The organism is Cupriavidus sp. 22TCCZM04-2 (assembly GCF_057798895.1).
Genome location: NZ_JBYOJS010000020.1, coordinates 1 through 56,051, shown reverse-complemented (window position 1 = coordinate 56,051; position 56,051 = coordinate 1). Strand labels below are relative to the sequence as shown.

Below are 56,051 nucleotides of genomic sequence, written 5' to 3'. Positions count from 1 at the left end.
TTGCCGTCATAGTTCTTCGGCTCCCACACCTGGCCGCCCGTGTCCGGGCCGATCGTCAGCGGTGCGTCATTGATGACGGTGGCCGGAGAGAAGCCCTTTTCCAGTGCGGCCGAATAGATGAACGGCTTGAAGCTGGAACCAGGCTGGCGCCAGGCTTGCGTCACATGGTTGAACTTGTTGCGGTTGAAGTCGAAGCCGCCGACCATCGAGCGGATCTCGCCATCCTGAGGATTGATCGAGACGAAGGCCGCCGAGACTTCGGGGAGCTGCGTCACCGTCCACTGGCCCTTTTCGTCCTGTGTCACGCGGATGATGGCGCCGGGGCGGATCTTGGTCTTCGGTTGCGCGTTGGCCGACAGCGACGGCGCGATAAAGCGCAGCGCCGAACCTTCGATGGTGGCCACCTCGCCCGACAGCAGCGTGGCTTGCACCTGGCGCGACGACACGCTCGTTACCACGGCGGAGCGCAGGTCGTCGCTGCCCGGGTGCTCGACCAGCGCGTCGTCGATGGCCTGCTCGCGGTCAGCCTGGTCCGAGGGCAGGTCGATAAAGGCTTCCGGGCCGCGGTAACCGTGCTTGCGCTCGTAGTTCATGATGCCCGCGCGTACCGACTCGTACGCGGCGTCCTGGTCGGGCTTGGTCAGCGTGGTGTAGACCGTGAGTCCGCGCGTGTAGGTTTCCTCGCGGTATTGCGCGTACATCAGCTGGCGCACGATCTCGGCCACGTACTCGGCGTGCGTCGAGAACTCGTTGCCTTCCGTGCGGACCTTCGGCGCTTCGCGCAAGGCCTGGTCATACTGCTCGGGCGTGATATAGCGCAGGTCGCGCATGCGCTGCAGGATGTACTCCTGGCGTACCTTTGCGCGCTTGGGGTTCACCACGGGGTTGTAGGCGGACGGTGCCTTGGGCAGGCCGGCCAGCATCGCGGCCTCGGCCGGCGTGACGTCGCGCACCGACTTGCCGAAATAGACGCGCGCGGCGCTGTCGAAACCGTAGGCGCGCTGTCCCAGGTAGATCTGATTCATGTACAGCTCGAGGATCTGGTCCTTGGACAGGTTCGCCTCGATCTTGTACGCGAGCAGCATCTCGTAGATCTTGCGCGTGTAGGTCTTCTCGCTGGACAGGAAGAAGTTGCGCGCCACCTGCATGGTGATCGTCGAAGCGCCTTGGGACAGCCCGCCGCGCAGGTTGGCCAGGCCCGCCCGCATCACGCCGACGAAGTCCACGCCGCCGTGCTCGTAGAAGCGGTCGTCCTCGATCGCCAGCACGGCCTTCTTCATCACGTCGGGGATCTCGGCGATGGGCACGAAGTTGCGGCGCTCCTCGCCGAACTCGCCGATCAGGACGTTGTCCGCGGTGAAGATGCGCAGCGGAATCTTGGGCCGGTAGTCCGTGATGGTATCGAGCGACGGCAGGTTGGGCGCGGCCACCAGCAGCGCATAGCCCAGCAGCAGCGCGACCGCCACGATGCCAGCGACGATCAGGCCGACCACCCAGAACGTGAGCCGTGCCCAGAGCGGGCGGCGGGCAGGGAGGGACGGCTTCTGTTGTGCTGTGGCCATAAGGGAAAAACCTAGTCAGGAGTGCGGGGGATTATATCTTCCGGGATAGCGGCGACTTCCCATGCAGTGGCGCCAGCGACGCTACTGCGCTGTTACAAGATGTAATGTCCTGGATACCGGCAGTTTGCGCCGAACTACGAGCAGAAAAAAGGCTGGGATGGGAACCCGACGACCGTGGGGTTTTGGCAACGCTTTGTAGGAGCCGTCGCAAAAATAAAAGCGTGGCCAGACCGGCACATTGCCAGCACTGCCGCTTTTTGTGAGAATCGCCCAACATAAAAGAGCAAAAACGTTTCATCGAGAAACATGGCTCGCCCGATTAGAGCAGTCAAGCCAGGGGTGAGTTCAAAAGTCAGGGGGTCACCTTGCGACGGGGCATTTTGTCGGGGCTTCTGCGCCGGACTACGGTCGGCGTGGATATCGGGTCGTCCAGTGTCAAGGTAGTCGAGCTGTCCGTGGGGGGCAGCAAACATGACTACCGGCTGGAGAAATGTGCCAGCGAACTGCTGGACCGTAATGCCGTTGCCGATGGCAACGTGGTCAATATCGAGGCGGTCGGCATTGCGCTCAAGCGCGCGCTTGGCAAGGCCGGCATTCGCACCAAGGACGTGGTGCTCGGCGTGCCTTCGATGCTGACCGAATCCCAGACGGTCAGTCTGCCGGACAACCTGTCCGAAGACGAACTCTATTCCCAGGTCGAATCCGAGGCGCACCGGCTTTATCCGCCGTCGCAGACGGTGAATTTCGACTTCGCCGTGATCGGCCCGAGCGAAACCGAGGGCGGTATCGGCGTGCGCGTGACCGCAGCCAACAGCGATCGCGTGCAGGAGCGCGTCACCGCCGCCGAGATGGCAGGCCTGCGCCCGCAGGTCATGGACGTCGAGGAATACGCGGTGCAGCGGACCATCGTGCAGATGCTCGGCGTGCCTAGCGACATGTCCGAAGCCGACGCGCGCGCGCTGCCCGTGGTGGCCGTCGTTCACCTGGGCGGCAGCCGTTCCAAGGCCATCTTCTACCAGGGCTGGAAAGAGCTGTACGAGCAACCCCTGAACAGCTACGGCGACCAACTCACGCAGAGCGCCGCGCGCATGTTCACGCTCGACGCGCTCAAGGCCGAGATCAAGAAGCGCAAGAACACGCTGCCGGAAGCCTGGCGCGCCCAGCTGCTCAAGCCGTCGCTCGAAGCGCTGGCCATGGAAGTGCAGGCCGCGGTGGGCAACTTCATCGCGAGTTCGAGCCTCGGCCGGGTCGACGAGATCCTGCTGTCGGGCGGCCATGCGTCGCTGGTCGGCGTGCAGGCGGCCATCCAGCAGCAGACCCAGATCACCACCACGCTGGCGAACCCGTTCGCCAACATGGTCACCAACGGCAAGGTCAACGAGCGCTACCTGCAGCGTGACCTGCCGGCGTATATCGTCAGCGCCGGACTGGCATTGCGCGGCCTGCAATAACGCACCCCGGGGGAATCCGAATGTCAACGAACACGCTCCCGTCGGTCAACCTGCTGCCTTACCACGAAGCCCGCAAGGCTGCCCGACGCAAGCGCGTCTACGGGATCCTTGGCGGCGCCGCCGCGGGTGGGGCGCTGGTGGTGCTGCTGGGCGGGCTTTATATCGACCGCCAGACCGAATCGGTGGTCGCGCTGAACCAGGTCCTGGCCGCGGAAAACGCCCGGCTGGACGGGCAGATCCGCGAAGTCAACACACTCAAGAAAGACATCGAGGCGCTGCTGCAACGCCAGCAGGCCGTGGAAAGCCTGCAGACCGAACGCAACCGCCCGGTGCAACTGCTTGAAGAACTGGTGCGCCAGGTGCCGGAAGGCGTCTACCTGACCAGCCTGAAGCAGACCGGCGAGACCTTCACGATTGCCGGCGTGGCGCAGTCCAACGAGCGCATTTCAGAGCTCTTGCGCAATGTTGGCACGGTGCCCTGGCTCGACAAGGCCGAACTGGTCGAGTCCAAGGCGGTGACGATGACCAACAACCTGCGCGAGCAGCGCCGCCTGTTCGATTTCTCCATGCGCTTCGCCTACCGCGCTCCCGAAACGCCGGCCGACAAGAACAAAGGTCCGGCCCAACCGGCTCAGGCGCCGGCAGCCAACGGAAAGGCCTGATCATGGCGCTCAACTCCGAAATCAACCTGTCGGACCTCGCAGGCCAGTTCCGCGGGCTCAACATGAACGAGCCCGAGACCTGGCCGATGGCGCCGCGCGTGGCTTTCGCCATCGCGGCGGCGGCAGTGGTGCTGCTGCTCGGGTGGCAGTTCTACTGGAGCGGGAAGTCCGAAGAGCTGGACCGCCAGCGCGCCGAACAGGAGACCCTCAAGCAGGCCTACCAGTCCAAGGTCGCGCAAGTGGCCAACCTCGAGGCGCTGCGTGCGCAGAAAAAGCAGGTCGAGCAGCGCGTCGCGCAGCTTGAACGCCAGCTTCCGAACAAGACCGAAATGGATGCGCTGCTGGCCGACGTCAACCACGCCGGCGTGGCGCGTGGCCTGCAGTTCGAACTGTTCAAGCCGCAAGCCGCCGTGCTCAAGCCTTACTTCGCCGAGATCCCGGTGAACCTGAAGGTGACGGGCCGCTACCACGATGTCGCGCAGTTCAACGCCGATGTCGCCGCCCTGTCGCGGATCGTGTCGATGCAGAACCTGCAGCTCGCCAATACCAAGGATGGCGCGCTGACCATGGAGGCGGTCGCGATGGCCTACCGCACGCTGGACCCGGACGAGCAGGCCGCGCAACGCAAGGCTGCCGCCAACGCCGCCAAGCCGGCCGGAGGTGCCAAATGAGCCGCCGCGTGAGCCTTTCCCTGCAGCGCGCCGGCGTGCTTGCCATGGCCGCGCTGGCTGCCGGCCTGCTGGGCGCATGCGGCTCCAGCGACGAACAGGCGCTGCACCAGTGGATGGACGCCACGCGCAATGCCAAGGCCCAGCCGCCCGCACCGCTGCCCGAGCCCAAGCCCTACGTGCCGCGCGAATACGCCGGACGCAGCGCGCCCGAGCCGTTCGCGCAGACCAAGATCGGCGAACTCAACAAGATGATGGCGGAGTCGCCCGAAGCCGGACGGCGTCGCGAGCCGCTGGAGGACTATCCGCTCGAAAACTTCAAGATGCTCGGCATGATGAAGAAGAACGGCGAGACCTTCGGCATCGTTCGAGTTGATAACAAGATCCACCACGTAAAGGTGGGTCAGTATCTCGGCCAGAGCTACGGCCGGGTGGTCCGCATCACCGATCAGGAGATCGTGTTGCGCGAATTGGTCCGGGAAGGGGTATCCGAGTGGAAAGAGAAAATGACCAGCCTGAAGCTGGAGGTGTCGGCATGACCCTGGGTCGCTGGTACCGGGCGCTTGCGGGCGCGGCAACAATGGCTCTGGTGCTGGCCTCTCCGGCCGCGCTGGCTCAGACAAACCAGGTGAAGGCGGTCGACTCCAGTGTCGTGGGCGAGCAGACCGTGTTCACCATCGACCTGCAGTCGCCGCCGGCGCAAAAGCCGGTCGACTTCACGACGCAGAATCCGGCGCGCATCGCGATCGATTTCTTCGACACCGCCTTCGCCGCCGGACGCGCCCAGTATGACTATGGCGGCAAGCTGCTGCGCGGCGCCAACGTCATGCAGATCGGCGGCCGTACGCGCGTGGTGCTGGACCTTACGCGCACGGCGACCTACCGCACCGAAGTCCGCGGCAACCAGTTCGTGGTGCTGCTGGACAACGTCGCACCCGCGGCCAAGGCGGCCGCGCCAACCTTCGCGGCGCCTTCCGTACCGGCCGCGGCTGCGGTGGGGCGTGCCTCCGTGCGCAATATCGACTTCCGTCGCGGCGCGGACGGCGCAGGACGCGTGGTGGTTGACCTGTCCTCGCGCGAATCCGGCATCAATATCGCGCAGCAGGGCCAGAACGTGGTGGTCGACTTCCTCGGCACCTCGCTGCCCGACAACCTGCGCCGCCGCTTCGATGTCAGCGACTTCGGCACGCCGGTGCAGGGCATGCGCGCCACGGACACCAGCGGCAATACCCGCCTGACCATCGAGCCGCGCGGCAACTGGGAGTACAGCTCCTACCAGACCGACACCCAGTTCGTGGTTGAAGTGCGCCCCGTCAAGGAAGATCCGACCAAGCTGATCAGTGGTCCGGGCTACCGTGGCGAGCGCCTGTCGCTCAACTTCCAGAACATCGACATCCGCTCGCTGCTGCAGGTGTTTGCCGATTTCACCAACCTGAACATCATCACCAGCGACACTGTGCAGGGCAATATCACGCTGCGTCTCAAGGACGTGCCGTGGGACCAGGCCTTGCAGATCGTGATGGATGCCAAGGGGCTGGCGTCGCGCCGCAATGGCAACGTGCTGTGGGTGGCGCCCAAGGCAGAACTTGCGACCAAGGAAAAGCTCGAGCTGGAGGCGCAGCAGCAGATCAATGACCTGGAGCCCATCCGCAGCCAGGTGTATCAGCTGAACTACCAGCGTGCCGAAGACGTGCGCAAGATGCTGCTGGGCCTGGCCACGGGGGCGCCGGGCGCGGCGGCTCCGGCCATTGGCGTGGGTGGCGCCGCCGGCCTGGCGACGCGCATGCTATCCAAGCGCGGTTCGCTGACCGCGGATGCCCGCACCAACCAGCTGTTCGTGTCGGACATCGCGAGCAAGCTCGAGGAGGTGCAGAACTTCCTCGGCAAGATCGACATCCCCGTACGCCAGGTCATCATCGAGGCGCGCATCGTCGAGGCGACCGATACGTTCAGCCGCAACCTTGGTGTCAAGCTCGGCTTCGCCGGCCAGTACAACAACGCCAAGGTGGGGAACACCTACGGCAACGTGCTGCCCGGCGCCACGTCCGACAACGGCCCGTTCCTGAGCCTGCCGGCGGCCGCCATCAACGGCGCGAACCCGGCAAACATCGCGGTCAGCATCTTCAACAGCGCGGCCACCAAGTTCCTGGCGCTCGAGCTTTCGGCGCTGGAAGCGGACGGCAAGGGCAAGATCATCTCCAGCCCGCGCGTGGTGACGGCCAACAACATCAAGGCCTTGATCGAGCAGGGCACGGAACTGCCTTACCAGGCGGCGACGTCCAGCGGCGCCACGTCGGTCCAGTTCCGCAAGGCCAACCTGAAGCTCGAGGTGACGCCGCAGATCACGCCGGAAGGCAATGTGCTGCTTGACGTGGACGTGAACAAGGACAGCGTCGGCATCCAGACCACGTCGGGCTTTGCCATCGATACCAAGCACGTGCAGACCCAGGTGCTGGTGGACAACGGCGGCACGGTGGTGATCGGCGGTATCTACACGCAGACCGAGTCCAACGACACCGACAAGGTGCCGTTCCTGGGGGATATCCCGGTGCTCGGCTACCTGTTCAAGAGCAACGCCAAGGTGCGCAACCGTACCGAATTGCTGGTATTCCTGACGCCGCGCGTCCTGAACGAGAGCGTCACGCTGAAATGACGCTCGCCCCGGCGCGAATGCGGCGTAATTGGCGCCCGGGAGGCTGGATGCAGTAGACTGCAAGGCCGCATCGACCGATGCGGCCTTTTTTTGTCCGTGACGGCCCATCGCACGGCCATGCCGCATCCGGCACTTGCCGCAGGCGGCCCAACATAAGAAGATGATGCAGTTTCCAACGGGGGAGGACGGACCGGAATCCGTATTCCCGAGCGACAATCCAGTGACAGCCTTGCCGACGGCCACGGAGACCGGCCGTCCCAATCTCTTCTTCGTCGGCCTGATGGGTGCCGGCAAGACTACCGTGGGCCGGACGGTCGCGCGGCGCCTGCACTATCCGTTCTTCGATTCCGACCATGAACTGGAAGCGCACTGCGGCGTGCGCATCCCGGTGATCTTCGAGGTCGAGGGCGAGGAAGGTTTCCGCGACCGCGAGGCGGCGATGATCAGCGAGCTGACCGCGCGCAGCGGCATCGTGCTGGCCACCGGCGGCGGCGCGGTGCTCCGGGCGGAGAACCGCGAGCTGCTCAAATCCCGCGGCACCGTGGTCTACCTGCGCGCCAGCCCGCATGACCTGTGGCTGCGCACCCGGCACGACCGCAACCGCCCGCTGCTGCAGACCGAAGATCCGAAGGGCAAGCTGGAAGCGCTCTACGCCGCGCGCGACCCGCTGTACCGCGAGGTGGCCGATTTCATCATCGAGACCGGCAAGCCCTCGGTGGCGCAGCTTGCTAATATGGTCTTGATGCAACTGGAAATGGCCGGTTTCCGCATCGATCCGGCCCCCGACGCGCCGGAACTGCCGGCTAACGATACGCATCCATGATCACGCTACAAGTCGACCTGGGAGAGCGCAGCTATCCCATCCATATCGGTACCGGCCTGCTCGGCAACGCCGAACTGCTGCGCCCGCACGTGCGCGGCCAGCATGCCGTCATTGTTACGAACGAAACCGTTGGCCCGCTCTACGCGGCCCCCGTGGAAGCCAGCCTGAAGGCGCTCGGCAAGACCGTACGGGTGGTGACGCTGCCCGATGGCGAGGCCTTCAAGCAGTGGGAAACGCTCAACCTGATCTTCGACGCGCTGCTGTCGGCCGGCGCTGACCGCAAAACCACGCTGATTGCACTGGGCGGCGGGGTGGTCGGCGACATGACCGGGTTTGCCGCAGCCTGCTACATGCGCGGCGTGCCGTTCGTGCAGGTGCCGACCACGCTGCTGTCGCAGGTGGATTCGTCGGTGGGCGGCAAGACCGGCATCAACCATCCGCTTGGCAAGAACATGATCGGCGCGTTTCACCAGCCGAATGCGGTGATCGCCGATATCGACACGCTGCGCACGCTGGCGCCGCGCGAGCTGGCGGCCGGCATGGCCGAAGTCATCAAGCATGGCGCGATCGCCGATGCGGAGTACTTTGCCTGGATCGAGCGCAATATTGCCGCACTGAACCAATGCGACCCGGACCTGATGGCCATGGCCGTGCAACGCTCCTGCGAAATCAAGTCGGGCGTGGTGGCGCAGGACGAGCGCGAAGGTGGCCTGCGCGCCATCCTGAATTTCGGCCACACCTTCGGCCATGCGATTGAAGCCGGCATGGGCTATGGCGAATGGCTCCATGGCGAAGCGGTCGGCTGCGGCATGGTGATGGCGGCAGACCTGTCGCACCGCCTGGGCTTCATCGACACGGAAACGCGCGCGCGCATCCGCGAACTGACGCAGAAGGCCATGCTGCCCATCGTCGCGCCGGAACTGGGCACCGACCGCTATATCGAACTGATGAAGGTGGACAAGAAGGCCGAGGCCGGCAGCATCAAGTTCATCCTGCTGAAGAAGCTTGGCGACGCGTTCATCACCACGGTTCCAGATACCGACCTGCGCGCTACGCTGGCGCAAGCCGTGCTTAAACCTCCCACCGAGGCCTCGGTCGCGTGAGCGATCGGTTATGCCTCGCAACCCCGACCCTGCCCACGGATTGCTGCATGACCGACCTTGAAAGCCATCTCGCTCCCTACGCCGCCCGCTCCGCGCAGACGCGCGGACGGGTCCATGCCGAGCCCGCATCGTCGTCGCGCAGCGAATTCCAGCGCGACCGGGACCGCGTCATCCACAGTACGGCCTTCCGCAGGCTCGAGTACAAGACCCAGGTCTTCGTCAACCATGAAGGCGACCTGTTCCGCACGCGCCTGACGCACAGCCTGGAAGTGGCGCAGATCGCCCGCTCGATCGCGCGCAACCTGCGCTTGAACGAGGATCTCGTCGAGGCGATCTCGCTGGCGCACGACCTCGGTCACACGCCATTCGGCCACGCCGGCCAGGACGCCCTCAATGCCTGCATGAAGAACCACGGCGGCTTCGAGCACAACCTGCAGAGCCTGCTGGTGGTGGACGAGCTGGAAGAGCGCTATGGCGGCTTCAATGGCCTGAACCTGACGTTCGAGACGCGAGAGGGCATCCTCAAGCATTGTTCGCGCGTCAACGCGGCCGCGCTTGGCGAGCTTGGCCGGCGCTTCCTGGAGGGCGCGCAGCCGTCGCTGGAGGCACAACTGGCCAACCTGGCCGACGAGATCGCCTACAACAACCACGATATCGACGATGGCCTGCGCTCGGGGCTCCTGACGCTCGAGCAGCTCGATGAAGTACCGATGTGGGGACGCCACCGTGCCGAAGTAGCGGTGGCCTTCCCGGGAATCAACGGTCGCCGCGCCATCAACGAAACCGTGCGCCGCATGATCAACACGCTGATCGTGGACCTGATCGAGACCACCAGCCGGAATATCGCCGCAGCGAACCCGCGCTCGATCGAGGCCGTGCGCTCGGCGGGGCCGCTGATCGGGTTCAGCGCGCAGATCCACGAAGAGGCGGCCGCGCTCAAGCGCTTCCTGTTCCGGCACCTGTACCGGCATTATCTGGTCATGCGCATGTCGTCCAAGGCGCAGCGCATCGTCTCCGACCTGTTCGGGGCCTTCATGTCCGATTCTCGCCTGCTGCCGCCGCAGTATCAGGCGCCGCATGGCGGCGACCAGTCGCGGCTGATCGCGAATTACATCGCCGGTATGACTGACCGCTACGCCATCCGCGAGCATCGCCGCATCTTTGCGGTCAGCGAAGGTAATTAACCTCATCCTTTGTGGGTTAGGGCGGGGACAAAATCGTGCCCGCGAAAATTGGGGACGGATCAGGCTATCATTTGGGGCAACCCGGTTCTGATCTCTGCAGCTTCCCGATGGCACGACTTCCCCGCTTTTCCCCGGCTGGCCTGCCGGCGCTTGTGTTGCAACGCGGCAACAACCGGCAACCGGTCTTCCTGGGGCCGGACGATTACCTGCACTACTTGGACAGCCTGCGCATGGCCGCGCGGGAATACGACCTGGCGATCCACGCCTATGGTTTGCGACCCAATCACATCCACCTTGTAGCCACGCCGCGCGGGCCTGACTCGCTGAGCCTGACCATGCAGGCGGTGGGGCGCCGCTACGCGCGCTACTTCAATCGCACCGCGGGACGGACGGGCACGCTGTGGGAAGGGCGATTTCGGTCCGCGGTGTTCGATCCAGCCGACTGGATGTTGCCGGCGCTGCTATACACCGAGGGCAACGCCCTGCGGGCCGGCGAAGTCATGACGCCCGAAGCCGACCGGTGGAGCAGCCACCGCCATCATGTCGGCATCGAGGCCAGCGCACTCGTGAGCGATCACTCCGTGTACTGGGGGCTGGGCAATACGCCGTTCGAGCGGCAGTCGAACTACCGATCGCTGAGCAATGAAGGTCTCTCCGGCCGCACCCTTGCCACGTTGCGCAAACACGCTCACAGCGGCTGGCCCCTCGGCGGCGAGGCTTTCCTGATGCAACTCGAGCGCCAGGGCGCGCGACGCGTACAGCCCTTGCCGAAAGGCCGCCCCAAACGCGGCCAGTCCGCAGAACCCGGTCATGAGGACACCTCGGTGGCTTAGGGTACCCATGGAGTTGCTGATGCGCCACGTCCAAACAGGAATGCGCCAGTTTAATGTGTCCCCATTTAGTTTGATTCTCAAAACGATCTGTTTTTAAATGTGTTCTGACCCCATTTAAAAATTTTGCGGCGTCAGCGGTATTCCCATATAGTTGCCCCACCCACAGTAATTGTGCGGCGCGTCACGCTCGTGTACGCCGCTGCGGTTCCCGTAGTCCCTGACAGCAGATGAGCCGGTCCAAACCGGCCCACCCGGCCGATATTGTGTCCGGCGCGCAGGCAGAATGCGGTACCCCTTCGGTCTACCCGGCATTCCGCGCAGCCTTCACCGGAATTCAGCCCGTGGACCAATCGCAAAACCATCCGGCCCAGGAACTGGCCCAGGCGCAGACCAGCGCCACTTCCACTGACATCGCCCTGCGTCCGCAAGCACAAGGCATGTATGACCCGACCAATGAGCACGACGCCTGCGGCGTCGGCATGGTTGCGCATATCAAGGGCAAGAAGACTCACGAGATCGTCAGCCAGGGCCTGAAGATCCTTGAGAACCTGGACCATCGTGGTGCGGTCGGCGCGGATGCGCTGATGGGCGACGGCGCCGGCATCCTGATCCAGATCCCCGACCAGTTCTATCGCGAAGAGATGGCCGCGCAGGGCGTGAGCCTGCCGCCCGCCGGCGAATACGGCGTGGGCATGATCTTCCTGCCGAAGGAACACGCCTCGCGCCTGGCCTGCGAACAGGAACTGGAGCGTACGGTTCGCCTGGAAGGCCAGGTCGTGCTGGGCTGGCGCGACGTGCCGGTCGACGCGAACATGCCGATGTCGCCGACGGTCCGCAAGACCGAGCCGGTCATCCGCCAGATCTTCATCGGTCGCGGCCGCGACATCATGACGACGGACGCGCTGGAACGTAAGCTCTACGTGATCCGCAAGACCGCCAGCCACGCCATCCAGGCGCTCAAGCTCAAGCACGGCAAGGAATACTTCGTACCGTCGATGTCGGCGCGCACGGTGGTGTACAAGGGCCTGCTGCTGGCCAACCAGGTCGGCGAGTACTACCTGGACCTTCAGGACCAGCGCGCCGTGTCGGCCCTGGCCCTGGTGCACCAGCGCTTCTCGACCAACACCTTCCCGGCCTGGGAGCTGGCCCACCCGTACCGCATGGTCGCCCACAACGGTGAAATCAACACCGTCAAGGGCAACGTCAACTGGATCAACGCCCGTACCGGCGCGATCTCGTCGCCGGTGCTCGGCGACGACCTGCCCAAGCTGTGGCCGCTGATCTACCCGGGCCAGTCCGACACCGCATCGTTCGACAACTGCCTCGAACTGCTGACGATGGCCGGCTACCCGCTCGTCCACGCGATGATGATGATGATCCCGGAAGCCTGGGAGCAGCACACGCTGATGGACGACAACCGTCGCGCCTTCTACGAGTACCACGCCGCCATGATGGAGCCGTGGGACGGCCCGGCCGCGATCTGCTTCACCGACGGCCGCCAGATCGGCGCGACGCTGGACCGTAACGGCCTGCGTCCGGCCCGCTTCTACGTGACCGAGGACGACATCGTCGTGCTGGCCTCGGAAGCCGGCGTGCTGCCGTTCCCCGAGTCGCGCATCGTCGAAAAGTGGCGCCTGCAGCCGGGCAAGATGTTCCTGATCGACATGGAGCAGGGCCGCATCATCGACGACAAGGAACTCAAGGACAACCTGGCCAACGCCAAGCCGTACAAGAGCTGGATCGACGCCGTACGCATCAAGCTGGATGAGATCGACGCCAAGCCCGAAGACGTCGCTGCCGAGAAGAAGCCCGTGGCCAAGCTGCTGGACCGCCAGCAGTCGTTCGGCTACACCCAGGAGGACGTCAAATTCCTGATGGCGCCGATGGCGCTGTCGGGCGAGGAAGCCACCGGCTCGATGGGCAATGACTCGCCGCTGGCCGTGCTGTCGTCGAAGAACAAGACGCTGTACCACTACTTCCGCCAGCTGTTCGCCCAGGTGACCAACCCGCCGATCGACCCGATCCGCGAGAACATGGTGATGTCGCTGGTGTCGTTCATCGGCCCGAAGCCGAACCTGCTCGAGCTGAACAACATCAACCCGCCGATGCGCCTCGAAGTGTCCCAGCCCGTGCTGGACTTCAAGGACATCGCCAAGATCCGCAACATCGAGCACTACACCGGCGGCAAGTTCCGTTCGTACGAACTGAACATCTGCTATCCGACCGCATGGGGCAAGGAAGGCATTGAAGCGCGCCTGGCCTCGCTGTGCGCCGAAGCCGTGGATGCCGTGCGTTCGGGCTACAACATCCTGATCGTGACCGACCGCCGCGTCGACGCCGACCAGGTCGCGATTCCCGCGCTGCTGGCCACGTCCGCGATCCACCACCACCTGGTGGAGAAGGGCCTGCGCACGTCCACCGGCCTGGTGGTCGAGACCGGCACGGCGCGTGAAGTGCACCACTTCGCACTGCTGGCCGGCTACGGCGCCGAAGCCGTGCACCCGTACCTGGCCATGGAAACGCTGGCCGATATGGCCGCAGACCTGTCGGGCGACCTGTCGGCCGAGAAGGCGATCAAGAACTTCGTCAAGGCGATCGGCAAGGGCCTGTTCAAGGTGATGTCCAAGATGGGCATCTCCACGTACATGTCGTACACCGGCGCACAGATCTTCGAAGCGATCGGCCTGTCGCGCGAGCTGGTCCAGAAGTACTTCCACGGCACGCCGTCGAATGTCGAAGGCATCGGCATCTTCGAGGTGGCCGAGGAAGCGCTGCGCCTGCACAAGGACGCCTTCGGCGCGAGCCCGGTGCTGGAGAACATGCTCGACACCGGCGGCGAATACGCCTTCCGCATCCGCGGCGAAGAGCATATGTGGACCCCGGACTCGATCGCCAAGCTGCAGCACTCGGTGCGCGCGGACGACGGCAAGGGCGCCTACCAGACGTACAAGGAATACGCCAACATCATCAACGACCAGAGCAAGCGCCACATGACGCTGCGTGGCCTGTTCGAGTTCAAGGTCGATCCGGCCAAGGCGATTCCGCTGGAAGAAGTCGAGCCCGCGAAGGAAATCGTGCGTCGCTTCGCGACGGGCGCGATGTCGCTCGGCTCGATCTCGACCGAAGCCCACGCCACGCTGGCCGTGGCGATGAACCGCATCGGCGGCAAGTCGAACACCGGTGAAGGCGGCGAGGACGAGAAGCGCTACCGCAATGAACTGCGCGGCATCCCCATCAAGCAGGGCGACAGCCTGAAAAGCCTGCTGGGCGACGTGATCGAGGCCGACCTGCCGCTGCAGGACGGCGACTCGCTGCGCTCGAAGATCAAGCAGGTGGCGTCGGGCCGTTTCGGCGTGACCGCAGAGTACCTGGCCTCCGCCGACCAGATCCAGATCAAGATGGCGCAGGGCGCCAAGCCGGGCGAAGGCGGCCAGCTGCCGGGCCACAAGGTGTCGGACTACATCGGCAAGCTGCGTTACTCGGTGCCGGGCGTCGGCCTGATCTCGCCGCCGCCGCACCACGATATCTACTCGATCGAGGATCTGGCACAGCTGATCCACGACCTGAAGAACGTCAACCCGTCGTCGGATATCTCGGTCAAGCTGGTGTCCGAAGTGGGCGTCGGCACGGTGGCTGCTGGGGTGTCCAAGGCCAAGGCCGATCACGTCGTGATCGCCGGCCATGATGGCGGCACCGGTGCTTCGCCGTGGTCGTCGATCAAGCACGCAGGCTCGCCGTGGGAACTCGGCCTGGCCGAAACGCAGCAAACGCTGCTGCTCAACGGCCTGCGCAACCGCATCCGCGTGCAGGCCGACGGCCAGATGAAGACCGGCCGCGACGTCGTCATCGGCGCGCTGCTGGGCGCCGACGAGTTCGGCTTCGCCACGGCACCGCTGGTTGCCGAGGGCTGCATCATGATGCGCAAGTGCCACCTGAACACCTGCCCGGTGGGCGTGGCCACCCAGGATCCGCAGCTGCGCAAGAAGTTCCAGGGCAAGCCGGAACACGTGGTCAACTTCTTCTTCTTTGTTGCTGAAGAAGCCCGCGAGATCATGGCCCAGCTGGGCATCCGCACCTTCGACGAACTGATCGGCCGCGCCGACCTGCTCGACACGAAGGCTGGCATCGAACACTGGAAGGCCCGCGGCCTGGACTTCGGCCGCATCTTCCACCAGGTGGCACTGCCGGCGGACACGCCGCTGTACCACACCGACGTGCAGGACCACGGCCTGTCGGCCGAAGCCGGCAAGGCGCTGGACCACGTGCTGATCGCCAAGGCACGTCCGGCGATCGAGAAGGGCGAGCGCGTGTCGTTCATCCAGCCGGTCAAGAACGTGAACCGTACCGTCGGCGCGATGCTGTCGGGCGTGGTGGCCAAGCAGTACGGCCACGAAGGCCTGCCGGACGACACCATCCACATCCAGCTGCAAGGCACCGCGGGCCAGTCGTTCGGCGCGTTCCTGGCGCACGGCATCACGCTGGACCTGGTTGGCGACGGCAACGACTATGTCGGCAAGGGCCTGTCGGGCGGCCGCGTGATCGTGCGCGCTCCGCACGAGTTCCGCGGCGATCCGACTCGCAACATCATCGTCGGCAACACCGTGCTGTACGGCGCGATTGCCGGTGAAGCGTTCTTCAACGGCGTGGCCGGCGAGCGCTTCGCGGTGCGCAACTCGGGCGCTTCGGCGGTCGTGGAAGGCACCGGCGACCACGGTTGCGAGTACATGACCGGCGGTACCGTGGTGGTGCTGGGCGGCACCGGCCGCAACTTCGCGGCCGGCATGTCGGGCGGCGTGGCCTACGTCTATGACGAAGACGGCCTGTTCGACAAGCGCTGCAACACCTCGATGGTCGCACTAGAAGCGGTGCTGGCGTCGGCCGACCAGGAGAAGGGCCAGAGCCCGTCTTCGTGGCACAAGCTCAACGGCACGCGCCAGCTTGACGAAGTCATCCTGCGCAACCTGATCGAGCAGCACTTCCGCTACACCGGTTCGGAGCGCGCCAAGGCGCTGCTGGCGGACTGGACCACGGCGCGCCGCAAGTTCGTCAAGGTCTTCCCGACCGAGTACAAGCGCGCGCTGGGCGAGATGTACGCCAAGGAACAGGCTGCCCGCGACAGCGACCGCGAAGCCATCGCCGCCTGATCCGCGGCACCACGAGACAGGGGCCGCAGCCAGGGCAGCACCGGCGGCGGTCCCGACAAGATACTGACCTCACAGCAAGGCCGGCCACGCCGGTCTTGCCAGCAAGACCAAGGACGCAACATGGGTAAGGCGACTGGCTTTCTCGAATTTCCGCGCCAGAACGAAGGCTACGAAGCGGTAGTCAAGCGCGTGAAGCACTACAAGGAATTCGTGTTCGCGCTGTCCGACAGCGAAGCGAAGCTCCAGGGTGCGCGCTGCATGGACTGCGGCATCCCGTTCTGCAACAACGGCTGCCCGGTCAACAACATCATTCCGGACTTCAACGACCTGGTGTACCGCCAGGACTGGAAGAGCGCCATCGAGGTGCTGCACCAGACCAACAACTTCCCCGAGTTCACGGGCCGCATCTGCCCGGCGCCGTGCGAGGCCGCCTGCACGCTGGGCATCAACGAGCTGCCGGTCGGCATCAAGTCGATCGAGCACGCCATCATCGACAAGGCCTGGGAAGAGGGCTGGGTCGCGCCGCAGGCGCCCAAGCACAAGACCGGCAAGACCGTGGCCGTGGTCGGCTCGGGTCCCGCCGGCATGGCGGCCGCGCAGCAACTGGCGCGCGCCGGCCATGACGTGACCGTGTTCGAGAAGAACGACCGCATTGGCGGCCTGCTGCGCTACGGCATCCCCGACTTCAAGATGGAGAAGACGCTGATCGACCGCCGCATCGAGCAGATGCAGGCCGAAGGCGTGACCTTCCGCGCCGGCGTGATGGTGACCGACGGCGCGCTGCCGGCCGGCATCAAGAACTACGCCCGCGAAACCATCTCGGCCAAGGACCTGATGGACCAGTTCGACGCCGTCGTGCTGGCCGGCGGCTCGGAAGTGCCGCGCGACTTGCCGGTGCCGGGCCGCGACCTGGACGGTATTCACTTCGCGCTGGAATTCCTGATTCCGCAGAACAAGGAAGTGGCGGGCGATGGCGAGAACAACATCCGCGCCGAAGGCAAGAACGTGATCGTGATCGGCGGTGGCGATACAGGTTCCGACTGCGTCGGCACCTCGAACCGCCATGGCGCGACGTCGGTGAACCAGTTCGAACTGCTGCCGCAGCCGCCGGAGGAAGAAGACAAGCCGCTGGTGTGGCCGTACTGGCCGATCAAGCTGCGCACCTCGTCGTCGCACGAAGAAGGCTGCGACCGCGACTGGTCCGTCGCCACCAAGGAATTCATCGGCGAGAACGGCAAGGTCACCGCGCTGAAGGCCTGCCGCGTCGAGTGGAAGGACGGCAGGATGCAGGAAGTGCCGGGCAGCGAATTCATCCTGCCGGCGGACCTGGTGCTGCTGGCCATGGGTTTCACCAACCCGGTGGGTTCGATGCTGGACGCATTCGGTGTCGACACCGATGCACGCAAGAACGCCAAGGCCGCCACCGAGGGCGAGCGCGCCTACCAGACCAATGTGCCGAAGGTGTTCGCCGCTGGCGACGTGCGCCGCGGCCAGTCGCTGGTGGTGTGGGCAATCCGCGAAGGCCGCCAGGCCGCGCGTTCGGTCGATGCGTTCCTGATGGGCCATTCGGAACTGCCGCGCTGATCGCGCCGCTAGGACGGATCGAAAAAACCCGCCTGGTGCGAGCCAGGCGGGTTTTTCTTTTCCGCGTCCGGGAGCCTAAGCGCTTAGCGTGCGCTCCATGATCAGCGCGCCCGACCCATAGCTGGCGAGCTTGCGGGCATGCACTGCGGCCTGCTGCGCTGCCATCGGAGCGTACCCAAGCCTGCGCCACCAGTCCGCCGCGGCCTGCACCGCGATCAGCCGCGAATGCTGCAAGCCGGCTTCCAGCGCAGCCTGCAAGGCCGCCTCATAGAGCCTTGGCGCGAGGCCGCTCCCTCGTCCTGCCGGTGCTACCGCCATGTCATGGACGAACCAGGTCATGACCGTGTCCAACCCCTCAGCGGATGGCTCCAGGACGCCGTCGAGCGGCGGCAGGCTGCTCCGTGGCCAAGGGTGGGTGAAAAGGTAGCCCGCCAGGGCTCTATCCCCGCCGGAAATCGCGACCATGCAGGTCGATGGAGCGAACATTAACCGGCTGGCGAAGGCCTCGATGCCTTCAAGCAGGTTGCCGGGATAGCACTGCGCCTGGATCTCCAGTACACCAGGCAGGTCTGCGGCGGTCATGCACCGCACATGGAAATCTGACATCGCGCCATTGTAGGCGGCATTGGCGGTGGTTGCGCAAAGATGCCGGATGTTCATTTGCGCTTCCGGGCGATTTCAGGGTTCTCCCGCGCTATGGTTTACGTGCCTGTGTTCCTCCCTCAGGTTGTTCGTACAATTTACAAAAACAATAATCAGAAATCGCCTCGGATCCTTTTTCAGCCGACCCATATGCGGTCCTGCTAAGCGGGACGCGCCGGAGAAAATTGATGACCGAAGTACGCACTTTGTCGCGGCTTTGGCGAGGTAAAGCGAAGTTAGTGCTTCCTGCTGCCATCCGGAATGCTGCAGTGGCGTGGTCTGGGGTGTTGGCTGCCTTGCTGGCGGCTGGGACGCCTGTTGCCGCGCAAGCCATATCGACGGCCAGCGCCTCGACGCCGACCGCCATGGCGCGGACGATGTCGTTTCCGGCGCGGCCGGTGCGACTGATCGTCCCGTTTCCCGCGGGCGGCGTGGCCGATGCCATCGCGCGCCTGCTTGCCGAGCGGCTGTCGGCCCGGCTCGGTGTGCCGGTGGATGTGGACAACCGGCCCGGCGCGGCCGGTACCACGGCCGGCGATGTCGTGGCCAAGTCAAGCTCGGACGGGCACACCTTGCTGTTTCACCAGGCCAACATGCTGATCCAGCCCGGGCTGGAGCCCGTGCCGTATGACGTGGTGCGCGATTTCACGCCGGTCGCCCGCGTGGCCACCACGCCGCTCTTCCTGGTCATCGATGGCCGCTTGCCGATGCGCACGCCGGAACAATGGGCGGTCGCGGTCAGGTCGAATCCCGGCTCCTACAGCTACGGATACGGCCAGCCGGGCAGCCCGTCCCACCTGTATGCGGAATACGCCGTGCGCGGCATCCGCAACGGCGTGCCGCTCGTGACGGCCAAGGGCGAGGGGGCGATCGTGCAGGAGATGCTGGCCGGCCGGATCAGTGCGTGCTTCTGCTCCTATGCGGCCGTGCAGAGTCATGTCCGCAGCGGCGCGCTGCGCATGATCGGCGTGACCGGCGTATCGCGCTCGCCGCTGGCGCCGCTGGTGCCGACGCTGCAGGAAGCCGGCCTGGAGGGATATGCCGCCGCAGCCTGGTTCGGTGTGCTGGCACCGGCCAAGACGCCGCGCGCGATCGTCGCGCGCCTGGCGGTCGAGCTGGACGAGGTGATGGCCGAGCGGGAAGTCCGCGCGCGCCTGATTGCTGCGGGCCTGGCGCCACTGCGCGATTCACCCGAGGCGTTCGCCACCGCGATCCGCTCCGAGTCGATCCAGTGGCAGGTCATCCTGCGCGATGCCGCGCAGGGGGAGCCATAGCGCTCCGGCAGCGTTCGATGTGGCGGCGGGCCCACGGCGGCCTGCAGGCCTAGGTAGTAGCCCTTATAATGGCCGACTGCCCGGAACGCTGCCAACGTGACTGATTCAGCCCACCATCTCGTCGAACTCAACGCGGTAGATTTTGCCTACTCGCCTGATGCCAAGCCGATCCTGACCGGCCTGACCATGCAATTCCCGCGTGGCAAGGTGATCGCGGTGATGGGCGGATCCGGCTGCGGCAAGACCACCGTCCTGCGCCTGATCGGCGGCCAGGTACGGCCGCAATCCGGTGCGGTCAAGTTCGACGGCGCCGATATCCAGGCACTGGATGTGAAGGGGCTGTACGCCGTGCGGCGCCAGATGGGCATGCTGTTCCAGTTCGGCGCGCTGTTTACCGACCTGTCGGTGTTCGATAATGTGGCTTTCCCGCTGCGCGAGCACACGGACCTGCCCGAATCGATGATCCGCGACCTGGTGCTGATGAAGCTCAATGCGGTGGGCCTGCGCGGCGCGCGAGACCTGATGCCGTCGCAGATCTCCGGCGGCATGGCGCGTCGGGTGGCCCTGGCCCGGGCAATCGCGCTGGATCCGACGCTGCTGATGTACGACGAGCCCTTTGCCGGGCTTGATCCGATATCCCTGGGACTGACCGCGCGGCTGATTCGCAGCCTCAACGACGCGCTGGGCGCCACCACGATCATCGTCTCGCACGACGTGCACGAGACCTTCCAGATCGCCGACTACGTGTACTTCATTGCCAACGGCCGCATTGCCGCGCATGGCGAACCGGAAACCCTGCGCGCCTCGACGGATCCGTTCGTGCACCAGTTCGTCCATGCCGAGGCCGACGGTCCGGTGCCGTTCCACTATCCGGGCCCCACGCTGGCCGAGGATTTTGCCGGCGGAGGTGCGCGTTGAAAGGCTTTCTGACGGCAATCGGCGCTGCGGTGCGGCTGAGTGTTCTCGGACTTGGTCGTGCCACCCGGATGTTCTTCACCGTGCTGGGACTGTCGCCGACACTGCTTCGGCGCTTCCGTCTTGTGACGGACCAGATCTTCTTCGTTGGCAACCTGTCGCTGGTGATTATTGCCGTGTCCGGCCTGTTCGTTGGCTTCGTGCTCGGCCTGCAGGGCTACTACACGCTGAACCGCTACGGCTCGGAGCAGGCGCTCGGGCTGCTGGTGGCGCTGTCGCTCGTGCGCGAACTCGGACCCGTGGTCACGGCGCTGCTTTTCGCCGGCCGCGCGGGCACCTCGTTGACTGCGGAGATCGGCCTGATGAAGGCCGGAGAACAACTCACGGCCATGGAGATGATGGCCGTTAACCCGTTGCAACGCGTGATCGCCCCGCGTTTCTGGGCGGGTGTGGTGGCCATGCCGGTTCTTGCCGCGATCTTCAGTGCGGTGGGCGTCCTGGGCGGCTACCTGGTCGGTGTGCAGCTGATTGGCGTGGACGCGGGTGCCTTCTGGTCGCAGATGCAAGGTGGCGTGGACGTGCGTGACGACGTGGTCAACGGCGTCATCAAGAGTTTTATCTTCGGCATTGCCGTGACGTTCATCGCGCTGTACCAGGGATTCGAAGCCAAGCCCACGCCGGAAGGCGTGTCGCGGGCCACGACCCGCACCGTGGTGATTGCGTCGCTGGCCGTGCTTGGGCTGGATTTCCTGCTGACGGCGCTGATGTTCAGTTGATGGACAACGGCATCGGGCCAACCGGCAGGACAACGGGTAGAAAGAGATCCCAATGAAAAAAAGTGCACTCGATTTCTGGGTGGGGTTGTTCGTGGTGGCAGGCTTCGTTGCCTTGCTGTTCCTCGCCCTGAAGGTCGGCAACATGAGCGCCTTCACGTTCCAGGAAACCTATGCGGTCGAAGCGCGCTTCGACAATATCGGCGGACTCAAGGCGCGTGCGCCGGTCAAGAGCGCCGGCGTGGTGGTGGGGCGCGTGGCCGCGATCCGGTTCGACGACAAGACCTACCAGGCGACCGTGGTCATGAACCTGGAAAAGCAGTACCAGTTTCCAAAGGACACCTCGGCCAAGATCCTGACCTCGGGGCTGCTCGGCGAGCAGTACATCGGCCTGGAGGCTGGCGGCGACACCGCCATGCTGGCACAGGGGTCGCGCATCACCATGACGCAGTCGGCGGTGGTGCTGGAAAACCTGATCGGCCAGTTCCTCTACAACAAGGCGGCCGATGCCGGCGCCGGCGGGGGCAGCAGTGGTGGCGCGGCGAGCGCACCGGCCCTGGGCGGGGCAGGTAAATGACGGCCCCCTCCTGCACGCCCAGGCGCACCGCACTGGCTTTCGCGGCCAGCGCGCTGATGCTGCTGGCCGGTTGCGCCACGGGCCCGACCGCCAACCCGAAGGATCCGCTCGAACCGTTCAACCGCGAGGTCTCGCGCATCAACGAGGACTTCGACAAGGGCGTGCTGAAGCCGGTTGCCCAGCTCTACTCCGACTACATCCCGTCGCCCGTCCAGACGGCGGTCGACAATTTCTTTTCGAACGTCAGCGACGTCTATTCGGCGGTGAACAACCTGCTGCAGGGCAAGCCCACGCGCGCCGCTGAAGACACCATGCGGGTCGCGATCAACACCGTGCTGGGTATCGGCGGGCTGATCGATATCGCAACCCCGGGCGGCCTGCCGAAGTACAAGGAAGACTTCGGCCAGACATTGGGCGTGTGGGGCGTGCCCGCGGGACCGTACCTGGTGCTGCCGCTGTTTGGGCCGAGCACCGTGCGCGACACCGCGGGCATGCTGGTGGACCGGCAGATCGACCCTTCGGCCTATTTCTACCCGGTCTCGTTGCGTAATTCGCTGGTCGGGGTTCGTATCGTGGCGGGCCGCGCACAGTTGCTGGGCGCGACCAACCTGCTCGAGCAGGCCGCGCTGGATAAATACGCGTTCATGCGAGATGCGTACCTGCAGCGGCGCGAGTACCTGATCTACGATGGCAATCCTCCGAGCCGCGAGGATGACGAATCAGAGAGCGACGGCGCTGCAGCCCCTCAGCCGCCAGGACCCCAGCCGTCGGCGCAGGAGCCGTCCCAGGCACCCGCCACACCCGCCGAGGGAGCGACGCAGCCCGAGGGCCAGAACCTGCCCGTGCCGCCGACGTCGCCGATGCAGCGCTTTGTTCCCGGCGGCGGCTTGCGCATCCGCTGACCTCGTGCACGCTCGCCGACGCTGTGAACGCGCTGTCAGCACTGAAACAAATTGTTTTGAAGTGGCGCCGGATGCCCTGGCGCCAAAAACTCGCTGCGCTGGACTATGTTCCAATGTGCGCAAGGTCCTGGATTGCGGACTGTCAGAAACGGCAGTCGATTTCCGGGCAGCGAACGAACCTGACTGAGAAGGAAAATTTCATGATCAAGCGACTGTTGCTCCCCTTCCTCGCTGTAGCCGCCTTTGCCGGCGCCGCCCAGGCGCAGGTTCCGGCGCAGGATGCCGCCAGCCCCGAAACGTTGGTCAAGGCCGTCGTCAACGACGTGATGAGCAGCGTCAAGAGCGACAAGGATATGCAGGCCGGCAATATTGCCAAGATCTCCGCGCTGGTCGAGCAGAAGATCCTGCCGAACGCGAACTTCCAGAAGACCACGCAAATCGCCATGGGCCGCAACTGGTCGAAGGCCACGCCCGAGCAGCAGAAGGTGATTATCGACGAGTTCAAGACGCTGCTGATCCGCACCTACGCCGGCGCCATCGCGCAGATCCGCGACCAGACCGTGCAGTACAAGCCGTACCGCGGTTCGCCCGAGGACACCGATGCGACCATCCGCACCCAGGTGATCAACAAGGGCGAGCCGATCCAGCTCGACTACCGCCTCGAGAAGACCGCGCAGGGCTGGAAGGTCTATGACATCAACGTGCTGGGAGCGTGGCTGACCGAAGCCTACAAGGGCAGCTTCAACACTATCGTCGGCCAGCAGGGTGTCGATGGCGTGATCAAGACGCTGCAGGACCGCAACCGCCAACTGGCCAACGCCAAGAGCTGAACCCTCGGGCGTCGCTGCGTCGCAGCACGCGACCGCGAAACTGCTCTACAATAGTCCGCACGCACATAAGCTCCCGCTTGAAGCGGGAGCTTATGTTTTCCGGGACTCCGCTGGCTTCGCCGAACCATCCTTCACCATGCTCTCGCTTGGCACCTCGCTGACCAACCAGAACGCCGCCGCCGTGCTGCGTGATGGCCTGTCGCGCGTGGCGCAAGGCGAAACGCAGGTAGACTGCGCCGCGCTGGCGCAGGTGGATTCGTCCGCCGTGGCCGTGCTGCTGGCCTGGCAACGCGCCGCCGCCGCCCGCCAGGGCAAGCTGTCGCTGCAGGGCGTTCCGCCGCAACTTGCCGAGCTGGCTTCGCTGTACGGTGTCGAGGGTCTGCTGGGCCTGGCGCCGCAAGCGGCTTCGCATCGACATTGAACCGGCATCCCTGACCGCGCGCCTCGGCAGTGGTCATCCGGATGCCCCGGCCGCTGCCTGAAGCGGTGGCCGCGCACCAAGCGGGAGTCTCCCCGCATCCCCTATAATTCCGGGTTGTTCGCCCATTCCCCCGCAGCCCCGCAGCACGTCGGGGCCGGTTCAGGGTAGCCCGGGCACCAGTGCTCCAAGTTGGTCCCCATTTCCAGACGGCCGGTCCCAGGCGGACCAGCTCCAGACATTCGGCCATGAAAGCCATCGAACTCACCGACGTTCGCAAGCGCTACAGCAACCTGCAGGCGCTCAAGGGCGTCAGCTTCACCGTCGAGCGCGGCGAATTCTTCGGGCTGCTCGGTCCCAACGGTGCCGGCAAGACCACGCTGATCTCCATCCTGGCTGGCCTGAACCGCGCGGACTCTGGCCGCGTCAGTGTGCTCGGGCACGATGTCGTGTCCGATTACCGCATGGCGCGGCGTATGCTGGGCGTGGTGCCGCAGGAACTGGTGTTCGATCCCTTCTTCACCGTGCGCGAGACGCTGCGGCTGCAGTCCGGCTACTTTGGCCTGACGCGCAATGACGACTGGATCGACGAGATCATGGCCAACCTCGATCTCACCAACAAGGCCGATGCCAATATGCGCCAGCTCTCTGGCGGCATGAAGCGGCGCGTGCTGGTGGCGCAGGCGCTGGTGCATCGTCCGCCGGTGATCGTGTTGGACGAACCTACCGCCGGCGTGGACGTGGAGTTGCGCCAGACCCTGTGGAAGTTCATTTCGCGGCTGAACCGCGAAGGGCACACCATCATCCTGACCACGCACTACCTGGAAGAGGCGGAGGCGCTGTGCGACCGCATCGCCATGCTGAAATTCGGCGAGGTCGTGGCGCTGGACCGCACCAGCAACCTGCTGACGCAGTTCGCGGGGCTGCAGCTGGTGCTGACGTTCGCGCGCGGCACGCTGCCGGTGGCCCTGGAGCCATTGCGCATGCCGGCCAACCCGGGCGAGCGCGCGGTGCGACTGCGCCTGTCCGGCTATCCGGCCGTGGAACCCATCCTGGCCGCCTGCCGCGAGGCGGGCTGTGAAATCGAAGACATGGAAATCAACAAGGCCGATCTCGAAGACGTGTTCGTCCAGATCATGCGGCGCGAGGGACACATGCCCGGCGCCTTGCCCCACCAGGCCATGGAGGCCGCGGCATGAAACAGCCTGGCGAACTCGAAGTGCTCGACAACGCCCGGCTCGCGCCGATGTCCGTCGGCGGGCTGGTCGGTTTCCGGACCCTGCTCTACAAGGAAGTGCTGCGCTTCTGGAAGGTCAGCTTCCAGACCGTGGCCGCGCCCGTGCTCACGGCGGTGCTGTACCTGCTGATCTTCGGCCACGTGCTGGAAAACCGCGTCAAGGTCTATGACCAGATCAGCTACACCGCCTTCCTGGTGCCGGGTCTGGTGATGATGAGCGTGCTGCAGAATGCCTTCGCCAACAGCTCGTCGTCGCTGATCCAGTCCAAGATCACCGGTAACCTGGTGTTCGTGCTGCTGCCGCCGCTGTCGCACTGGGACATGTTCGGCGCCTATGTGGTGGCATCGGTCATCCGCGGGCTGACGGTGGGCCTGGGCGTGCTGCTGGTGACAGCGTGGTTCGCCAACCTGCATTTCGCCAATGTCGGCTGGATCCTTGTGTTCGCGCTGCTTGGCGCGGGCATCCTCGGCACGCTGGGGTTGATTGCCGGTATCTGGGCCGAGAAATTCGACCAGCTGGCCGCCTTCCAGAATTTCCTGATCATGCCCGCGACGTTCTTGTCGGGCGTGTTCTATTCCATCCATTCGCTGCCCGCCTTCTGGCAGGCGGTGTCCCATGCCAACCCGTTCTTCTACATGATCGACGGCTTCCGCTATGGCTTCTTCGGCGTCTCGGACGTGTCGCCGCTGTTCAGCCTGGCGGTGGTCGGCGCGGCCTTCGTGCTGCTCGCGACGCTGGCGTTGCGCCTGCTGAAGTCGGGTTTCAAGCTGCGCCACTGAAAACGCGGCCCTCCACACAGAAGAGAAGAGATCATGCTGCCTACTCCGGAACAAGTCAGGGATTACATTGCCCAAGGTTTGCCCTGCGAACATCTGGAAGTCGAGGGTGACGGCCAGCACTTCTTTGCCACCATCGTCAGCGCCGAGTTCGATGGCAAGCGTCTGATCCAGCGTCACCAGCGCGTGTACGCCGCGCTTGGCGACCGCATGCGTGCCGAGATCCATGCGCTGTCGATGAAGACGCTGACGCCGGCCGAATGGCAGGCCGGCGCCGGCAAATAAGCGGCCGGGGCCGGTTTCACCGATTCGGGCTGCGTGCTATGCGTGCGGCCCCCCGCAATAACGACGCCGGGCATGCTCACCCCGTCCGGCTGCAACTGACAGAACATGGACAAATTCCAGATCCAGGGCAATGGCCCGCTCAAAGGCGAGATCCGTGTTTCCGGCGCCAAGAACGCCGCGCTGCCGATCCTCTGCGCCGGCCTGCTGACGGCCGACACCGTCACGATCGACAACGTGCCGAACCTGCAGGACACGCGCACCATGCTTAAGCTGCTGCGGCAGATGGGCATGCATGCCGAGATGACCGGCGCCACCGCCACGCTGGCAGGCGCGGACATCAATTCGCCCGAGGCGCCGTACGAGCTGGTGAAGACCATGCGTGCGTCGATCCTGGTGCTCGGCCCGCTGGTCGCGCGCTTTGGCGAGGCCCGTGTCTCGCTGCCGGGCGGCTGCGGCATCGGCGCGCGTCCGGTGGATCAGCACATCAAGGGCCTGCAGGCCATGGGTGCTGAAATCACGATCGAGCACGGCTTTATCCATGCCCGCGCCAGCCGCCTGAAGGGCGCGCGCGTGGTGACGGACATGATCACCGTGACCGGCACCGAAAACCTGCTGATGGCCGCGACGCTCGCCGACGGCGAGACGGTGCTGGAAAACGCCGCGCGCGAACCCGAGGTGACCGACCTAGCCGAGCTGCTCGTCAAGATGGGCGCGAAGATCGACGGCATCGGTACCGACCGGCTGATCGTGCAAGGCGTCGACAAGCTGCATGGCGCGAAGCACTCGGTGGTCGCCGACCGCATCGAGGCCGGCACCTTCCTGTGCGCGGCCGCGGCCACGCTGGGCGACCTGGTGCTGCGCGACATTCCTCCGCAGATCCTCGACGCCGTGCTGATCAAGCTGCGCGAGGCCGGCGCCAACGTGGAAACCGGCGACGACTGGATCCGCCTGTCGATGCCGCGCCGCGCGCAGGCGGTGAGCTTCCGCACCTCGGAATACCCGGCCTTCCCGACCGACATGCAGGCGCAGTTCATGGCGCTGAACGCCGTGGCCGAAGGCACCGCACGCATTACCGAGACGATCTTCGAAAACCGCTTCATGCACGTGCAGGAGCTGAACCGCCTGGGTGCCAACATTACGGCGGAAGGCAATACGGCCGTGGTGACGGGCGTGCCGCGCCTGTCCGGCGCCACCGTGATGGCTACCGACCTGCGCGCCTCGGCGAGCCTGGTCATTGCTGGCCTGGTAGCCGACGGCGACACCGTGATCGACCGTATCTACCACCTGGACCGCGGCTATGACCGCATGGAAGACAAGCTGTCGGCGGTTGGCGCCAAGATTCGCCGCATCGCCTGAGGAACCCGATGAGCCCCGCTTTCAACGCTTCGCCCAGCCAGCTTACCCTGGCGCTTTCCAAGGGCCGCATCTTCAAGGAAACGCTGCCGCTGCTCGAAGCCGCCGGCATTCGCGTGACCGAGGATCCGGAGACTTCGCGCAAGCTGATCCTGCCGACCACCGATCCAGCCGTGCGCGTGATCATCGTGCGCGCGTCGGACGTGCCGACCTACGTGCAATACGGCGCCGCCGATTTCGGCGTGGCCGGCAAGGACGTGCTGATGGAACACGGCATGACCGGCTTGTACGCGCCGATCGACCTGAACATCGCGCGCTGCCGCATGTCGGTGGCGGTGCCCGCCGGCTTTGACTACGCCAAGGCCGTGCGCCAGGGCGCGCGCCTGGCGGTGGCCACGAAGTACGTGCAGACCGCCCGCGAGCACTTTGCCAAGAAGGGCGTGCACGTCGACCTGATCAAGCTGTATGGCTCGATGGAACTGGGCCCGCTGGTCGGCCTGTCGGATGCCATCGTCGACCTGGTCAGCACCGGCAATACGCTGCGCGCCAACAACCTGGTGGAAGTCGAAGAGATCGTGCAGATTTCGTCGCGCCTGGTGGTGAACCAGGCGGCGCTGAAGCTCAAGCGCGAACGGCTGACGCCGATTCTCGACGCGTTCGAGAAGGCATCGGCGGCGCTGGCCTGAGGCCAGTGCCCCAGAGAGGAATGGAGTTATGAACGCAACCGAAATGGACAACGTGTCGATCCGCCGGCTCGACTCCGCGGAGCCTGGCTTTGCCAAGGCGCTGCGCGAGGTGCTGGCCTTCGAGGCGGGCGAGGACGAGGCCATCGACCGCGCCGCGGCGCAGATCCTGGCCGACGTGAAGGAACGCGGCGACGCTGCGGTACTCGAATACACGCAGCGGTTTGACCGGGTCGAGGCGGCGTCGATGAGCGCGCTGGAAATCGCACAAAGCGAACTCGAAGCTGCGCTCGAAGACCTGGAGCCCAAGCGCCGCGCCGCGCTGGAAGCCGCCGCCGCGCGCGTGCGCGCCTACCACGAGAAGCAGAAGATCGAGTGCGGCAGCCACAGCTGGGAGTACACCGAGGCGGACGGCACCATGCTCGGCCAGAAGGTGACGCCGCTGGACCGCGTGGGCATCTACGTGCCGGGCGGCAAGGCCGCGTATCCGTCGTCGGTGCTCATGAACGCGATTCCGGCGCGCGTGGCCGGCGTCAAGGAAATCATCATGGTCGTGCCCACGCCGGGCGGCGTGCGCAATGAACTGGTGCTGGCCGCGGCGCAGATCGCCGGCGTGGACCGGGTGTTCACCATTGGCGGCGCACAGGCGGTTGGCGCGCTGGCCTTCGGCACGGCGACGCTGCCGCAGGTCGACAAGATCGTCGGCCCGGGCAATGCCTACGTGGCCGCAGCCAAGCGCCGCGTGTTCGGCACGGTCGGCATCGACATGATCGCGGGGCCCTCGGAAATCCTGGTGATCTGCGACGGCACGACCGATCCGGATTGGGTCGCGATGGACCTGTTCTCGCAGGCCGAGCACGATGAACTCGCGCAATCGATCCTGCTGTGCCCGGACGCCGGCTATATCGCCGAAGTCGAGGCGAGCATCCAGCGCCAGCTCGACAGCATGCCGCGCCGCGAGGTCATCGCGGCCTCGATCTCGGGTCGTGGCGCGCTGGTCAAGGTGCGCGACATGGAAGAGGCCTGCGAGATCGCCAACGCGATCGCGCCGGAGCACCTGGAAATCTCCACAGAGAATCCGCGCCAGTGGAGCGAGAAGATCCGCCACGCCGGCGCCATTTTCCTGGGCCGCTATACCAGCGAATCGCTCGGCGACTACTGCGCCGGCCCCAACCACGTGCTGCCGACCTCGCGCACCGCGCGCTTCTCGTCGCCGCTGGGCGTCTACGACTTCCAGAAGCGTTCGAGCCTGATCGAGGTGAGCGAGGGCGGGGCGCAGATGCTGGGCCAGATTGCAGCCGAACTGGCGTATGGCGAAGGCCTGCAGGCCCACGCCCGCAGCGCCGAATATCGTTTCAAGCGTAGTTGAACCCATTGCTGCCGCATCGGTGCGGCAGCGCAAACAGGAGCATCCATGTCAGTCGTAGACCCTTCCCTGATCGAGCGAATCATCCGTGATGACGTGCGCGCCATGGGCGCCTACCACGTGCCGGATTCGCATGGTCTGGTGAAGCTCGATGCCATGGAGAACCCATACCGCCTGCCGCCCGATCTGCGCGACCAGCTGGCCGCGCGGCTGGGCGAGGTGGCGCTGAACCGCTACCCGGTGCCCAGCAGCGAGGCGCTGCGCGCGAAGCTGAAGGACGTCATGCAGGTGCCCGCCGGCATGGACGTGCTGCTCGGCAACGGTTCGGATGAAATCATCAGCATGCTCGCGCTGGCAGCGGCCCGGCCCGGTGCGAAGGTGATGGCACCCGTGCCCGGCTTCGTGATGTACGCGATGTCGGCCCAGTTCGCCGGCCTGCAGTTCGTGGGCGTGCCGCTGCGCGCGGACTTCACGCTGGACCGCGAAGCGATGCTGGCCGCCATGGCGGAGCACCAGCCGGCCATCGTCTACCTGGCCTATCCGAACAACCCGACCGGCAACCTGTTCGATGCCGCCGACATGGAGGCCATCGTCCGAGCCGCGCAGGGCCCGGTGTGCCGCAGCCTGGTGGTGGTGGACGAGGCCTACCAGCCGTTCGCGCAGGAAAGCTGGATGCCGCGCCTGACGGAATTCGGCAACCTGCTGGTCATGCGCACGGTCTCAAAGCTGGGCCTGGCCGGTATCCGCCTGGGCTATGTGGCGGGCGCACCACAGTGGCTGGAGCAGCTCGACAAGGTGCGGCCGCCCTACAACGTCAACGTGCTGACCGAAGCAGCGGCGCTGTTCGCGCTCGAACACGTCGCGGTACTGGACGAACAGGCCGCGCAATTGCGCGCGGAACGTGCGCGCGTGGCGCAAGGCATGGCAGTCCAGGCGGGCGTGAATGTGTTTCCAAGCGCCGCTAATTTCCTGCTTGTGCGCGTGCCGGATGCGGCACAGACGTTCGACCGGCTCCTTGCCCGCAAGGTGCTGATCAAGAACGTGAGTAAAATGCACCCATTGCTGGCCAACTGTTTGCGCGTCACGGTCAGCACCCCCGAAGAAAACGCGCAGTTCCTTGAGGCATTTGCAGCTTCGCTGCAGGATTAACACCATGCGTGTTGCAGAGGTCACCCGCAATACTTCGGAAACGCAAATTCGCGTTTCCCTGAATCTCGATGGCACCGGTCGCCAGCATCTGGCGTCCGGCGTGCCGTTCCTCGACCACATGCTCGACCAGATTGCCCGCCACGGCATGTTCGACCTGGAAGTCGAGGCTACCGGCGATACGCATATCGACGACCACCACACCGTCGAGGACGTGGGCATCACCCTCGGCCAGGCCGTCGCCAAGGCCATCGGCGACAAGAAGGGCATCACGCGCTATGGCCACAGCTATGTGCCGCTGGACGAATGCCTGTCGCGCGTCGTGATCGACTTTTCCGGTCGACCGGGCCTGGAATTCCACGTGCCGTTCACCCGTGCGCGCGTGGGCAGCTTCGACGTGGACCTCACCATCGAGTTCTTCCGTGGATTCGTCAACCATGCGGGCGTGACCCTGCATATCGACAACCTGCGGGGCATCAATGCCCACCACCAGTGCGAGACCGTGTTCAAGGCCTTTGGCCGGGCCCTGCGCATGGCGGTGGAGCTGGACCCGCGTTCGGCAAACACCATTCCATCGACCAAGGGCACGCTCTGACCGGCTGCTGAACCGAAGGCGTGCCGGCTGGTTGCGGCGCCCGCTGACCGAACTTCGCGAAACTGGGCCGGGGCACCGGCTGATCCGCAACCGATGGATACGCTCAAGTCGTTCATCTCGCTGCTGGCGCTGATCAACCCGATCGGCGCCATTCCGTTCTTCATCAGCCTGACCGGGCAGCAGTCGGAAGCGGAGAAACTGCGTACCATCAAGATCGCATCGGTGTCGGTGGCCATCGTGGTGGCGGTATCGGCGCTGCTGGGTCAGCAGATCATCGAGTTCTTCAATATCTCGGTGGCGTCGCTGCAGGTCGGCGGCGGGCTCATCATGATCATGATGGCAATGAACATGCTGAACGCCCAGACCAGCCGGACCAAGGCCACGCCGGAAGAGGAGGACGAGGCCGAGGCCCGGTCCAGTATCGCGGTGGTGCCGCTGGCGCTGCCGCTGCTGACCGGGCCCGGTTCGATCAGCACGGTGATCGTCTATGCCGGCAAGACGCAGCACTGGTACCAGCTTCTGATCCTCGTGGGGATTGGCGTGGTGCTGGGCGCGGTGGTGTATGCGGTGTTTCGCGCGGCGGATCCGATCGCGCGGGTGGTTGGGCGTACCGGCATCAATATCGGCACGCGGCTGATGGGACTGATCCTGTCGGCGCTGGCCGTTGAATTCATTGTGGACGGGCTGAAGACATTATTGCCTGTTTTGAAATCATGACTACCATAGCAATTGTGGATTACGGCATGGGCAACCTGCGCTCGGTGGCGCAGGCCCTGCGTGCCGCGGCGCCTGAGGCCGATGTGCGTGTAGTAGATGTCCCGGAAGGCATTCGCAACGCGGATCGCGTGGTGTTGCCGGGGCAGGGCGCCATGCCGGACTGCATGTCGGCGCTGGGCGCTTCGGGGCTGCAGGAGGCGGTGCTCGAGGCGGCGGCGAGCAAGCCGATGTTCGGCGTGTGCGTTGGCGAACAGATGCTGTTCGAATACAGCCGCGAAGCCAGGCCGGGCACCGACAAGACGCCTTGCCTCGGACTGATGCCAGGTGAAGTCATCCGCTTCGAGCTGGAAGGGATGACCCAGCCCGACGGGTCCCGCTTCAAGGTGCCGCAGATGGGCTGGAACCGCGTCAGGCAGTGCAGGGCCCATCCGCTGTGGGATGGCATTCCGGACGAAAGCTGGTTTTACTTCGTGCATAGCTACTTCGTGCGCGCGCAGGACCCGGCCCATATTGCCGGCGAAACGGAGTATGGGAGTGTGTTTACCAGCGCGGTAGCACGCGATAATATTTTTGCCACGCAGTTCCACCCCGAAAAAAGCGCAGCCATGGGGTTGCAGCTTTACCGGAACTTCGTGCATTGGAATCCCTGAAGATCCGATCCGAGCCAGTCAACGCCATGCAGGAATGCTTGCCTATTGATCCGGACCTGCCGGCCGTTGGCCGCACTGGCTCTATCTCACTCACTTAACCACGCTCGTCACGATTATGTTGCTCATTCCGGCCATCGACCTGAAGGACGGTCAGTGTGTACGCCTCAAACAAGGCGACATGGACCAGGCCACCGTCTTTTCCGAAGATCCCGCCGCCATGGCACGTCACTGGGTCGATCAGGGTGCGCGCCGCCTGCACCTGGTCGATCTCAACGGCGCATTTGTCGGCAAGCCGCGCAACGAAGCCGCCATCAGGTCCATCATCGCCGAGGTCGGCGATGAGATCCCGGTGCAGCTGGGTGGCGGCATCCGCGACCTGAATACCATCGAGCGCTGGCTGGACGGCGGCCTGTCTTACGTCATCATCGGCACCGCCGCGGTGAAGAACCCGGGCTTCCTGAAGGATGCCTGCTCGGCCTTCGGCGGCCACATCATCGTTGGCCTGGACGCCAAGGACGGCAAGGTCGCGACCGACGGCTGGAGCAAGCTGACCGGCCACGAAGTGGCTGACCTGGCCCGCAAGTACGAAGACTATGGCGTGGAAGCCATTATCTATACCGACATCGGCCGCGACGGCATGCTGCAGGGGATCAATATCGACGCCACCGTGAAGCTGGCGCAATCGATGTCGATTCCGGTGATCGCCAGCGGCGGGCTGTCCAACCTGGCCGATATCGACAACCTGTGCGCCGTGGAGAACGACGGCGTGGAAGGCGTCATCTGCGGCCGTGCCATCTACTCTGGCGATCTCAACTTTGTCGACGCGCAGGCGCGCGCGGACAAGCTGAGCGCCGGGGAATAAGCCAAACGCGCCCCGACGGGCGCCGCCGCTGCCGGGCCGCCACCGGGCCCGCGGCGGACAAGGAATCTCATGCTAGCCAAACGTATCATCCCCTGCCTCGATGTGACGAACGGGCGGGTGGTCAAGGGCGTCAATTTCGTCGAGCTGCGCGATGCGGGCGATCCCGTGGAAATCGCGCGTCGCTATGACGAGCAGGGCGCCGATGAAATCACTTTTCTCGACATCACCGCGACCAGCGACGGACGCGACCTGATTCTCCACATCATCGAAGCGGTGGCTTCGCAGGTCTTTATTCCACTGACCGTGGGCGGCGGCGTGCGCGCCGTGGAAGACGTGCGGCGGCTGCTCAATGCCGGCGCGGACAAGATCAGCGTCAATTCGTCGGCCATCGCCAATCCGCAACTGGTGTCGGACGCGACCGGCAAGTATGGTTCGCAGTGCATCGTGGTGGCCATCGACGCCAAGCGCAGTTCGGCGCCGGGCGAGCCGCCGCGCTGGGAAGTCTTCACGCATGGCGGACGCAAGGCCACGGGGCTGGACGCGGTGGCGTGGGCGAAGGAAATGGCCGCGCGTGGCGCTGGTGAAATCCTGCTGACCAGCATGGATCGCGACGGTACCAAGAGCGGCTTCGACCTGGAGCTGACGCGCGCCGTCAGCGATGCGGTGCCGGTGCCGGTGATCGCCTCGGGCGGCGTGGGCGGCCTGCAGGACCTGGCCGACGGCATCCGCCTGGGCCACGCCGACGCAGTCCTGGCCGCCAGCATCTTCCACTACGGCCAGCATACGGTTGGCGAGGCAAAAGCATTCATGGCCCGCGAGGGCATTCCCGTGCGGATCTGATCATGGCAAAGAAGTGGCTCAACAAGGTCAAGTGGGACGATAACGGCCTGGTGCCGGTGATCGTCCAGGAAGTCGGCACCAACGACGTGCTGATGTTCGCGTTCATGAACCGCGATGCGCTGCAGAAAACGGCCGAACTCGGCGAGGCCGTGTTCTGGTCGCGTTCGCGCAAGCGCCTGTGGCACAAGGGCGAGGAGTCGGGCCACGTGCAGAAGGTGCACGAGATGCGCCTGGATTGCGATGAAGACGTGGTGCTACTCAAGGTCACGCAGATCGACAGCATCGCGTGCCACACCGGCCGGCATTCCTGCTTCTTCCAGAAGTTCGAGGGCGATGCCGAGACCGGCGACTGGCAGACCGTCGAGCCGGTGCTCAAGGATCCTTCGCAAATCTACAACGCCAAGCCATGACCGAATCCCACTCCGCCGGCGCCGACGTGCTGGCGCGCCTGGCCGCGGTGCTGGAATCGCGCAAGCCTGAGAACGGCGGCGACCCCGAGAAATCCTACGTCGCGCGCCTGTTCCGCAAGGGCGATGATGCCATCCTCAAGAAGATCGGCGAGGAAGCCACCGAGACCGTGATGGCTGCCAAGGACGCGCGCGCCGCCGGAAAGACCGGCGCGGACGCGGACAAGGTGGTCTACGAGGTGGCGGACCTTTGGTTCCATACCATGGTGCTGCTGGCCAACTTCGGCCTGAAGCCGGCGGACGTCGTCAACGAACTTGCGCGCCGCGAAGGGTTGTCCGGCCTCGAGGAAAAGGCCAGCCGCCCGAAGCAGGACTGACGGCCGGCGCAGCGGCTGAATCGAAAGGGCGAGCATGGCGAACGATTACACCGGGCAGGTCACGATCAGCGATAGCGAACGGCTCGCCAGCCTGCGCAAGCTGATGCACATCCTTTATGCGCTGTATGCCATCTTCTGGCTGACGGGTGGCGTGACGGCGCTGATCGCCATCATCGTCGACTACGTCAAGCGCGACGATGCGCGCGGCACGCTGTATGCGTCGCACTTCGCCTGGCAGATCCGCTCGTTCTGGTGGTCGGTGGCCTGGGCCGTGCTTGGCGGCGCGTTTTTCGTCAGCGTGGTGCTGATTCCACTCGCCTTCGCGGTGTGGGCGATTCTGTCCCTCTGGATGCTGTATCGTATCGTGAAAGGTTGGCTCTATCTCCATGACAGCAAGCCGATGTACGCGGAGCGGGGCCTATAGTGATCAGGTATGTCGCGATGACTGATGTGCGCTCGACATCGCAACGAAAATTTCATGAACTCCCAGGATAATTGCATCTTCTGCAAGATTGTGGCCGGCCAGATTCCGTCGCGTAAGGTGTACGAAGACGACGACATGATGGCCTTCCACGATATCCACCCCAAGGCCCCGGTACACTTCCTGCTGATCCCCAAGTCACACGTCGACTCGCTGGCGGAGTGTGGTCCAGCCGAAGGGGAGGTGCTTGCTAGAATGATGCTGAAGGTGCCCGAACTGGCGCGTGCGGCGGGCTGTGGCAATGGCTTCCGGACGGTGATCAATACCGGCCCGGATGGCGGTCAGGAGGTCTACCACCTGCACCTGCATGTGCTTGGTGGTCCGCGCAATGAATGGAAGGTGCCGCTGCCCTGACCGGGCAGACGAAGCATAAGGAGCCGGACCACGTGCGTGGGCCGGACGCTGCGCCGGCAACCGTCGCCCGGCGCGGCCAGATTTGGACGGAACATCGGGTCCGGGCGGCAACAGAGTAACGCCCGCGGCTTCATCAGGAGCAAGAAATGGGTTCGTTTAGCATTTGGCATTGGCTGATCGTTCTGGTGATCGTCATGCTCGTTTTCGGTACCAAGAAGCTGCGCAATATCGGCCAGGACCTGGGCGGCGCGGTCAAGGGCTTCAAGGACGGCATGAAAGAAGGCGGTGACGACAAGCCTGCAGAGGCCAAGGAACTGCGTGATTCCACCACCATCGATGTGGAAGCCAAGGAAAAGAGCCGCCAGCAATAAGCCTGGCATTGCCGCTATTTCCCTTTTCGCCCTGTCTCCGCACCGAGTGGTTGCACGACCGATGATTCTCGCCCTGGCTGTAATCCGCCCGACGTCCGCATGATCGACCTTGGCATCTCGAAGCTGGCGCTGATCGGCGCCGTGGCGCTGATCGTGATTGGCCCCGAGCGCCTGCCCCGCGTGGCGCGGACGGTGGGTGCGCTGGTCGGGCGTGCGCAGCGCTATATCAATGACGTCAAGGCTGAAGTCAGCCGCGAGGTGGAGCTCGAGGAACTGCGCAAGATGCGTACGGAATTCGAAGACGCCGCGCGCGATGTCGAGCGCACCATCCACAAGGAAGTCAGCGAGCAGGCGCAGGCGCTGAACGAAGCGCTGGGCGGTGCCGAGGGAGCTGCCGCGCCTGGCGGCGATGCCTCGAGCTTCTCGCCCAGCTGGGACTCGGCGCACAAATCGCACAACGGGCGCAAGAGCTGGCGGGTCAAGCAGGGCGCGCGTCCGCTCTGGTTCAAGCGCCAGAACAATGTCCGCGTCTGGGTCCAGTCCGGCGCCGCGCGCGTCAAGCGACACCGCCCGGCCGCTGGCCGGGCCCGATCCTTCTTCGAATGAGCATGGCCGGGCAGCAGCACGCTTGCCGCCCGCCATCGCGATGCCTGCCGCGCAAGCGGTCTCACCGAAATACAAATGCCAGCCGCCACGGCTGAGCGGTCCACGCCATGAGCGACAACCGGTCGAACGATCCCCAAGACGAATCGCAGCAGGAAACCTTCATTTCCCATTTGGTCGAGCTGCGCGAACGCCTGGTCAAGGCGGTGGCCGGCGTCCTCCTGGTCTTCGTGGGACTGGTGTACTGGGCACCCGTCATCTTCAACCTGTTCGCGCGCCCGCTGATGGATGCGCTGCCCAAGGGCGGCAGGATGATCGTGACCGATGTGACCGGCTCCTTTTTCGTGCCGATGAAGGTCACGCTGCTGGTCGCTTTCCTGATCGCGCTGCCCTGGGTGCTGTACCAGATCTGGCAATTTGTCGCGCCGGGCCTGTACCAGCATGAGAAGCGGCTAATTGTGCCGCTCGTGAGCAGCAGCTACGTGCTGTTCCTGTGCGGCGTGGCGTTCGCGTACTTCCTGGTCTTTCCGACCGTCTTCCATTTCATGGCGCACTACAACGCGCCGCTCGGCGCGGACATGTCGACGGACATCGACAAATACCTGAGCTTTGCCATGACCACGTTCCTTGCCTTCGGCATCACCTTCGAGGTGCCGGTGGTGGTGATCGTCCTGGTTCGGTTTGGCGTGGTGGAGCTGGATAAGCTGAAGCAGATCCGTCCCTATGTGATCGTCGGTGCCTTCATCATTGCTGCCGTGGTCACGCCGCCGGACGTCCTGTCCCAGCTCCTCCTCGCCGTGCCCTTGATTGCACTGTATGAGCTCGGGTTGCTGATGGCGCGCTTTGTGGGCCGTCCGGAAGCCCGCACCGATGCCGCCGCCGAGACGCAGGCTGATTGATTCAATGGGGCAAGAAAGCGGCGTTTTTGCACCAATTTGGTGAAATCTCGCCTTGTTTCTGTTGTTCAATCACAACAAAAGGCGGCCGTATACGCGGTTTACGCCGAAAAAGCCTTCTGACGGCCGGGGGCGCTGGCCCATAATACGCAGCAGACGTGAAAGTTAATGCGTCGCCCAAACACTTGGGCAACCAAGATTTCCCAATCAGTTGACAAGGAAAGTGTCGATATGAAGATGAAACTGTTTGCTGCTGCCGTCGCCGCTCTGGCCGCTGGCGGCGCATATGCCCAATCGAGCGTGACCCTGTACGGTGTGGTTGATGCTGGTATCGAATACCAGAACAACCAGCCCGCCGTTCCGTCGCAAGGCATTTCGAATGGCCACAGCGTGACGCGCCTGATCTCGGGCGGCCAGTCGGGCAGCCGTTGGGGCCTGCGCGGTGTTGAAGACCTGGGCGGCGGCCTGAAGGGTCTGTTCGTGCTGGAAAGCGGTTTTACCGTTGACGATGGCAAGATGGGCAACGACAGCCGCCTGTTCGGTCGTCAGGCTTACGTCGGTGTTGGCAGCCAGTACGGTCAGCTGACCCTGGGCCGTCACCAGACCCCGATGTATGACTTCGGTCTGCAGTTCGACCCGATGGCGATTGCATCGAACTACTCGATCACGGCACAGGACGGCGCGTTCGCGGGCCGTGCCGACAACTCGATCAAGTACATCGGTACGTTCGGTGGCCTGACTGCCAACGCCCTGTACAGCTTCGGCTCGAACACCGGCGGCGCTGCTAACGCGATCCAAGGCAACCAGGGCGAAGTTCCGGGCACGTGGAAGATCGGCCGCGAATACAGCCTGGGCCTGTCCTATGCTGCTGGTCCGTTCGCAGTGGGTGCCGTGTATGACGAAACCAACCTGGGCTTCGCCAACAACGTCAACCCCGACGCAACCCTGCGCCGCGCTTCGCTGGCCGGTACGTACGCTTTCGGTCCGGCCAAGCTGTTTGCCGGCTATCGTTGGGCCAAGGGCGTTGACCTGGGCACGATCGCGTTCCTGGGCAACACCAGCCTGCAATCCATCAGCGGCGCGAAGGCTTCGTCGAACCTGTACTGGCTGGGTGCTGGCTACCAAGTGACGCCGGCATTCTCGCTGACCGGCGCAGCTTACTACCAGGACTTCCGCGGCGCCAAGGCTGATCCGTGGCTGTTCGTGGCTACGGCTGACTACGCCCTGTCGAAGCGTACCGACGCTTACCTGAGCCTGGCCTACGCTTACAACCGCGACAACTCGAATCTGGGTGTTAGCGGTCTCGGCAAGGTCAACGTCGACGCGACCGGCAAGTCTGACAGCCAGTTCGGCGCTACCGTTGGTATCCGCCACAAGTTCTAATCTGATGCGGGCGTGAGCCCGCTGTAGATTGGCTTGAAAAACGCCGGCACTCGAAAGAGTGCCGGCGTTTTATTTTGTCGGCTGTATGTCAAGCCAGTGCCGAAAGGCGGTGCTGCGGAAAAGGCACCGAGCGAAGTCCTGTGTGCAAAGTCGATCGACGGCCTGATGATCGCTCGGGTCGCACGAAGCGGAGGGCGAAAGCCTGCGCCTCGTGCCGGTATTGCATGACGAGCCATACACGAAGAATGTGCTCTCGGTCATGGCTGCGTCTCCGGCTGGGCTCGTCGGGATCTCCCGGTTTCCTGTAACCGCTGGCAATTCCGTCGGCACCACGCTGCGCGGTCTGCGGCTTGTGTGAAAGGGCCGGATTGTCTCGCGGCGACATGACAAAAAAAACCCCGCCATCTGCGGCGGGGTTTTTGCTTTGCGTACTTGGGCTAGAGATCAGGCGGACGCGCTATTCCTCGTCGTCGAACGGCACGGCACGCCGTGGAGGCGGGGGCCGCTTGCCAATGGTCACGGTCAGCTCGGCCGGCTTGCCGCGGCGGATCACTTTCATCTTGCTGTCCACGCCCGGCTTGAGCTGCGCGATCGCGTTCAGCAACGCGGTGGTGTCGGTGATGGGCTGACCATCCACGGAAGCCAGTACATCGCCCGGCTTCACGCCGGCCTTGTCGGCCGGGCCGCCTTGCACCACGGCGGCGATCAGCGCGCCTTCCTTGGCCTCGAGCCCGAACGATTCAGCGATTTCCGGCGTCATGTCCTGTGGTTCCACGCCAATCCAGCCGCGCGTCACGCTGCCGGTCGAGATGATCGATTCCATCACTTGCTTGGCCGTCGAGACCGGGATGGCGAAGCCGATGCCGAGCGACCCGCCCGAGCGTGAATAGATGGCCGTGTTGATGCCCAGCAGGTTGCCCTGCGCGTCCACCAGTGCACCGCCGGAATTGCCCGGGTTGATTGCCGCATCCGTCTGGATGAAGTTCTCGAACGTATTGATCCCGAGATGGCTGCGACCCAGCGCGGAGACGATGCCCATGGTCACGGTCTGGCCGACACCGAACGGATTGCCGATGGCCAGTACCACATCGCCGACCTTCACGTTCTCCAGGCGGCCGAGCGTGATGGCAGGCAAGTCCTTCAGCGAGATCTTGAGTACGGCCAGGTCGGTTTCAGGATCCGAGCCCACGACCTTGGCGTTCGCCTTGCGGCCGTCGGTCAGCGCCACCTCGATTTCATCGGCGCCATCGACCACGTGGTGGTTGGTTAGAATGTAACCCTCGGCACTGACAATGACGCCCGATCCCAGGCTGGACACCGGCTCCTGACGTTCCGGCAGGCGGTCGCCGAAGAAGAAGCGGAACCAGGGATCCTCGGACTGCGGATGGGGCGAGCGCCGTGTGCCGTTCTTGCTGGTAAAAATATTCACGACGGCAGGCATCGCCACCCGGGCAGCTTCGCTGTAAGACCCTTGCGCGGCGGCGCCGGCCACGTTGGGCACGACCTCCTTCAGCGCCACGATAGGCGACCCCGACTGCACCGCGACGCGCCCCCTCTGAAGCCACTCGGGCTTGAGCGTGGCGACGACGAACCAGACTGCCAGCACGACGGTGACAGCCTGGGCAAAGAACAGCCAAAAGCGCCGCAACATATTGGAGTTTGATCAAAAAATGAAGACGAAAGAGCTGGAATTGTACTTGAACGACCTGTTGGCGGTTTCCCGCTACAAGGACTATTGTCCTAACGGCCTGCAAGTGCAAGGCAACGCCGAAGTCACACACATCGTGACGGGCGTGACGGCCAGCCTGGCGCTGGTCGAAGCGGCCATCGAGGCCGGTGCGCAGGCCATCCTCGTGCATCATGGCTATTTCTGGAAAAACGAGGATGCGCGCGTGGTCGGGCAGAAGCATGCTCGTCTCAAACGGTTGCTGGGCTCGGACGTCAACCTGTTCGCGTATCACCTGCCGCTCGACAACCACCCGGAGTTCGGCAACAACGCCCAGCTCGCGCAGCAACTGGGCTTCACCCCGACGGGCCGCTTCAGCGGCGATGAACTCGGCTGGACCGGCACGCTGCCTTCACCGATGCCGCTGCAGGCGCTCGCCGCGCATATCGGCGGTGTACTCGGGCGCGAACCACTGGCCATTGGCGATCCGGACCAGATGATCCGCACGGTAGGGTGGTGCACCGGCGGTGCGCAAGGTTATTTCGATGCCGCCGTGGCAGCGGGTGTCGATGCTTATCTGAGCGGCGAAGTCTCCGAGCAGAACACGCACCTCGCGCGCGAAAGCGGTGTGGCGTATCTCGCGGCCGGGCATCATGCCACGGAGCGCTACGGCATTCGCTCGCTCGGCGAGCATGTGGCGCAGCGCTTTGGCCTGCAGCACACCTTCGTCGATATTCCCAATCCTGTTTGACGCGTATCAATAAAAACGGCCCCCACAGGGGCCGTTGTCTTGTCAGAATCCTGCTCTTGCCCGATCAGGGCTGGCGGGTCTGCAGGCTGTCGCGAATTTGACGCAGCAGGACAATATCTTCAGGCGTCGGCGGCGGTTCCGCCGGAGCCGCCGGCTCCTCGGCGCGCATCTTATTGAATGCCCGCACCATCAGGAAAATGATGAAGGCCAGAATCAGAAAGTTGACAACGATGGTCAGGAAATTACCGTAAGCAAACACCGGCACGCCGGCTTTTTTCAATGCGTCCAGCGTCATTGGCGTACCCGGCGGCGGCTCGGCCAGCGTGACGAACATATTGGAAAAATCCAGCTTGCCAACGATACGCCCGATCACGGGCATGATCAGGTCATTGACGACCGAATCGACGATTTTCCCGAATGCGGCCCCAATGATCACGCCGACCGCAAGGTCGATCACGTTGCCGCGCATTGCGAAGGTCTTGAACTCCGACATCATGCTCATGGGGCTTTCTCCTTCTTGTTGCAAGCAATGAACGCCTTCAAGCCCAGAAGCCTGCCGCATCGATGCGCGGAAAGCAAGCTTGCACGCGGCAATCCGCGCGTCCGGCCGATAATCGTACATTCCCATTGGGTTTTTCGCCTATCTTGCGCGGAGGTGCCTCATGTACAATTTATGGTTGACGCAAAATCTAAATTGACTTCCCCTGGGGTTTGGAATGAGTGACCAGCAAGACGTGAAGAGCGTGGATAAAGGTCGCCGCAATTGGTTGATCGCGACATCCGTCGCTGGCGGCGTCGGAGGCGTAGCAGTAGCGGTTCCTTTCGTCAGTACCTTTGCACCATCCGAGAAGGCCAAGGCGGCCGGCGCGCCAGTGGAAGCCGATATCGGCGCCCTCAAGCCCGGCGAGATGATGACGGTCGAATGGCGCGGCAAGCCGGTCTGGATCCTGCGCCGCACCGACGAGATGCTGGCCTCGCTCAAAAAGACCGACGGCGAAGTCGCTGATCCCAATTCCGACGTTCCGTTCACCATGAAGACGCCGGAGTACTGCAAGAACGAAACCCGCTCCCGCGCGGAACACAAGGACCTCCTGGTCGTCGTGGGCATCTGCTCCCACCTGGGTTGTTCCCCTTCGGGTCCTTTCCCTGCCGGCTCCAATCCTCAGCTCGGCACCGATCCCGGTTTTCTCTGCCCCTGCCACGGCTCGACCTTCGACCTGGCCGGCCGCGTCTTCAAGAACAAACCGGCTCCGCAGAATCTCGATGTTCCCCCATACCAGTTCCTGACCGACACCAAGCTCGTGATCGGCAAGGATGAAAAAGGAGAAGCTTGATCATGGCGGCCGATAAGCAAGTCAAGACGACCGGTCTGCTGGGCTGGGTCGACGCCCGCTTCCCCGCCACGCAACTGTGGGAAGACCATCTCTCCAAGTACTACGCGCCGAAGAACTTCAACTTCTGGTATTTCTTCGGTTCGCTGGCGCTGCTGGTCCTGGTGATCCAGATCGTCACCGGCATCTTCCTGGTGATGAACTACAAGCCGGACGGCACGCTCAACGCCGCCGGCATTCCCGTGGCATTCGCCAGCGTGGAATACATCATGCGCGAAGTCCCATGGGGCTGGCTGATTCGCTACATGCACTCGACCGGCGCCTCGGCGTTCTTCGTGGTCGTGTACCTGCACATGTTCCGCGGCCTGCTGTACGGCTCGTACCGCAAGCCGCGCGAACTGGTCTGGATCTTCGGCTGCCTGATCTTCCTGTGCCTGATGGCCGAAGCCTTCATGGGCTACCTGCTGCCATGGGGCCAGATGTCGTACTGGGGCGCGCAGGTGATCGTGAACCTGTTTTCGGCCATCCCGGTGATCGGCCAGGACCTGTCGCTGTTCATCCGCGGCGACTACGTGGTGAGCGATGCCACGCTGAACCGCTTCTTCTCGTTCCACGTCATTGCGGTGCCGCTGGTGCTGCTGGGGCTGGTGGTCGCGCACATCATCGCGCTGCACGAAGTGGGTTCCAACAACCCGGACGGCGTCGAGATCAAGGCCAAGAAGGACGCAAACGGCGTGCCGCTCGATGGCATCCCGTTCCACCCGTACTACTCGGTGCACGACCTGCTGGGCGTGGGCGGTTTCCTGATGATCTTCTCGGCGGTGATCTTCTTCTTCCCGGAAGTCGGCGGTTATTTCCTGGAATCCAACAACTTCTTCCCGGCTGATCCGCTCAAGACGCCGCCGCACATCGCGCCGGTGTGGTATTTCACGCCGTTCTACTCGATGCTGCGTGCCACCACGTCGAATTTCCTGCCGATCCTGTGGGTGTTCTTCGCGCTGGTGCTGGGCATGCTGTTCGTGCGCAGCAAGGACGCCCGCATCAAGGCGGCGTCCGTGGCCATTGCCGTGATCCTGGCGGTCGGCTTCTATTTCATCGACGCCAAGTTCTGGGGCGTGCTGGTGATGGGCGGCTCGGTCGTGATCCTGTTCTTCCTGCCGTGGCTCGACTGCTCGCCGGTGAAGTCCATCCGCTATCGTCCCGCCTTCCACAAGACCATCCTGACCGTCTTCGTGGTGGTGTTCATCGTCCTCGGCTACCTCGGCGTGCAACCGCCGTCGCCGGTTGGCGAGAAGGTGTCGCAGCTCGGCACGCTGCTGTACTTCGCCTTCTTCCTGACCATGCCGCTGTGGAGCCGTGCCGGCCAGTTCAAGCCGGTGCCGGAGCGCGTCACGTTCCATCCGCACTGAGCGACGCGCGAACCCCGACAAGAGGACAAGGACACACGATGAAAAAGCTGCTTTCCATCATTGCGCTGGCAGGCGCCTGCTTTGCCGCCGCGCCCGTCATGGCCAACGAAGGGGGGTATCCCCTGGAGCCGGCACCGGTGAACACTGCGGACCTGTCGTCGCTGCAGCGTGGCGCCAAGCTGTTCGTCAACTACTGCCTGAACTGCCACAGCGCTTCGCTGATGCGCTACAACCGGCTCAAGGACATTGGCCTGACCGATGACCAGATCCGCGACAACCTGCTGTTCTCCGCGGACAAGGTTGGCGAGACCATGACCATCGCCATGCAGCCGAAGGAAGCCAAGGCCTTCTTCGGCGCGCAGCCGCCCGACCTGTCCGTCATTTCCCGCGCCCGCGGCGATGACTGGCTGTACACCTACCTGCGTACCTTCTACCGCGACGACAGCCGCGCCACCGGCTGGAACAACCTGGTCTTCCCGAGCGTCGGCATGCCGCACGTGCTGTGGGAACTGCAGGGCCAGCGCGCCGCCAAGTTCGCCGAAACGGAAGAGCATGGCGAAAAGGTCCACAAGTTCGCCGGCTTCGAACAGCTGAGTCCCGGCAAGCTGAGCAAGGTCGAGTATGACCAGGCGACTGCCGACTTGGTTGGCTTCCTGGACTGGATGGCAGAACCCGCTCAGAACCACCGCAAGCGCCTGGGCGTCTGGGTGCTGCTGTTCCTGGGCATGTTCACCATCTTTGCGTGGCGCCTGAATGCCGCCTTCTGGAAAGACATCAAGTAACGTCCCAGCCGGCCCGGCATGAAAGAGGGCCAGAGCGGAAGTTGCTGTTGCAGCACCGCTCTGGCCCTTTTCCTATTGGGATTGCCTCAATAGTGGTCCCATAAGTGACGTATTTATATCTTATTTGCTTTTCGATGCCCGAGTTTGGCAGAATGTCTGACCTTACCGTCCGACCCTGCATCGGCTAAGCCCAAGGAATCCAACCATGATGGTGTTGTATTCGGGTACGACTTGCCCGTTTTCCCAGCGTTGCCGCCTCGTCCTGTTCGAAAAGGGCATGGACTTCGAGATCCGCGACGTTGACCTGTTCAACAAGCCCGAAGATATTTCGGTGATGAATCCCTACGGCCAGGTGCCTATCCTGGTCGAGCGCGACCTCATCCTGTATGAGTCGAACATCATCAACGAGTACATCGACGAGCGCTTCCCGCACCCGCAGCTGATGCCGGCCGATCCGGTTCAGCGTGCGCGCGCGCGCCTGTTCCTGTTCAACTTCGAAAAGGAACTGTTCACTCACGTCTACGTGCTGGAGAACGAAAAGGGCAAGGCCGCGGAAAAGAATCACGAGCGTGCCCGTGCCGCGATCCGCGACCGCCTGACCCAGCTCGCGCCGATCTTCGTCAAGAACAAGTACATGCTTGGCGAAGAATTCTCGATGCTCGACGTCGCCATTGCCCCGCTGCTCTGGCGCCTGGACCACTATGGCATCGAGCTGTCGAAGAACGCCGCGCCGCTGCTCAAGTACGCCGAGCGCATCTTCAGCCGTCCGGCCTATATCGAAGCGCTCACCCCGTCGGAAAAGGTGATGCGCCGTTAAGCCTGGCAGGCCCGATGCTTGCGCATCGGGTCAACCACCGGCGTCATGAAGAAGCACCATGCCTGAAACTTCCACCAAGCCCTACCTGATCCGCGCCATCTATGAATGGTGCACGGACAACGGCTTCACGCCGTACGTTGCCGTTTTTGTCGACGCCAACACGAGCGTTCCGCGCGAATTCGTCAAGAACAACGAGATCGTGCTCAACGTCAGCTTCGACGCCACGAGCGGCCTGGACATGGGCAATGAGTGGATCACGTTCAGCGCGCGCTTTGGCGGTATCTCGCGCAAGATCGACGTGCCCGTGGAAAACGTGCTCGCCATCTACGCGCGTGAAAACGGCCAAGGCATGGCGTTCCCGGTCGAGCGCAGCGTGCCCGAAACCCTGGCCGCGACCGAGCGGGAAAGCAACCCGCCGCCCAAGCTGGCCCCGGTGGAATCCGAGACGCCGGCCGACGCCGGACAGGGCGCTCCGGACGACGACGAAACCCCGCCGCCCGTGCCGCGCATCGGGGGCAAGAAGCCGTCGCTGAAGGTGGTGAAGTAAGTCACCCGCAACGCACCAAAGCGGACCGCAATGCAGTAGAATCGCGGTCTGCATCAGAAATGCCGGCTTAGCTCATCAGGTAGAGCAGTTGATTTGTAATCATCAGGTGGCGGGTTCGAGTCCTGCAGCCGGCACCAGACAGAAAAAGGGGTTACGTGATTTTTGCGTAACCCCTTTTTGCTTTGCGTTTTGTCCGGCCAAGGCGAATCAAACGCTTCAGCTCTGCCAGTACGGCTTGCGCTTCTCCACGAACGCCGAAATGCCTTCCTTGGCATCCTCTGTCGCAAACACATTGCCAAATGATTCCACCGCCGTCGCGATGCCACGCCGGTAGTCGCCATCATTGGCGCGCAGGAACGCCGTGCGTCCCATCCGCATCACAACCGGTGATTTGTCGCACAGCGTCTGCGCCAGCGCTCTTGCTTCACCCATGACGTCTTGCTCCGGGACGACGCGGCTGGCCAGTCCGAGCGACATGGCTTCGGCCGCGCCGAACGAGCGGCCCGTGAACAGCAGGTCGAATGCGCGATGGCGGCCGATGATGCGCGGCAGGTGCGTGAAGTGGATGGCCGGCGTGACGCCGACGTCGATCTCCGGATAGCCGAAGGTCGCGGAATCGGCGGCGACGATCATGTCGCAGTGAATCGCAAGCGTCATGCCGCCGCCGCGCGCGGTCCCGCCCACGGCGGCGATGGACGGCTTGCCAAGGTTGAACTGTGCTTCGTGCAGGCCGCTGTAGAGCTTGTCGACAAGCTGGTACGCGCGTGACGGCGCCGCACCGTGCAGCGCGTCGAGCTGAAGCCCCGCGCAGAAGCGCCGCGGCACGGCGCTGCCAAGGATGACGGCGCGCACGGAATCATCGTGCGCCGCACGGCGCAAGGCCTCGAGCAGTGCATCGATCATGCCTTCGTTCAGCGCATTGACCGGAGGGCTGTCCAGAAGGATCTCGGCGACGCGGTCGCGGACTTCATAGGTAACGGCGGACATGGCGGCTCCTGATGTCATGCCGCGACGCGCTGCGTCGACGGGGTATTGGATTCAGCGTTGCTGGCAGTCGCCACCACGCCGCTCGTCTTGAGCGCGGCGATGGCTTCGTCGTTGTAGCCAGCCTGGCGCAGCACCTCCTCAGTGTGTTCGCCGAGCAGCGGCGGAGCCCGGTGCGCGGCGCGGTTCTCGCCCCGGAAGCGCACGGGCAGGCCCATGTTGCGGATCGTTCCCAGTACCGGGTGCTCCGACTCGACGACCAGTCCGCGCGCAGCCAGTTGCGGATGCGCCAGTGCCTGATCGAGGGTATGAATCGGCGCGCAGGCGACACCGGCGTTGCGCAGCGCCTCCAGCCAGAACCCGACGGACTCGGTGACAATGCGCGCCCGGACTAGCGCGACGGTTTCGTCGAAGTGGGCGACGCGGTCGGCATTCGTCGCGAAGCGCGGATCGTCGACATAGGCCTGCAGCCCGGCAACGGGGCAGAAGCGCCGCCACTGCGCGTCATTGCCGATGCCGATCATGACCGGGCCGTCGGCGGCGTCGAACACCTGATACGGCGCCATGGCCGGATGCGCAGTGCCCATCGGACGCGGCGGCTTGCCGCTGCTCCAGTAGTTCTGTGCAAGGTAGCCCATGAAGCCCATCGCGGTGTCCAGCAGCGAGACCTCCAGCTGCATGCCGCGTCCTGTCTTCTGCCGCTCGATCAGCGCGGCCAGGATGCCGCTGAACGCGTGCATGCCCGTACCGAGATCCACTGGAGAGAAGCTCGCGCGGGCGTGCCTGCCGCCGGGTTCGCCCATGGTGCTGATCATGCCGCTGAAAGCCTGCAGCATGACGTCATAACCTGGCTCCTGTCCGAGCGGGCCGGTCCGGCCGTAGCCGGATATCTCGCAGTAGATCAGGGTTGGGTTTAGCGACGACAGGGTTTCATAGTCCACGCCCAGCCGTGCGGCCGCGCCGCTGCCAAATCCTTGCAGCACGATGTCGGCTTTGGCCGCCAGCGTCTGGACGATCTTCCGGCCCTCCGCCGTCTTCAGGTCCACCGCGAGACTGCGCTTGTTGTGGTTGACCGCCAGGAAGGTGGCCGACTGGCCGCGATCCTGCGGCAGCCACGCGCGCGTGTCGTCGCCGTGCCCGACGGGCTCGACCTTGATGACCTCGGCGCCCAGTTCGCCCAGGTACTGGCCGCACAGCGGGCCAGCCAGCACCTTGCTCAGGTCGAGCACCCGAATTCCTTGCAATGCAATCATGTGTCTGTCCGTTGTAAATCCATCTGCAGCAGGCTGCGGTCCTGCTCGCTGATCCGCGGCCTATTCCGGCCGGATGTCGATCGACCGCGCCAGGGCAGTCCAGCGCGCCGCGTCGCGGTTGACGAAGTCCTGCACCTCGCCGGGCGCAAGATGGAAAGGCTCGGCGCCGCGTGCGAACAGCGCATTGCCGTAGGCCGCACTGCGCGCGGATTCGGCCACCGCTTCGCGCAGCAAGCTGACAATCGCGGGCGGCGTGCGGGCCGAGATTTGCAGCGCGAGCCAGAACTTGAGGCTTACCGCCGGATAGCCCGCTTCGGCCAGCGTCGGAACGTCGGGCAGCAGCGGCGAGCGTGCGGCCGAGGTAATGGCCAGCGCCTTGAGCTTGCCGCCCTGTATCTGGCCAAGACAGGTGGTCATGCTGTCGAACAGGAAATCGACATTGCCGGCCATCACATCGCTGCTGGCGGGCGCGCTGCCCTTGTACGGGACGGTGACCGCCGTGAACTTCGCGGCCTTGAGCAGCAATGCGCCGTAGATATGCGGCGAGCTGCCGGCGCCATAGGTCGCGTAGCTGAGGTTGTCGGGCTTCTGCCTGCCCAGCCGGACCAGGTCGGCCACGCTGCCGACGCCAAGCTTGGTCGGATGGATCACCAGCACATTCGGCACGGTCGCGACCACGCCCAGCGCCAGCAGGTCGCGTTGCGGCTGGAAGCGCAGGTCCGGGAACATCAGCGGGTTGACGGCATGCATGCCGACCGTGTTCAGCAGGATGGTGTAGCCATCGGGACTGGCGTCGAGCACGCTCTGCGTGCCGAGGTTACCGCCGGCGCCGGGTTTGTTCTCCACCACGACGGGCTGGCCCAGCTTCTGCGACAACGGCATGGCGATCTGCCGCGCGACGAAGTCGCCGGGGCCGCCCGCGGCGAACGGCACGACCAGCTTTACCGGCCGCGCAGGCCATGAATTTGCCAGCAGCGGCCGCGCGAACAGCGCAGCGCCTGCGCCGGCAAGAAAGTTGCGGCGATCGATTCCCATGTTGTCTCCTGTGACGGCCTGCGCCGGATTCCGCGTGCGTTGCGCGGGCTTGTGTCACTATCGACGCCACGGAGATATATGTCTAAGACATCTTGTGGATGCCGGGTATCATCGTTCGTTATAGCCCGTGAAGGCCAGCCTTCGTGCAGCAGGAGACACAGCAATGGGGATACCGGTAGATGTGCGCGGGTTGCGCAGCTTTCTTGCCGTGGCGGCGGCGGGGTCGATCTCGCGCGCGGCCGAAACCTTGCACATCGCCCAACCCGCCCTGAGTCTGCAGATCCGGCAGCTCGAAGAGACGCTGGGCGTACCCTTGTTCCTGCGCAGCCACAAGGGCGTATCGATTACGGCGGCGGGCCAGCGCTTCGAGCAGCACGCCAGGGACATCCTGAAGCGGGTCGATCTGGCTTGTGAGGATGTTCGCGATCTCGTTACGGACCCGGAAGGGCGGGTCGCCATCGGACTGCCGCAATCCATGGCCAAGATCCTGACCGTGCCGCTGGTGCGCGAGACCATCCGGCGCTGGTCCAAGGTGCGGCTGCAGGTGATCGAGCTGAGCACGGGGTACATCCCGAACCATCTGCTGACGGGCCATATCGATATCGGGCTGACCTTCCAGTCGAACGCCGATCCCGGCCTCTTGTTCGAGCATCTGGTCGACGAAGACCTCGTGCTCGTGGCCGAGCCCGGAAAATTCGGCGGCGCGAGACGGCGCGATGCATTGCCCGCAAAGTCCGTCCGCCTCGGCGACTTGAGTCATTACCCGATGATCCTCCCCGCTGGCGAGCATGGCCTGCGTGCGCTGATCGACAGCCACTTGCGCGCGCACGCGATCGAACTGAGCGTGCTGGCGGAGGTGAATGCGATCCCGGAACTGATCGCACTCGCGGCCGCCGGGGTGGGCTATACGGTCCTTTCCTATGCGTCGGTCTCTACGGAGTTGCGCAAGGGGCTGCTGTCCGCCGCGCGCATTGCCGAGCCCGCGATGTCGCGGCCGGTGTTCCTGTGCCGTTCGGCGACCATGCCGCTATCCGTGGCGGCGTCGGCGGTGCATGAGTTGCTGGGCGAGATTGTCAGCGCGCAGATTGCCGACGGGAGCTGGCCGGCGCGTGTCGGTACGGCGCGGCGGTGAATGGCCGTCCGGCCGAACCTATCGCGACAGCACTGCCTCGATGCGTGCGATTTCGCCTTCCATCCAGCGCCGGAGTAAACCATCCGACATGACCAGCGCCGTGCTGCCGCCGAGGATGCGATAGACCTTCTTGCGATCGATCTTCGAGACCTTGCCCGGGTCGAGCCAGTCCTCGTTCTCCACGAGCAGCCGCAAGGTATCGAGGCCGATCAAAATCGGCCACAGGCAGGCGAGCCGCAAGCGCACGGCGGTACGCGGAATCGCCAGCGTGTACGCCATGGCTTCCCGGAAATGGTCCAGCGCCAGCCGTACGAGTTCGAACAGCACCGGCCGCATGCGCCGCGAATTGGCCGGCTCCAGGAGGTCGCGCGGCGCGCATCCGTGGCGATCGAGGCGTGCCTGGGGCAGATAGCAGCGCCCGATACGGAGGTCACTGCCACAGTCGCGCAGCACGTTGACCATCTGCAAGGCCTTGCCGAAGCGGATGCCGCGACGCTGCATGATGGCTGGCTCGTCCCTGAGTACGCCGGGCTGGTGGGCGTAGGTCATTGCCGTCCAGAACTCTCCCACGCAGCCGGCCACGAGGTAGGTGTAGCGATCAAGGTCGGACAGCTCCTGCAACGCGCCAAGTTCGCCCGATTGCTCGTCCGGAAACGTGCGCAGGTCGAACTCCATGCCTTCGGTCAGCGTGGTGACGATGCCGCGCACCGCGGTGCGGTCGGAATCATCGAGTTGCGCCAGCACGTCGAACGCTGGCCGGATCGATTCCAGCAGCGCCTTTTCTTTTGATTCCGTCTGATGGCCGGCGACTTCGCGCGACAAGCGCCCGGAGAACGTTGCGGGGTTGCCGCGGCCGTTGACACACTCGCGCAGCGCCAGCAGCAGATCCAGGCGCTCCGCAGGAGGAATCAGCGCGGTGTCCGCAATCGTGTCGGCCGCCCGCGCCAGCAGGTAGGCCAGTCCGACGGGGTCACGCATGCCCGCCGGCAGGATGCGCAGCGTCAGGTAGAACGAACGGGAAACTCCCTTCAGCAGCGGGCCGAGCAGGTAGGCCCGGGTCGGGTTTGGCATGGGTGCGTTGGTGGCGCGAGGGTAGGGCGCATTGTAACGGGCGTGGGCGGCCCGATGATGTGATGGCAACGGCGAATTCGATTTCCCCGATAACCCTTACCAAAATATCGCGTTATACGGCGGCCCAGCCTGCTAGCGACAATTCGCCAAAGTCCTCACCGTGGACACTATATTGAGAACAAAAAGGGAGAAGACCATGACTGCCCCCGACCATCCCCACGACGGCACGCGCGAGCGGCGCCGCTTCCTGCAAGGAGCCGGCGCCCTGATGGCCCAAGCCGCGCTGGGCGCCACGGCGTTCGATGCTTTGGCTGCCGGCACGCCGGGCAAGGTCGCCTTGCCCTTCGCCAATGGCGAGCGCGAGTTGGCCACCTTTCCGCAAAAGCGCCCGCTGATCCTGCTGACCAGCCGCCCGCCGCAGCTTGAGACGCCGTTCAGCGTCTTCAACGAGGGCATCATCACGCCCAATGACGCGTTCTTCGTGCGCTACCACTGGAGCGGCATACCGACTTCGATCGATCCCCAGGCTTATCGCCTGCGTATCGGCGGCCATGTGAAGGCGCCGCTGGAACTGTCGCTGGCGGACCTGAAGTCCTTGGCCGATCCGGTCGAGATCGTCGCCGTGAACCAGTGTTCGGGCAACAGCCGTGGCTTCTCTGAGCCGCGCGTCAACGGCGGCCAGCTGGCCAATGGTGCGATGGGCAATGCGCGCTGGACTGGCGTGTCCCTGAAGAAGGTGCTGGAAAAGGCCGGCGTGCAACCCGGTGCGGTACAGGTGACCTTCAATGGCCTCGACAAGCCGCCCCTCGAAAACGGCCCGGACTTCGTCAAGGCCTTGAACATCGATCACGCGCTCGATGGCGAGGTGATGCTGGCTTGGGCGATGAACGGTGCCGACTTGCCGATGCTGAATGGCTACCCGTTGCGCCTGGTGGTCCCCGGCCACTACGGCACGTACTGGGTCAAGCACCTGTCGGATATCCAGGTCGTGGACAAGGTGTTCGATGGCTTCTGGATGGCGTCGGCCTACCGTATCCCGGCGAACCCCTGCGCCTGCGTGCCACCCGGTACGGCGCCGTCGGCCACCACGCCGATCGGCCGCTTCACCGTGCGTTCGTTCATCACCAGCCTGGAAAATGGTGCAAAGGTGCCGACGGGCCGCGAAACGGTGGTGCGTGGCATTGCCTTCGATGGCGGCTACGGTATCGGCGAAGTCGGCTTCTCGCCGGATGGCGGCAGGACCTGGCAAGCGGCGAAACTCGGTCAGGACCTTGGGCGCTACTCGTTCCGCGAATGGACGGCGGTGCTACGTCCGCAGCGTCGCGGCAACCTGGATCTGCGTGTGCGCGCCGTGAACCGCATCGGCCAGAGCCAGCCGCTGGAGGCGCTTTGGAACCCGCCCGGCTATATGCGCAACGTGGTGGAAACCACACGCGTCACCGCGGTTTGAGGGAGGGGACATCATGAACATGAAAACCCTGATTGCCGCCGCGTTCGCCGCCTTCGCTTTGCCAGCCATGGCGCTGGAGATCACCCTGCCGGCGGAGACCGCCGCCTGGCGTCCGAGCGATCTTCCCGGATACCGGCTCGTGCAGCAGAACTGCATGACCTGCCATTCGGCGCAGTACGCGGAGACACAGCCGCAGACGTCTCCGCGTGCCTATTGGGACGCGACCGTCAAGAAGATGAAGAAGCCGTACGGCGCGCCGGTGCGTGACGAAGACATGCCGGCCATCATCGATTATCTCGTCAAGACCTATGGTGCTGAGCGCGGCAGCGCAACGCCCGTAGCCGCTGCTGCGGTGCCTGCCGCGCCGGCAGCCGCCGGTGGCACGCCGCGCACGGCGGATGCGCTGCTCGGCGCCAACCAGTGCAGCGCCTGCCATGCGGTCGACAAGAAGGTCGTCGGCCCGGCGTTTCATGACGTGGCGGCGAAGTACGCCGGTAATGCCGATGCTACCGGCAAGCTGATGCAGAGCATCCGCAACGGCGGTAGCGGGAAGTGGGGGCAGGTGCCGATGCCGGGGTTCCCGCAGCTGGATGAGGCGGATTTGAAGACGTTGGCGAATTACGTTTTGTCGCGTTAGCCAAGCGGCGAATGTTTGCCTGGCGAGCAACGGTGCTCGCATAGCTGTCCGGCAGTCGCGACTGTCGGACAGCAGTATCAGAAAGGGCGTCACGCTTGGCATGCGCCGCTGTTTCGCCGGCGTAGCCGGCGAGTCACTTTTTGTCCGAGCGGCGTGTGTCAAGGTAGTTGTCGCGTCCGCCGCTATGCTGCTTTCCGGTACTCCTTAGGCTCCAGCTCAGCCCGCTCGGGGTTCAGGTAGACCACTGGATCCAGCTTCCAATTCCGGATTCCCCGCGACCAGCGCTGCGGGTGCCGGGCGCGCGCAGCCTGATACACCACCATTCGTCGCGCCAGCAGGGGTATCGCTTCCCCGCGGTGCCGCTGGTTCGGCGTGACATACTTCAGCCCGCTGTGACGGTGCTCCTCGTTGTACCAACGCACGAACCGATGCACCCATTCACGCGCCTGTTCCAGCGTATCGAATGGCCTCTCGGGCCACAGCGGGCAGTACTTGGCCGTACGGAACAACGCTTCGGCATAGGCGTTGTCGTTGCTCACGCGTGGGCGGCTGTATGACGGCACCACGCCCAGATCCTGCATCGCAGCGCGCATGCTCAGCCCCTTCATGACGCTGCCATTATCAGAGTGCAGCACCAGCGGCCGCCCAGCCGTTTGCTCGCGCAGACAGCCCAGTTCGAGCAGCCGGCGGGCATGCTCCACCGACTCGCTCTCGTGCACTTCATTGACCACCAGCTTGCGGCTGTAGATGTCCTGCATCATGTACCAGTAGAAGAAGCGACCCTTCACCGTAGTGGGCATCCACGTGATGTCCCAGCACCACACCTGATTGGCACCGTCTGCACGATGCGTGGTCGGCGCGCGGGGCTTGGCATTGTGACTGCGTCCACGTCGCCGGCTCTGCCCTGCAGCCCGAAGCACACGGTAGAACGTCGATTCCGACGCCAGGTAGCGGCCCTCGTCGGCCAACTTCGGCACGATCTGGTGCGGCGTCAGGCTCTCGTAGCCAGGCTGGTTGGCCGCTGCCAGCACGGCCTGCCGTTCTGCCTCGCTGAGCTTGTTCGCCGGCACCGGGCGCTGCGCTCCCGGGCGGCCATCCTCTGGCGCATGGCGCCAGCGCTGCAAGGTGCGCTCACTCAAGTCCAGTTCCTCGCAGGCCCTGGACTGGCGTGCACCGCTCTTTACCGCTTCATCGATCAACGCAATGGCATCGCGGCGATCCGAGACGTTGATCAGTCTTCCTCGTCCCTTCCCCAGATCGCCTCGGCTTTTTTTCTCAGCACCAGCAGCGCTGCTGTCTCAGCCAGCGCCGCATCCTTGCGCTTGAGTTCGCGCTCAAGATCCCGGATCCGCTTCTGAGCCGCCTGTTCCTCGCGGCGCTGCGCCAGGTCAGGCTTGTCTGGTGTCTTGGCATTGGCCTGCTCGCACGCGGCCCGCCACGCCCGGATCTGTTCCGGCTGAATACCCTTCCTGCGGCAGTATTCGGACAGCTCCGCCTCACTCAGGGGCGCCGTCTCCAGCACCACTCGGAACTTGTCCGCACTGGACCACTTATCACTTTGTTTGCCGTTGCCTGGCACAACCTTTCCTTGCTCTCGGGCCGCGTTGCGCCAGTTGCGCAGGCACACCGTTGTAATGCCTGTCTCCCTGGCCAACTCCGCCACCGACCGGTTCAAGGGCGGCTTCATCTGCTCGACCACCCATTCTTTGTACTCCGCCGGATAAGGCTTCATCTTCCAACCGTTACCGCCCCCCATTGTCCTTCATCGAAAGGCAGCGAGGCGACAACTATCCTGACATGGAGGG

Annotated in this window: 56 protein-coding genes and 1 tRNA gene (1 of these 57 running past the window's edge); 48 read left to right on the top strand and 9 right to left on the bottom strand. The window is 64.4% G+C overall.

Going from position 1 to position 56,051, the window contains the following annotated elements; genetic code table 11:
• Positions 1-1,562: the 5' portion of a penicillin-binding protein 1A gene (locus AC3FKG_RS24345; RefSeq protein WP_483709616.1), read on the bottom strand. It extends 814 nt beyond the left edge of the window; the window shows 1,562 of its 2,376 coding nt (coding positions 1-1,562); it begins with the start codon at positions 1,560-1,562; its stop codon lies off the left edge, out of view.
• Positions 1,563-1,942: 380 nt separating this feature from the next.
• On the opposite strand from AC3FKG_RS24345, the gene pilM reads away from it, so the two are divergent.
• The 11 genes from pilM to AC3FKG_RS24290 all read left to right on the top strand — a co-directional run bounded on the left by pilM (position 1,943) and on the right by AC3FKG_RS24290 (position 17,667).
• Positions 1,943-3,013: a type IV pilus assembly protein PilM gene (gene pilM, locus AC3FKG_RS24340; RefSeq protein ID WP_483711559.1), complete on the top strand. Its 1,071-nt coding sequence runs from the start codon at positions 1,943-1,945 to the stop codon at positions 3,011-3,013.
• A gap of 20 nt (positions 3,014-3,033) precedes the next feature.
• Positions 3,034-3,675: a PilN domain-containing protein gene (locus AC3FKG_RS24335; RefSeq protein WP_483709614.1), complete on the top strand. Its 642-nt coding sequence runs from the start codon at positions 3,034-3,036 to the stop codon at positions 3,673-3,675.
• Positions 3,676-3,677: 2 nt separating this feature from the next.
• Positions 3,678-4,346, top strand: a complete 669-nt coding sequence (locus tag AC3FKG_RS24330) for a type IV pilus inner membrane component PilO (protein WP_483709613.1) — start codon at positions 3,678-3,680, stop codon at positions 4,344-4,346.
• Positions 4,343-4,882, top strand: a complete 540-nt coding sequence (locus AC3FKG_RS24325) for a pilus assembly protein PilP (RefSeq protein WP_488744360.1) — start codon at positions 4,343-4,345, stop codon at positions 4,880-4,882. The genes AC3FKG_RS24330 and AC3FKG_RS24325 overlap by 4 nt, the downstream gene beginning before the upstream one ends.
• On the top strand, positions 4,879-6,996 hold the full coding sequence (locus AC3FKG_RS24320; RefSeq protein ID WP_483709610.1) for a type IV pilus secretin PilQ: 2,118 nt from the start codon (positions 4,879-4,881) through the stop codon (positions 6,994-6,996). The genes AC3FKG_RS24325 and AC3FKG_RS24320 overlap by 4 nt, the downstream gene beginning before the upstream one ends.
• A gap of 160 nt (positions 6,997-7,156) precedes the next feature.
• Positions 7,157-7,819 carry a shikimate kinase gene (locus tag AC3FKG_RS24315; RefSeq protein WP_483709608.1) on the top strand — a complete coding sequence of 221 codons (663 nt, stop codon included), beginning with the start codon at positions 7,157-7,159 and terminating at the stop codon, positions 7,817-7,819.
• On the top strand, positions 7,816-8,922 hold the full coding sequence (gene aroB, locus AC3FKG_RS24310; RefSeq protein ID WP_488744359.1) for a 3-dehydroquinate synthase: 1,107 nt from the start codon (positions 7,816-7,818) through the stop codon (positions 8,920-8,922). The genes AC3FKG_RS24315 and aroB overlap by 4 nt, the downstream gene beginning before the upstream one ends.
• A 47-nt stretch (positions 8,923-8,969) precedes the next feature.
• Complete coding sequence (locus AC3FKG_RS24305; protein WP_488744358.1) at positions 8,970-10,106, top strand: deoxyguanosinetriphosphate triphosphohydrolase; 1,137 nt, start codon at positions 8,970-8,972, stop codon at positions 10,104-10,106.
• Between the two features lie 107 nt (positions 10,107-10,213).
• The gene (locus AC3FKG_RS24300; RefSeq protein WP_488744357.1) at positions 10,214-10,939 is read left to right on the top strand and encodes a transposase; all 726 of its coding nucleotides are present in this window, start codon (positions 10,214-10,216) and stop codon (positions 10,937-10,939) included.
• 437 nt (positions 10,940-11,376) lie between these two features.
• Positions 11,377-16,083: a glutamate synthase-related protein gene (locus AC3FKG_RS24295; protein WP_483711558.1), complete on the top strand. Its 4,707-nt coding sequence runs from the start codon at positions 11,377-11,379 to the stop codon at positions 16,081-16,083.
• A 120-nt stretch (positions 16,084-16,203) separates the two neighbouring features.
• Positions 16,204-17,667: a glutamate synthase subunit beta gene (locus AC3FKG_RS24290; protein WP_483709602.1), complete on the top strand. Its 1,464-nt coding sequence runs from the start codon at positions 16,204-16,206 to the stop codon at positions 17,665-17,667.
• A gap of 75 nt (positions 17,668-17,742) precedes the next feature.
• On the opposite strand, the gene AC3FKG_RS24285 is transcribed toward AC3FKG_RS24290, so the two are convergent.
• Positions 17,743-18,273, bottom strand: coding sequence for a GNAT family N-acetyltransferase (locus tag AC3FKG_RS24285; RefSeq protein ID WP_483711557.1), 531 nt, complete (start codon positions 18,271-18,273; stop codon positions 17,743-17,745).
• A 368-nt stretch (positions 18,274-18,641) separates the two neighbouring features.
• Between AC3FKG_RS24285 and AC3FKG_RS24280 the strand changes: the two genes are divergently transcribed.
• From AC3FKG_RS24280 to AC3FKG_RS24150, 27 genes are all read left to right on the top strand, one after another.
• Complete coding sequence (locus AC3FKG_RS24280; protein ID WP_483711556.1) at positions 18,642-19,583, top strand: Bug family tripartite tricarboxylate transporter substrate binding protein; 942 nt, start codon at positions 18,642-18,644, stop codon at positions 19,581-19,583.
• A gap of 96 nt (positions 19,584-19,679) precedes the next feature.
• Complete coding sequence (locus AC3FKG_RS24275; protein WP_483709601.1) at positions 19,680-20,501, top strand: ABC transporter ATP-binding protein; 822 nt, start codon at positions 19,680-19,682, stop codon at positions 20,499-20,501.
• Positions 20,498-21,274 carry a lipid asymmetry maintenance ABC transporter permease subunit MlaE gene (gene mlaE / locus AC3FKG_RS24270; RefSeq protein WP_488744356.1) on the top strand — a complete coding sequence of 259 codons (777 nt, stop codon included), beginning with the start codon at positions 20,498-20,500 and terminating at the stop codon, positions 21,272-21,274. The genes AC3FKG_RS24275 and mlaE overlap by 4 nt, the downstream gene beginning before the upstream one ends.
• Positions 21,275-21,326: 52 nt before the next feature.
• On the top strand, positions 21,327-21,848 hold the full coding sequence (gene mlaD / locus AC3FKG_RS24265; RefSeq protein ID WP_483709598.1) for an outer membrane lipid asymmetry maintenance protein MlaD: 522 nt from the start codon (positions 21,327-21,329) through the stop codon (positions 21,846-21,848).
• Positions 21,845-22,750, top strand: coding sequence for an MlaA family lipoprotein (locus AC3FKG_RS24260; protein ID WP_488744355.1), 906 nt, complete (start codon positions 21,845-21,847; stop codon positions 22,748-22,750). Before mlaD ends, AC3FKG_RS24260 begins: the two co-directional genes overlap by 4 nt.
• Before the next feature lie 200 nt (positions 22,751-22,950).
• A complete protein-coding gene (locus AC3FKG_RS24255; RefSeq protein WP_483709595.1) occupies positions 22,951-23,580 on the top strand; it encodes an MlaC/ttg2D family ABC transporter substrate-binding protein in 630 nt (209 codons plus the stop codon).
• 136 nt (positions 23,581-23,716) lie between these two features.
• Entirely contained in the window at positions 23,717-24,001 is a 285-nt protein-coding gene (locus AC3FKG_RS24250) for an STAS domain-containing protein (RefSeq protein ID WP_483709594.1), read from the top strand.
• A gap of 245 nt (positions 24,002-24,246) precedes the next feature.
• Positions 24,247-25,197 (top strand): ABC transporter ATP-binding protein, encoded by a 951-nt coding sequence (locus AC3FKG_RS24245; protein WP_483709592.1) that lies wholly within the window; start codon positions 24,247-24,249, stop codon positions 25,195-25,197.
• Positions 25,194-26,015 carry an ABC transporter permease gene (locus AC3FKG_RS24240; RefSeq protein ID WP_483709591.1) on the top strand — a complete coding sequence of 274 codons (822 nt, stop codon included), beginning with the start codon at positions 25,194-25,196 and terminating at the stop codon, positions 26,013-26,015. Before AC3FKG_RS24245 ends, AC3FKG_RS24240 begins: the two co-directional genes overlap by 4 nt.
• Before the next feature lie 33 nt (positions 26,016-26,048).
• Positions 26,049-26,297 carry a BolA family protein gene (locus tag AC3FKG_RS24235; RefSeq protein WP_211955740.1) on the top strand — a complete coding sequence of 83 codons (249 nt, stop codon included), beginning with the start codon at positions 26,049-26,051 and terminating at the stop codon, positions 26,295-26,297.
• Between the two features lie 105 nt (positions 26,298-26,402).
• Positions 26,403-27,653, top strand: a complete 1,251-nt coding sequence (gene murA / locus AC3FKG_RS24230; protein WP_483709589.1) for a UDP-N-acetylglucosamine 1-carboxyvinyltransferase — start codon at positions 26,403-26,405, stop codon at positions 27,651-27,653.
• A gap of 8 nt (positions 27,654-27,661) precedes the next feature.
• Positions 27,662-28,336, top strand: a complete 675-nt coding sequence (gene hisG / locus AC3FKG_RS24225; protein ID WP_483709588.1) for an ATP phosphoribosyltransferase — start codon at positions 27,662-27,664, stop codon at positions 28,334-28,336.
• 28 nt (positions 28,337-28,364) lie between these two features.
• The gene (gene hisD / locus AC3FKG_RS24220) at positions 28,365-29,702 is read left to right on the top strand and encodes a histidinol dehydrogenase (protein ID WP_483709586.1); all 1,338 of its coding nucleotides are present in this window, start codon (positions 28,365-28,367) and stop codon (positions 29,700-29,702) included.
• Between the two features lie 45 nt (positions 29,703-29,747).
• Positions 29,748-30,848, top strand: coding sequence for a histidinol-phosphate transaminase (gene hisC / locus AC3FKG_RS24215; protein ID WP_483709585.1), 1,101 nt, complete (start codon positions 29,748-29,750; stop codon positions 30,846-30,848).
• 4 nt (positions 30,849-30,852) lie between these two features.
• Positions 30,853-31,440 carry an imidazoleglycerol-phosphate dehydratase HisB gene (gene hisB / locus AC3FKG_RS24210; protein ID WP_483709583.1) on the top strand — a complete coding sequence of 196 codons (588 nt, stop codon included), beginning with the start codon at positions 30,853-30,855 and terminating at the stop codon, positions 31,438-31,440.
• Between the two features lie 93 nt (positions 31,441-31,533).
• The gene (locus tag AC3FKG_RS24205) at positions 31,534-32,157 is read left to right on the top strand and encodes a YchE family NAAT transporter (protein WP_211949890.1); all 624 of its coding nucleotides are present in this window, start codon (positions 31,534-31,536) and stop codon (positions 32,155-32,157) included.
• On the top strand, positions 32,154-32,807 hold the full coding sequence (gene hisH, locus AC3FKG_RS24200) for an imidazole glycerol phosphate synthase subunit HisH (RefSeq protein WP_488744354.1): 654 nt from the start codon (positions 32,154-32,156) through the stop codon (positions 32,805-32,807). Before AC3FKG_RS24205 ends, hisH begins: the two co-directional genes overlap by 4 nt.
• Before the next feature lie 115 nt (positions 32,808-32,922).
• The gene (gene hisA / locus AC3FKG_RS24195; protein ID WP_483709580.1) at positions 32,923-33,669 is read left to right on the top strand and encodes a 1-(5-phosphoribosyl)-5-[(5-phosphoribosylamino)methylideneamino]imidazole-4-carboxamide isomerase; all 747 of its coding nucleotides are present in this window, start codon (positions 32,923-32,925) and stop codon (positions 33,667-33,669) included.
• Positions 33,670-33,738: 69 nt separating this feature from the next.
• The gene (gene hisF, locus AC3FKG_RS24190) at positions 33,739-34,509 is read left to right on the top strand and encodes an imidazole glycerol phosphate synthase subunit HisF (protein WP_211949893.1); all 771 of its coding nucleotides are present in this window, start codon (positions 33,739-33,741) and stop codon (positions 34,507-34,509) included.
• Between the two features lie 2 nt (positions 34,510-34,511).
• The gene (gene hisI, locus AC3FKG_RS24185) at positions 34,512-34,919 is read left to right on the top strand and encodes a phosphoribosyl-AMP cyclohydrolase (protein WP_483709579.1); all 408 of its coding nucleotides are present in this window, start codon (positions 34,512-34,514) and stop codon (positions 34,917-34,919) included.
• Entirely contained in the window at positions 34,916-35,293 is a 378-nt protein-coding gene (locus AC3FKG_RS24180) for a phosphoribosyl-ATP diphosphatase (protein ID WP_483709577.1), read from the top strand. Before hisI ends, AC3FKG_RS24180 begins: the two co-directional genes overlap by 4 nt.
• Before the next feature lie 34 nt (positions 35,294-35,327).
• A complete protein-coding gene (locus AC3FKG_RS24175) occupies positions 35,328-35,717 on the top strand; it encodes a DUF4870 family protein (RefSeq protein WP_483709576.1) in 390 nt (129 codons plus the stop codon).
• A gap of 54 nt (positions 35,718-35,771) precedes the next feature.
• Positions 35,772-36,128: a histidine triad nucleotide-binding protein gene (locus tag AC3FKG_RS24170; RefSeq protein WP_483709575.1), complete on the top strand. Its 357-nt coding sequence runs from the start codon at positions 35,772-35,774 to the stop codon at positions 36,126-36,128.
• Positions 36,129-36,274: 146 nt separating this feature from the next.
• Complete coding sequence (tatA, locus tag AC3FKG_RS24165) at positions 36,275-36,499, top strand: Sec-independent protein translocase subunit TatA (RefSeq protein WP_483709574.1); 225 nt, start codon at positions 36,275-36,277, stop codon at positions 36,497-36,499.
• A gap of 99 nt (positions 36,500-36,598) precedes the next feature.
• Positions 36,599-37,105: a Sec-independent protein translocase protein TatB gene (gene tatB / locus AC3FKG_RS24160; protein WP_483709573.1), complete on the top strand. Its 507-nt coding sequence runs from the start codon at positions 36,599-36,601 to the stop codon at positions 37,103-37,105.
• 107 nt (positions 37,106-37,212) lie between these two features.
• A complete protein-coding gene (gene tatC / locus AC3FKG_RS24155) occupies positions 37,213-38,001 on the top strand; it encodes a twin-arginine translocase subunit TatC (RefSeq protein ID WP_483709571.1) in 789 nt (262 codons plus the stop codon).
• A 228-nt stretch (positions 38,002-38,229) separates the two neighbouring features.
• Positions 38,230-39,381, top strand: a complete 1,152-nt coding sequence (locus tag AC3FKG_RS24150; protein WP_483709569.1) for a porin — start codon at positions 38,230-38,232, stop codon at positions 39,379-39,381.
• Positions 39,382-39,838: 457 nt separating this feature from the next.
• Here AC3FKG_RS24150 and AC3FKG_RS24145 read toward each other — a convergent pair whose 3' ends face one another.
• The gene (locus AC3FKG_RS24145) at positions 39,839-41,032 is read right to left on the bottom strand and encodes a Do family serine endopeptidase (protein ID WP_483709568.1); all 1,194 of its coding nucleotides are present in this window, start codon (positions 41,030-41,032) and stop codon (positions 39,839-39,841) included.
• Between the two features lie 19 nt (positions 41,033-41,051).
• On the opposite strand from AC3FKG_RS24145, the gene AC3FKG_RS24140 reads away from it, so the two are divergent.
• A complete protein-coding gene (locus AC3FKG_RS24140; protein WP_483711555.1) occupies positions 41,052-41,798 on the top strand; it encodes a Nif3-like dinuclear metal center hexameric protein in 747 nt (248 codons plus the stop codon).
• A gap of 64 nt (positions 41,799-41,862) precedes the next feature.
• Here AC3FKG_RS24140 and mscL read toward each other — a convergent pair whose 3' ends face one another.
• Positions 41,863-42,300 carry a large conductance mechanosensitive channel protein MscL gene (gene mscL, locus AC3FKG_RS24135; protein ID WP_483711554.1) on the bottom strand — a complete coding sequence of 146 codons (438 nt, stop codon included), beginning with the start codon at positions 42,298-42,300 and terminating at the stop codon, positions 41,863-41,865.
• Positions 42,301-42,514: 214 nt separating this feature from the next.
• Between mscL and petA the strand changes: the two genes are divergently transcribed.
• From petA to AC3FKG_RS24105, 6 genes are all read left to right on the top strand, one after another.
• The gene (gene petA / locus AC3FKG_RS24130) at positions 42,515-43,132 is read left to right on the top strand and encodes a ubiquinol-cytochrome c reductase iron-sulfur subunit (RefSeq protein WP_483709566.1); all 618 of its coding nucleotides are present in this window, start codon (positions 42,515-42,517) and stop codon (positions 43,130-43,132) included.
• A 2-nt stretch (positions 43,133-43,134) separates the two neighbouring features.
• Positions 43,135-44,538, top strand: coding sequence for a cytochrome b (locus AC3FKG_RS24125; RefSeq protein WP_483709565.1), 1,404 nt, complete (start codon positions 43,135-43,137; stop codon positions 44,536-44,538).
• Between the two features lie 38 nt (positions 44,539-44,576).
• The gene (locus AC3FKG_RS24120; protein ID WP_483709564.1) at positions 44,577-45,320 is read left to right on the top strand and encodes a cytochrome c1; all 744 of its coding nucleotides are present in this window, start codon (positions 44,577-44,579) and stop codon (positions 45,318-45,320) included.
• 205 nt (positions 45,321-45,525) lie between these two features.
• Complete coding sequence (locus tag AC3FKG_RS24115) at positions 45,526-46,137, top strand: glutathione S-transferase N-terminal domain-containing protein (protein ID WP_008643086.1); 612 nt, start codon at positions 45,526-45,528, stop codon at positions 46,135-46,137.
• A 58-nt stretch (positions 46,138-46,195) separates the two neighbouring features.
• On the top strand, positions 46,196-46,684 hold the full coding sequence (locus AC3FKG_RS24110) for a ClpXP protease specificity-enhancing factor (RefSeq protein WP_483709562.1): 489 nt from the start codon (positions 46,196-46,198) through the stop codon (positions 46,682-46,684).
• Positions 46,685-46,745: 61 nt separating this feature from the next.
• A tRNA-Thr gene (locus tag AC3FKG_RS24105) sits at positions 46,746-46,821 on the top strand.
• Positions 46,822-46,900: 79 nt separating this feature from the next.
• Here the strand turns inward: AC3FKG_RS24105 and AC3FKG_RS24100 are convergent.
• From AC3FKG_RS24100 to AC3FKG_RS24090, 3 genes are read right to left on the bottom strand one after another with little or no spacing between them, the layout of a single operon-like run.
• A complete protein-coding gene (locus AC3FKG_RS24100) occupies positions 46,901-47,671 on the bottom strand; it encodes an enoyl-CoA hydratase/isomerase family protein (protein ID WP_488744353.1) in 771 nt (256 codons plus the stop codon).
• 14 nt (positions 47,672-47,685) lie between these two features.
• Positions 47,686-48,921, bottom strand: a complete 1,236-nt coding sequence (locus AC3FKG_RS24095) for a CaiB/BaiF CoA transferase family protein (protein ID WP_488744352.1) — start codon at positions 48,919-48,921, stop codon at positions 47,686-47,688.
• A 60-nt stretch (positions 48,922-48,981) separates the two neighbouring features.
• Entirely contained in the window at positions 48,982-49,956 is a 975-nt protein-coding gene (locus AC3FKG_RS24090) for a Bug family tripartite tricarboxylate transporter substrate binding protein (protein WP_488744351.1), read from the bottom strand.
• 163 nt (positions 49,957-50,119) lie between these two features.
• Between AC3FKG_RS24090 and AC3FKG_RS24085 the strand changes: the two genes are divergently transcribed.
• Positions 50,120-51,088 carry a LysR family transcriptional regulator gene (locus AC3FKG_RS24085; RefSeq protein ID WP_488744350.1) on the top strand — a complete coding sequence of 323 codons (969 nt, stop codon included), beginning with the start codon at positions 50,120-50,122 and terminating at the stop codon, positions 51,086-51,088.
• Between the two features lie 18 nt (positions 51,089-51,106).
• Here AC3FKG_RS24085 and AC3FKG_RS24080 read toward each other — a convergent pair whose 3' ends face one another.
• On the bottom strand, positions 51,107-52,159 hold the full coding sequence (locus AC3FKG_RS24080) for a phytoene/squalene synthase family protein (protein WP_488744349.1): 1,053 nt from the start codon (positions 52,157-52,159) through the stop codon (positions 51,107-51,109).
• Positions 52,160-52,355: 196 nt separating this feature from the next.
• Between AC3FKG_RS24080 and sorA the strand changes: the two genes are divergently transcribed.
• Together sorA and sorB are read left to right on the top strand one after the other, a co-directional pair.
• A complete protein-coding gene (gene sorA, locus AC3FKG_RS24075; protein WP_483709553.1) occupies positions 52,356-53,609 on the top strand; it encodes a SorA family sulfite dehydrogenase catalytic subunit in 1,254 nt (417 codons plus the stop codon).
• Between the two features lie 13 nt (positions 53,610-53,622).
• Positions 53,623-54,246, top strand: coding sequence for a SorB family sulfite dehydrogenase c-type cytochrome subunit (gene sorB, locus AC3FKG_RS24070; RefSeq protein WP_488744348.1), 624 nt, complete (start codon positions 53,623-53,625; stop codon positions 54,244-54,246).
• A 182-nt stretch (positions 54,247-54,428) separates the two neighbouring features.
• On the opposite strand, the gene AC3FKG_RS24065 is transcribed toward sorB, so the two are convergent.
• Positions 54,429-55,978, bottom strand: a protein-coding gene (locus AC3FKG_RS24065; RefSeq protein WP_488742417.1) for an IS3 family transposase whose coding sequence is annotated in 2 segments (ribosomal slippage) — positions 54,429-55,492 and positions 55,492-55,978 — 1,551 coding nt in all. Because the reading frame shifts where the segments join, the coding sequence is not laid out codon by codon here.
• Between the last annotated feature and the right edge of the window lie 73 nt (positions 55,979-56,051).

Coding starts and splice junctions, on each gene's coding strand:
- tatB (WP_483709573.1), top strand. CDS start 36,599: ATGATCGACCTTGGCATCTCGAAGCTGGCGCTGATCGGCGCCGTGGCG.
- aroB (WP_488744359.1), top strand. CDS start 7,816: ATGATCACGCTACAAGTCGACCTGGGAGAGCGCAGCTATCCCATCCAT.
- AC3FKG_RS24285 (WP_483711557.1), bottom strand. CDS start 18,273: ATGTCAGATTTCCATGTGCGGTGCATGACCGCCGCAGACCTGCCTGGT.
- AC3FKG_RS24140 (WP_483711555.1), top strand. CDS start 41,052: ATGAAGACGAAAGAGCTGGAATTGTACTTGAACGACCTGTTGGCGGTT.
- AC3FKG_RS24305 (WP_488744358.1), top strand. CDS start 8,970: ATGACCGACCTTGAAAGCCATCTCGCTCCCTACGCCGCCCGCTCCGCG.
- AC3FKG_RS24095 (WP_488744352.1), bottom strand. CDS start 48,921: ATGATTGCATTGCAAGGAATTCGGGTGCTCGACCTGAGCAAGGTGCTG.
- hisI (WP_483709579.1), top strand. CDS start 34,512: ATGGCAAAGAAGTGGCTCAACAAGGTCAAGTGGGACGATAACGGCCTG.
- AC3FKG_RS24125 (WP_483709565.1), top strand. CDS start 43,135: ATGGCGGCCGATAAGCAAGTCAAGACGACCGGTCTGCTGGGCTGGGTC.
- tatA (WP_483709574.1), top strand. CDS start 36,275: ATGGGTTCGTTTAGCATTTGGCATTGGCTGATCGTTCTGGTGATCGTC.
- AC3FKG_RS24110 (WP_483709562.1), top strand. CDS start 46,196: ATGCCTGAAACTTCCACCAAGCCCTACCTGATCCGCGCCATCTATGAA.
- AC3FKG_RS24260 (WP_488744355.1), top strand. CDS start 21,845: ATGACGGCCCCCTCCTGCACGCCCAGGCGCACCGCACTGGCTTTCGCG.
- AC3FKG_RS24330 (WP_483709613.1), top strand. CDS start 3,678: ATGGCGCTCAACTCCGAAATCAACCTGTCGGACCTCGCAGGCCAGTTC.
- AC3FKG_RS24080 (WP_488744349.1), bottom strand. CDS start 52,159: ATGCCAAACCCGACCCGGGCCTACCTGCTCGGCCCGCTGCTGAAGGGA.
- AC3FKG_RS24320 (WP_483709610.1), top strand. CDS start 4,879: ATGACCCTGGGTCGCTGGTACCGGGCGCTTGCGGGCGCGGCAACAATG.
- hisB (WP_483709583.1), top strand. CDS start 30,853: ATGCGTGTTGCAGAGGTCACCCGCAATACTTCGGAAACGCAAATTCGC.
- AC3FKG_RS24145 (WP_483709568.1), bottom strand. CDS start 41,032: ATGTTGCGGCGCTTTTGGCTGTTCTTTGCCCAGGCTGTCACCGTCGTG.
- AC3FKG_RS24120 (WP_483709564.1), top strand. CDS start 44,577: ATGAAAAAGCTGCTTTCCATCATTGCGCTGGCAGGCGCCTGCTTTGCC.
- AC3FKG_RS24315 (WP_483709608.1), top strand. CDS start 7,157: ATGATGCAGTTTCCAACGGGGGAGGACGGACCGGAATCCGTATTCCCG.
- tatC (WP_483709571.1), top strand. CDS start 37,213: ATGAGCGACAACCGGTCGAACGATCCCCAAGACGAATCGCAGCAGGAA.
- petA (WP_483709566.1), top strand. CDS start 42,515: ATGAGTGACCAGCAAGACGTGAAGAGCGTGGATAAAGGTCGCCGCAAT.
- AC3FKG_RS24300 (WP_488744357.1), top strand. CDS start 10,214: ATGGCACGACTTCCCCGCTTTTCCCCGGCTGGCCTGCCGGCGCTTGTG.
- AC3FKG_RS24205 (WP_211949890.1), top strand. CDS start 31,534: ATGGATACGCTCAAGTCGTTCATCTCGCTGCTGGCGCTGATCAACCCG.
- hisC (WP_483709585.1), top strand. CDS start 29,748: ATGTCAGTCGTAGACCCTTCCCTGATCGAGCGAATCATCCGTGATGAC.
- AC3FKG_RS24295 (WP_483711558.1), top strand. CDS start 11,377: ATGTATGACCCGACCAATGAGCACGACGCCTGCGGCGTCGGCATGGTT.
- hisF (WP_211949893.1), top strand. CDS start 33,739: ATGCTAGCCAAACGTATCATCCCCTGCCTCGATGTGACGAACGGGCGG.
- AC3FKG_RS24255 (WP_483709595.1), top strand. CDS start 22,951: ATGATCAAGCGACTGTTGCTCCCCTTCCTCGCTGTAGCCGCCTTTGCC.
- AC3FKG_RS24335 (WP_483709614.1), top strand. CDS start 3,034: ATGTCAACGAACACGCTCCCGTCGGTCAACCTGCTGCCTTACCACGAA.
- hisA (WP_483709580.1), top strand. CDS start 32,923: ATGTTGCTCATTCCGGCCATCGACCTGAAGGACGGTCAGTGTGTACGC.
- AC3FKG_RS24100 (WP_488744353.1), bottom strand. CDS start 47,671: ATGTCCGCCGTTACCTATGAAGTCCGCGACCGCGTCGCCGAGATCCTT.
- mlaD (WP_483709598.1), top strand. CDS start 21,327: ATGAAAAAAAGTGCACTCGATTTCTGGGTGGGGTTGTTCGTGGTGGCA.
- sorB (WP_488744348.1), top strand. CDS start 53,623: ATGAACATGAAAACCCTGATTGCCGCCGCGTTCGCCGCCTTCGCTTTG.
- AC3FKG_RS24290 (WP_483709602.1), top strand. CDS start 16,204: ATGGGTAAGGCGACTGGCTTTCTCGAATTTCCGCGCCAGAACGAAGGC.
- murA (WP_483709589.1), top strand. CDS start 26,403: ATGGACAAATTCCAGATCCAGGGCAATGGCCCGCTCAAAGGCGAGATC.
- hisH (WP_488744354.1), top strand. CDS start 32,154: ATGACTACCATAGCAATTGTGGATTACGGCATGGGCAACCTGCGCTCG.
- AC3FKG_RS24170 (WP_483709575.1), top strand. CDS start 35,772: ATGAACTCCCAGGATAATTGCATCTTCTGCAAGATTGTGGCCGGCCAG.
- AC3FKG_RS24085 (WP_488744350.1), top strand. CDS start 50,120: ATGGGGATACCGGTAGATGTGCGCGGGTTGCGCAGCTTTCTTGCCGTG.
- AC3FKG_RS24175 (WP_483709576.1), top strand. CDS start 35,328: ATGGCGAACGATTACACCGGGCAGGTCACGATCAGCGATAGCGAACGG.
- AC3FKG_RS24180 (WP_483709577.1), top strand. CDS start 34,916: ATGACCGAATCCCACTCCGCCGGCGCCGACGTGCTGGCGCGCCTGGCC.
- AC3FKG_RS24235 (WP_211955740.1), top strand. CDS start 26,049: ATGCTGCCTACTCCGGAACAAGTCAGGGATTACATTGCCCAAGGTTTG.
- AC3FKG_RS24325 (WP_488744360.1), top strand. CDS start 4,343: ATGAGCCGCCGCGTGAGCCTTTCCCTGCAGCGCGCCGGCGTGCTTGCC.
- hisG (WP_483709588.1), top strand. CDS start 27,662: ATGAGCCCCGCTTTCAACGCTTCGCCCAGCCAGCTTACCCTGGCGCTT.
- AC3FKG_RS24240 (WP_483709591.1), top strand. CDS start 25,194: ATGAAACAGCCTGGCGAACTCGAAGTGCTCGACAACGCCCGGCTCGCG.
- AC3FKG_RS24245 (WP_483709592.1), top strand. CDS start 24,247: ATGAAAGCCATCGAACTCACCGACGTTCGCAAGCGCTACAGCAACCTG.
- AC3FKG_RS24115 (WP_008643086.1), top strand. CDS start 45,526: ATGATGGTGTTGTATTCGGGTACGACTTGCCCGTTTTCCCAGCGTTGC.
- sorA (WP_483709553.1), top strand. CDS start 52,356: ATGACTGCCCCCGACCATCCCCACGACGGCACGCGCGAGCGGCGCCGC.
- mscL (WP_483711554.1), bottom strand. CDS start 42,300: ATGAGCATGATGTCGGAGTTCAAGACCTTCGCAATGCGCGGCAACGTG.
- AC3FKG_RS24150 (WP_483709569.1), top strand. CDS start 38,230: ATGAAGATGAAACTGTTTGCTGCTGCCGTCGCCGCTCTGGCCGCTGGC.
- hisD (WP_483709586.1), top strand. CDS start 28,365: ATGAACGCAACCGAAATGGACAACGTGTCGATCCGCCGGCTCGACTCC.
- AC3FKG_RS24090 (WP_488744351.1), bottom strand. CDS start 49,956: ATGGGAATCGATCGCCGCAACTTTCTTGCCGGCGCAGGCGCTGCGCTG.
- AC3FKG_RS24250 (WP_483709594.1), top strand. CDS start 23,717: ATGCTCTCGCTTGGCACCTCGCTGACCAACCAGAACGCCGCCGCCGTG.